Raw genomic sequence first — 57,396 nt, forward strand, 5'->3', positions numbered from 1 at the left:
AGCTTCTCTATGCTATATCCTTGTTTTCTAAGTTTATAGATCTGAACTTTATCATCATAAGTTAATTTCATAATAAAAACACCCCAAAAGTTAGATTTTTTCTGTCTAACTTTTGGGGTGCAGTTCATTTCTTGGGTATCTTTTTTAAAATAAACGGAAGACATGGGATTCGAACCCACGCACGCTGTTACACGCCTACCGCGTTTCCAACACGGCCTCTTAAGCCTCTTGAGTAATCTTCCAATACTTACTCAAATAGTCTACCATAAAGGCTCTTATCTTGCAATAAAAATTCTAGAAATAAGAAAAATGATAGATTTTGAAAGAAAATGATAAAAAATGCTTGACTTCGAAAGAAAGTGTGATAGAATAAATAGTGTAAACGATAACAGGAGGTGATTCAGTGTTAAAAACAGAGCGGAAGCAACTGATTTTAGAGGAGTTGAATCAACATCATGTAGTCTCTCTAGAAAAATTAGTTAGTTTGCTAGAAACGTCAGAATCAACGGTTCGAAGAGACTTGGATGAGTTGGAAGCGGAAAACAAGCTTCGTCGCGTGCATGGCGGAGCAGAATTGCCCCATTCCTTGCAGGAAGAAGAAACCATTCAAGAAAAATCTGTCAAAAACCTTCAAGAGAAGAAATTGCTAGCTCAGAAGGCAGCCTCTCTCATTAAAGAAAAAGATGTCATCTTTATCGATGCTGGAACAACAACTGCTTTTTTGATTCATGAATTGGTCAATAAGAATGTTACAGTCGTGACCAACTCCATTCACCATGCTGCTCAGTTGGTTGAAAAGCAGATTCCAACGGTCATGGTTGGAGGAAGTGTCAAGATGGCGACAGATGCTAGCATCGGGGGCGTTGCTCTTAACCAGATTAACCAATTGCACTTTGACCGTGCCTTTATCGGGATGAATGGTGTGGACGATGGCTATTATACGACTCCTGATATGGAGGAGGGGGCTGTGAAGCGTGCTATTTTAGAGAATGCCAAACAGACCTATGTCTTGGTCGATTCGTCTAAGATTGGACAAACTTGCTTTGCAAAGGTAGCACCACTCAAACGCGCTATTGTTATCACAAGTCAAGGGCATGAGCTCTTGCAGGCTATTAAGGAGAAAACGGAGGTAATAGAAGTATGATTTATACAGTCACACTCAATCCATCCATTGACTATATTGTCCGTTTGGACCAAGTCCAAGTCGGTAGTGTCAATCGTATGGACAGTGATGATAAGTTTGCTGGTGGGAAAGGAATCAATGTCAGTCGTGTCTTGAAACGCTTGGATATTCCAAATACAGCGACTGGATTTATCGGTGGCTTTACTGGTAAATTTATTACAGATACTTTGGCAGAGGAAGAAATCGAGACACGTTTTGTCCAAGTGGCAGAAGATACTCGTATCAATGTTAAAATAAAAGCAGACCAAGAAACAGAAATCAACGGAACGGGTCCAACTGTTGAACCAGCCCAGCTAGAAGAGTTGAAAGCTATTTTATCGAGTCTGACAGCAGAAGATACGGTTGTATTTGCGGGTTCAAGTGCTAAAAATCTAGGCAATGTTATCTACAAGGATTTGATTGCCTTGACGCGCCAGACGGGTGCGCAAGTCGTTTGTGATTTTGAAGGACAGACCTTGATTGATAGTTTGGACTACCGGCCACTTTTGGTTAAACCAAACAATCATGAACTTGGAGGGATTTTTGGGGTTAAACTCGAAAGTTTAGATGAAATCGAGAACTATGCTCGTCAGTTACTGGCCAAAGGAGCTCAAAACGTCATTATCTCCATGGCTGGGGACGGTGCCCTTCTTGTCACATCTGAGGGAACATACTTTGCTAAACCAATCAAAGGGACAGTCAAAAATTCAGTTGGGGCTGGTGATTCTATGGTCGCTGGATTTACAGGTGAATTTGTCAAATCTAAAGATGCAGTAGAAGCCTTCAAATGGGGAGTAGCTTGTGGAACGGCAACCACCTTCTCAGACGACTTGGCAACGGCGAAATTTATTAAAGAAACATATGAAAAAGTTGAGGTAGAAAAACGATGAAAATTCAAGACCTATTGAGAAAAGATGTCATGTTGCTGGATTTGCAGGCAACTGAAAAAACAGCTGTCATCGAGGAGATGATTAAAAGTTTGACAGACCACGGTTATGTAACAGATTTTGAAACCTTTAAAGAAGGAATTTTGGCGCGTGAATCCTTGACTTCTACAGGTTTGGGTGACGGAATCGCAATGCCTCACAGTAAGAACTCTGCTGTAAAAGAAGCGACAGTTCTCTTTGCCAAGTCAAACAAGGGTGTTGACTACGAAAGCTTGGATGGACAAGCAACTGACCTCTTCTTCATGATTGCGGCTCCAGAAGGTGCTAATGATACCCACTTGGCTGCCTTGGCAGAATTGTCTCAATACTTGATGAAAGACGGCTTTGCTGATAAACTTCGTCAAGCAACATCAGCTGACCAAGTCATTGAACTTTTTGACCAAGCTTCAGAAAAAACTGAAGAGCCTGTTCAAGCACCTGCTAATGACTCTGGTGACTTTATCGTAGCTGTTACAGCTTGTACAACAGGTATTGCCCACACTTACATGGCCCAAGAAGCCCTTCAGAAAGTGGCTGCTGAAATGGGGGTTGGTATCAAGGTCGAAACCAACGGAGCTAGCGGTGTTGGAAACCAACTAACTGCAGAGGATATCCGCAAGGCTAAAGCTGTTATCATCGCAGCAGACAAGGCAGTTGAAATGGATCGTTTCGATGGCAAACCATTAATCAATCGTCCAGTTGCTGACGGTATCCGTAAGACAGAAGAGTTAATTAACTTGGCTCTTTCAGGAGATGCTGAAGTCTACCGTGCAGCTAATGGTGCAAAAGCTGCAACAGCCTCTAACGAAAAACAAAGCCTTGGTGGCGCCTTCTACAAACACTTGATGAGTGGTGTCTCTCAAATGTTGCCATTCGTTATCGGTGGTGGTATCATGATTGCCCTTGCCTTCTTGATTGATGGTGCTTTAGGTGTTCCAAATGAAAACCTTGGCAATCTTGGTTCTTACCATGAGTTAGCTTCTATGTTCATGAAAATTGGTGGAGCTGCCTTTGGTTTGATGCTCCCAGTCTTTGCAGGTTATGTTGCATACTCTATCGCTGAAAAACCAGGTTTGGTAGCAGGTTTCGTGGCTGGTGCTATTGCCAAAGAAGGTTTTGCCTTTGGTAAAATTCCTTATGCCGCAGGTGGTGAAGCAACTTCAACTCTTGCAGGTGTCTCATCTGGTTTCCTAGGTGCCCTTGTTGGTGGATTTATCGCAGGTGCTTTAGTTCTTGCTATCAAGAAATACGTTAAAGTTCCTCGTTCACTCGAAGGTGCTAAATCAATTCTTCTCTTGCCACTTCTTGGAACAATCTTGACTGGATTTGTCATGCTAGCTGTGAATATCCCAATGGCAGCAATCAATACTGCTATGAATGACTTCCTAGGCGGTCTTGGAGGAGGTTCAGCTGTCCTTCTTGGTATCGTCCTTGGTGGAATGATGGCTGTTGACATGGGGGACCAGTCAACAAAGCGGCTTATGTCTTTGGTACAGGTACGCTTGCAGCAACTGTTTCTTCAGGTGGTTCTGTAGCCATGGCAGCAGTTATGGCTGGAGGAATGGTGCCACCACTTGCAATCTTTGTCGCAACTCTTCTTTTCAAAGATAAATTTACTAAAGAAGAACGCAACTCTGGTTTGACAAACATCATCATGGGCTTGTCATTTATCACTGAGGGAGCAATTCCATTTGGTGCCGCTGACCCAGCTCGTGCTATCCCAAGCTTCATCCTTGGTTCAGCAGTAGCAGGTGGACTCGTTGGTCTTACTGGTATCAAACTCATGGCGCCACACGGAGGAATCTTCGTTATTGCCCTTACTTCAAATGCTCTTCTTTACCTCGTTTCTGTCTTGGTAGGAGCAATCGTAAGTGGTGTGGTCTATGGTTATCTACGTAAACCCCAAGCATAAAACTTATACTCTTCGAAAATCAAATTCAAACCACGTCAGCATCGCCTTGCCGTACTCAAGTACAGCCTGCGGCTAGCTTCCTAGTTTGCTCTTTGATTTTCATTGAGTATTAGATATAAAATGAAAAGATTGGACCGTTTGGTGCAGTCTTTTTCTCTTTCCGAAATGCTTGTGAAATATGGTATAATAGAAGAATGGCAAACAAGAATACAAGTAAAACAAGACGGAGACCGTCTAAAGCAGAACTCGAAAGAAAAGAAGCGATTCAACGAATGTTGATTTCGTTGGGAATCGCGCTTTTATTGATTTTCGCAGCCTTCAAATTAGGGGCTGCAGGTATCACCCTTTACAATCTAATTCGCTTGCTGGTAGGTAGCCTAGCTTATTTGGCAATAGTTAGTATCCTGCTCTACCTCTTCTTTTTCAAGTGGATACGAAAACAGGAAGGACTCTTATCAGGATTTTTCACCATATTTGCTGGCTTACTCTTGGTTTTTGAGGCCTACTTGGTTTGGAAATATGGTTTGGACAAGTCGGTCTTAAAAGGAACCATGGCTCAGGTTGTGACGGATTTGACTGGTTTTCGAACGACCAGTTTTGCTGGAGGGGGCTTAATTGGGGTCGCTCTTTATATGCCAACCGCCTTTCTTTTTTCAAATATCGGTACTTACTTTATTGGAGTTATCTTGATTTTAGTGGGCGCTCTCCTAATCAGTCCTTGGTCTGTTTACGATATTGCTGAATTTTGCAGTAAAGGCTTTGCCAAATGGCGAGAAGGGCATGAGCGTCGAAAAGAGGAACGCTTTGTCAAACAAGAAGAAAAAGCTCGTCAAAAGGCTGAGCAAGAGGCTAGATTAGAACAAGAAGATGCCGAAAAAGCCTTACTTGATTTGCCTCCTATTGATATGGAAACGGGTGAAATTCTGACTGATGATGTTGTGCTTGACGTTCCACCTGTTCCAGAAGAAGATTGGGTGGAACCAGAAATCATCCTGCCTCAACCGGAGCTTGAATTCCCTGAAAAGGAAGATGGCTCTGATGATGAAGATGTTCAGGTCGATTTTTCAGCAAAGGAAGCCCTCGAATACAAACTTCCAAGCTTACAACTCTTTGCCCCTGATAAACCCAAAGACCAGTCTAAAGAGAAGAAAATCGTTCGGGAAAACATCAAAATCTTAGAAGAAACCTTTGCTAGCTTTGGTATCAAGGTAACGGTTGAACGGGCCGAAATTGGTCCATCTGTGACCAAGTATGAAGTCAAGCCTGCAGTGGGTGTACGGGTCAATCGCATTTCCAATCTAGCAGATGACCTCGCTCTAGCCTTGGCGGCCAAGGATGTCCGAATCGAAGCACCTATCCCAGGGAAATCCTTAGTCGGAATTGAAGTACCTAACTCTGAGATTGCGACAGTTTCTTTCCGAGAACTATGGGAACAATCTCAAACGAAAGCAGAAAATCTCTTGGAAATTCCTTTAGGAAAGGCTGTTAATGGAACCGCAAGAGCTTTTGACCTTTCTAAAATGCCCCACTTGCTAGTCGCAGGTTCAACGGGTTCTGGAAAGTCAGTAGCTGTTAACGGCATTATCGCTAGCATCCTCATGAAGGCGAGACCAGACCAGGTCAAGTTTATGATGGTGGACCCTAAGATGGTTGAGTTGTCTGTTTACAATGACATTCCTCATCTCTTGATTCCAGTTGTGACCAATCCACGCAAAGCCAGCAAGGCCCTGCAAAAGGTTGTGGATGAAATGGAAAACCGTTATGAACTCTTTGCCAAGGTAGGAGTCCGTAATATTGCAGGCTTTAATGCCAAGGTAGAAGAGTTTAATACTCAATCTGAGTATAAGCAGATTCCGCTACCGCTCATTGTTGTGATTGTAGATGAGTTGGCTGACCTCATGATGGTGGCCAGCAAGGAAGTGGAAGATGCCATCATTCGTCTCGGACAGAAGGCGCGTGCTGCAGGTATCCACATGATTCTTGCAACCCAGCGTCCATCCGTTGATGTCATTTCTGGTCTGATCAAGGCCAATGTCCCATCTCGTGTCGCTTTCGCAGTTTCATCAGGAACAGACTCCCGTACTATTTTAGATGAAAATGGAGCTGAGAAACTGCTTGGTCGAGGAGATATGCTCTTTAAACCGATTGATGAAAATCATCCAGTTCGTCTCCAAGGATCCTTTATCTCGGATGATGATGTTGAACGCATCGTAAACTTTATCAAGGCTCAGGCAGATGCGGACTACGATGAGAGTTTTGATCCAGGTGAGGTTTCTGAAAATGAAGGTGAATTCTCAGATGGTGAAACTGGTGGAGATCCGCTTTTTGAAGAAGCCAAGGCTTTGGTAATCGAAACTCAGAAAGCTAGCGCATCTATGATTCAGCGTCGTTTGTCAGTTGGATTTAACCGTGCGACCCGTCTCATGGAAGAGCTTGAGATGGCAGGTGTCATTGGTCCAGCTGAAGGTACCAAACCAAGAAAAGTTTTACAACAATAAAAAAATAGCTTCTTTCCAAGTTTGGAAGGAGGCTATTTTAGTGATTATTGATTAGTTTTATTTTCCGAAGTTGGACTATTGGACTGTTTTTCATTTTCAGTAGCAGGTTTACTTGGAGTAGGAGCAGGAGTAGTAGAGTCCTGAGTTGCTGTTTTCTGCTCTTCTTTTTTCTCTTCCTTGACGCTAGCTTTTGGTGTTTCCTCTTGCTGTGTTTTTTCTTGAGAAGTGTTATTTTCCTTATTGGGACTAGTGTTTTCCTGAGGGGATTCCTTTTGAATTTCTTTGACAATGGTTGTCGTCTGGCTTGTCGTAGGTTCTTTTTTAGTATTTTTGTTATTATCCAAGGCGTTCATAATCGTGATACTTGCGGTAATTAAGCCAAGGATACTACCGATAGTAGCAACGGTTTTTTGAAAGACTGTAAAGCCTTTTTTGATGTGTTCTGTTTTTGGTTTTGAAGTTCTACGATAATTAGACATACATTCTCTCCTTTAATTAAAATTTATTATACCGCATTTCTTTAAAAAAATCTTAAAAAAAGAGGAATTGCCCTTTCTTGTCGCAGGCACCGTTTCATGATACAATAGAAGGAGTGATTTTAGAAAGTGTGAGAAAACATGATTTACTTTGATAATTCGGCGACGACCAAGCCCTATCCTGAAGCCCTTGAAACTTATATGCAGGTGTCTTCAAAAATTTTAGGAAATCCATCTAGTCTTCATCGTTTGGGAGACCAGGCAACACGAATCTTAGATGCTTCCCGCCAACAGATTGCAGATTTAATCGGTAAGAAAAGCGATGAAATCTTCTTTACTTCTGGTGGGACAGAAGGAGATAACTGGGTCATCAAGGGTGTGGCCTTTGAAAAAGCCCAGTTTGGAAAGCACATCATTGTATCATCCATTGAACATCCGGCAGTCAAAGAGTCAGCCCTCTGGTTAAAAAGTCAAGGATTTGAAGTGGATTTTGCTCCAGTTGATAACAAAGGATTTGTGGATGTTAAAGCGTTAGCAGATTTGATAAGACCTGATACGACCCTCGTTTCCGTCATGGCTGTGAACAATGAAATCGGTTCTGTTCAGCCCATTGAGGCTATTTCAGAACTGTTAGCAGACAAGCCGACTATTTCCTTCCACGTTGATGCGGTTCAGGCACTTGCCAAGATTCCGACTGAAAAGTATCTGACAGAACGAGTGGATTTTGCGACTTTCTCTAGTCACAAGTTTCACGGAGTTCGAGGTGTTGGATTTGTCTATATCAAGTCTGGCAAGAAGATTACGCCTCTGTTGACTGGTGGTGGTCAGGAGCGTGATTATCGTTCAACAACTGAAAATGTGGCAGGAATTGCAGCGACAGCCAAGGCTCTCCGTTTGTCTATGGAAAAGCTAGGTTTCTTTACTAGCAAGACTGGGCAGATGAAGGCAGTGATTCGCCAAGCCCTTCTGGACTATCCAGATATTTTTGTCTTTTCAGATGAGGAAGACTTTGCCCCTCATATTCTGACTTTTGGAATCAAGGGTGTTCGCGGTGAAGTCATTGTTCATGCCTTTGAAGACTATGATATTTTCATCTCAACGACCTCTGCTTGTTCATCCAAGGCAGGGAAGCCTGCAGGGACTTTGATTGCCATGAGAGTGGACAAGGATAAGGCCCAGTCAGCTGTACGTTTAAGCCTAGACCTTGAAAATGATATGAGTCAGATTGAGCAGTTTTTGACCAAGTTAAAATTGATTTACAATCAAACTAGAAAAGTAAGATAGGAGCATTCATGCAATATTCAGAAATTATGATTCGTTACGGTGAGCTGTCAACCAAGGGTAAAAACCGTATGCGTTTCATCAATAAACTTCGCAATAATATTTCAGACGTTTTGTCTATCTATCCCCAAGTTAAGGTAACGGCAGATCGTGACCGTGCCCACGCTTACCTCAATGGAGCAGATTACACAGCAGTAGCAGAATCGCTCAAACAAGTTTTTGGAATTCAAAACTTTTCCCCTGTTTATAAGGTTGAAAAATCTGTAGAAGTTCTGAAGTCTGCTGTTCAAGAGATTATGAAAGATATCTACAAGGAAGGCATGACCTTTAAAATCTCTAGCAAGCGTAGCGACCACACCTTTGAACTTGATAGTCGTGAACTCAACCAAACACTTGGAGGGGCTGTATTCGAAGCCATTCCAAATGTGCAAGCTCAAATGAAAAGTCCTGATATCAATCTCCAAGTGGAGATACGTGAAGAAGCAGCCTATCTTTCTTATGAAACCATTCGTGGGGCAGGTGGATTACCAGTGGGAACTTCAGGTAAGGGGATGCTTATGTTGTCAGGAGGGATTGACTCACCTGTAGCAGGTTATCTTGCTTTGAAACGTGGAGTGGATATTGAGGCTGTTCATTTTGCCAGCCCACCTTACACCAGTCCTGGAGCCCTTAAAAAAGCCCAAGATTTGACCCGTAAATTGACCAAGTTTGGGGGAAATATTCAGTTTATCGAAGTACCTTTCACAGAGATTCAAGAGGAAATTAAGGCCAAGGCGCCAGAAGCCTATCTCATGACCTTGACGCGTCGTTTTATGATGCGGATTACCGATCGTATTCGCGAGGTACGAAATGGTTTGGTTATCATCAATGGGGAAAGTCTTGGTCAAGTAGCTAGCCAGACCTTGGAAAGCATGCAGACTATCAACGCTGTAACCAGTACTCCAGTCATTCGTCCTGTGGTGACTATGGATAAGTTAGAAATCATTGACATCGCCCAGAAAATCGATACCTTTGACATTTCAATCCAGCCATTTGAAGACTGTTGTACGATTTTTGCACCAGATCGTCCAAAAACAAATCCTAAGATTAAGAATGCGGAGCAATACGAAGCTCGCATGGATGTTGAAGGTTTAGTTGAGCGAGCAGTGGTTGGAATCATGATTACTGAAATCACGCCTCAGGCTGAAAAAGATGAAGTGGATGACTTGATTGATAATCTCCTCTAAATCAGAAAATCCAAAAGAATTTAGAAAAATAAATGAAAAAGTTAGTTTTTAATCCAAAAATGGAAGCAAAACTAACTTTTTTTCTATTTTTGTGGTATAATAAGATAAAATTTTGAATATAGAGAGTTTTCTGACAATGAATCATTCCTACTTTTATTTAAAAATGAAAGAACACAAACTCAAGGTTCCTTATACAGGTAAGGAGCGCCGTGTACGTGTTCTTCTTCCTAAAGATTATGAGAAAGATACTGACCGTTCCTATCCTGTTGTTTACTTTCATGACGGGCAAAATGTTTTTTATAGCAAAGAGTCTTTCATTGGTCACTCATGGAAGATTATCCCAGCTATTAAGCGTAATCCTGATATCAGTCGCATGATTGTAGTTGCCATTGACAATGATGGTATGGGGCGGATGAATGAGTATGCAGCTTGGAAGTTCCAAGAATCTCCTATTCCAGGGCAGCAGTTTGGTGGTAAGGGTGTGGAGTATGCCGAGTTTGTCATGGAGGTGGTCAAACCTTTTATCGATGAGACCTACCGTACCAAATCTGACCGCCAGCATACGGCTATGATTGGTTCCTCACTAGGCGGCAATATTACCCAGTTTATCGGTTTGGAATACCAAGACCAAATTGGCTGTTTAGGGGTCTTTTCATCTGCTAACTGGCTCCATCAAGAAGCCTTTAATCGCTATATTGAACGCAAGAAACTATCGTCTGACCAGCGTATCTTTATCTATGTTGGAACTGAAGAAGCAGATGATACGGACAAGACCCTGATGGCTGGTAATATCAAACAAGCCTATATCGATTCGTCTCTTCGGTATTACCATGATTTGATAGCAGGTGGGGTGCACTTAGATAATCTTGTCTTGAAAGTTCAGTCTGGTGCCATCCATAGTGAAATCCCTTGGTCGGAGAATTTACCAGACTGTCTGAGATTTTTTGCAGAGAAATGGTAAGTTAGAAAAGGAGAAATCAAATGCATATTGAAAACCTTAGCCACTGGAGTGGCAATCTTAACCGTGAAATGTATCTTAATCGTTATGGACATGCTGGGATTCCAGTTGTGGTTTTTGCTTCATCAGGTGGTAGTCACAACGAATACTATGATTTTGGCATGATTGATGCCTGTGCTTCTTTTATCGAGGAAGGCCGTGTCCAGTTCTTTACCCTATCCAGTGTTGACAGTGAGAGCTGGTTAGCCACTTGGAAAAACGGTCACGACCAAGCAGAGATGCATCGTGCCTATGAGCGCTATGTGATTGAGGAGGCCATTCCTTTTATCAAGCATAAGACAGGTTGGTTTGATGGTATGATGACGACAGGTTGCTCCATGGGCGCCTACCATGCACTCAATTTCTTCCTTCAGCATCCAGATGTCTTTACCAAGGTGATAGCTCTTAGTGGTGTTTACGACGCACGTTTCTTTGTCGGCGATTACTACAATGACGATGCTATTTACCAAAACTCGCCAGTAGATTATATCTGGAACCAGAACGACGGCTGGTTTATTGATCGTTATCGTCAGGCAGAGATTGTGCTGTGTACGGGTCTTGGTGCCTGGGAACAAGATGGTCTACCATCTTTCTACAAGCTCAAAGAAGCCTTTGACCAGAAACAAATTCCAGCCTGGTTTGCTGAATGGGGACACGATGTCGCCCATGACTGGGAATGGTGGCGCAAACAAATGCCTTATTTCCTCGGCAATCTCTATTTATAAAAGGAGTGACCTATGAATTACCTTGTTATTTCTCCCTACTATCCGCAAAACTTTCAACAGTTTACTATTGAACTAGCTAATAAAGGCATCACAGTCTTGGGAATTGGCCAAGAACCTTACGAGCAATTGGATGAGCCCTTACGCATTAGCCTGACTGAGTATTTCCGTGTTGATAATCTTGAAAATGTAGACGAAGTCAAGCGTGCAGTTGCATTTCTTTTCTACAAGCATGGTCCTATCGATCGCATCGAGTCCCATAATGAATACTGGCTTGAGCTGGATGCAACACTCAGAGAACAATTTAATGTCTTTGGTGCCAAACCAGAAGACCTCAAAAAGACTAAATTTAAGTCTGAAATGAAGAAATTGTTCAAAAAAGCAGGTGTCCCCGTGGTACTTGGAGCTGTTATCAAGACGGAAGCAGATGTGGATCAAGCTGTGAATGAAATCGGCCTTCCAATGATTGCAAAACCTGACAATGGAGTGGGGGCAGCCGCAACCTTTAAGCTTGAGACAGCAGACGATATCAATCACTTCAAGTCTGAATGGGACCATTCGACCGTTTATTTCTTTGAAAAATTTGTCACTTCCAGCGAAATTTGCACCTTTGATGGTTTAGTGGACAAGGATGGTAAAATTGTCTTTTCAACAACCTTTGACTACGCCTATACACCGCTTGATCTCATGATTTATAAGATGGACAATTCTTACTATGTACTCAAGGATATGGATCCCAAACTTCGCAAGTATGGGGAAGCCATTGTCAAGGAATTTGGTATGAAAGAACGTTTCTTCCATATCGAGTTCTTCCGCGAGGGAGATGATTACATCGCTATTGAGTACAATAATCGTCCTGCAGGTGGTTTCACCATTGATGTTTATAATTTTGCTCATTCCTTGGATCTTTATCGTGGCTATGCAGCTATAGTCGCAGGAGAAGAGTTCCCAGAGTCAGACTTTGAACCTCAGTATTGTTTGGCTACGTCTCGCCGTGCATATGCTCATTATGTCCATTCTGAGGAGGACTTGCTTGCCAAATATAGCCAGCAGTTCAAGGTTAAAAAAATCATGCCAGCGGCCTTCGCAGAACTTCAAGGAGATTACCTTTATATGCTGACAACTCCGAGTCGACAAGAAATGGAGCAAATGATTGCAGATTTCGGACAACGTCAAGAATAAGAACTTTCGGATTAAGGAAAATTACTCCCTTAATCCTTTTGTTTTTTATAAGAAATAAAACCGCTTTCTCATATATTCTTTTAGAAAACATATTGCTAAAAGATATAAAAATTGATAGAATAAGGATTGTCTAAAAAATTTTAAGGAGAATCTATCAAATGGATTTTACATGGGCAATTAAATATGCCACTGAATTCTTGGGAACTGCTATTTTGATCATTCTTGGTAATGGTGCAGTTGCTAACGTTGAACTTAAAGGTACGAAAGGTCACCAAAGTGGCTGGCTCGTTATCGCTGTTGGTTACGGTATGGGGGTTATGATTCCAGCTTTGATGTTTGGTAACGTATCAGGTAACCACATCAACCCAGCCTTCACTCTTGGACTTGCAATCAGCGGTCTCTTCCCTTGGGCACAGGTAGCGCCTTATATCCTTGCACAAGTTTTGGGTGCTATCTTTGGTCAAGCCTTGGTTGTGGCAACACACCGCCCATACTACTTGAAAACTGAAAATCCAAACAACATCTTGGGTACTTTCTCAACAATTTCAAGTTTGGATAATGGTACAAAAGAATCACATTTTGCAGCAACTGTTAATGGTTTTGTAAATGAGTTTGTTGGTTCATTTGTTCTTTTCTTTGCAGCTCTTGGAATGACTAAAAACTTCTTTGGTGCTGAACTAGTATCAAAAGCACAAGCGGCTATTAATGCTCAAGTTGCACAAGCAACTACTCAAGGTCAAACCATTCCTCAAGAACAAGTAACAGCAGCACTTGACCAAGCTAAAGAACAAGTAGCACCATTTATGACATCTGGTCTTGGAATTGCTCACTTGGCAGTAGGTTTCCTAGTTATGGCCTTGGTAACATCACTTGGTGGACCTACAGGACCTGCCTTGAACCCAGCCCGTGACTTGGGACCACGTCTCCTTCATGCTTTCCTTCCAAAATCAGTTCTTGGTGAGCACAAAGGTGATTCAAAATGGTGGTACTCTTGGGTACCAGTAGTAGCACCGATCGCAGCAGCAATTGCCGCAGTAGCTATCTTCAAATTCCTTTACCTATAAGAAATTGAAACCGAGGAAATCCTCGGTTTTTTAGATGAAATTTTACGAAAAAAAGCTAAATCTGAGCATAATTTCTTGTAAAAAATTCTAAAATCCTTTAAAATAAAAGAGTTGGAGGAATTTATGAATGTAAATCAGATTGTACGGATTATTCCTACTTTAAAAGTTAATAATAGAAAATTAAATGAAACATTTTATATAGAAACCCTTGGCATGAAGGCCTTGTTAGAAGAGTCAGCCTTTCTGTCACTAGGTGATCAAACAGGTCTAGAAAAGCTGGTTTTAGAAGAAGCTCCAAGTATGCGCACTCGTAAGGTAGAGGGAAGAAAAAAACTAGCTAGATTGATTGTCAAGGTGGAAAATCCCTTGGAAATCGAAGAACTCTTATCTAAAACAGATTCGATTCATCAATTATATAAAGGTCAAAACGGCTACGCTTTTGAAATTTTCTCACCAGAAGATGATTTGATTTTGATTCACGCGGAAGATGATAGAGCAAGTCTAGTAGAAGTAGGAGAAAAGCCTGAATTTCAAACAGATTTGGAATCAATTTCTTTGAGTAAGTTTGAGATTTCTATGGAATTACATCTCCCAACTGATATCGAAAGTTTCTTGGAAACATCTGAAATTGGGGCATCACTTGATTTTATCCCAGCTCAGGGGCAGGATTTGACTGTGGACAATACGGTTACTTGGGACTTATCTATGCTCAAGTTCTTGGTTAATGAATTAGACATAGCAAGTCTTCGCAAGAGGTTTGAGTCTACTGAATATTTTATTCCTAAGTCTGAAAAATTCTTCCTTGCTAAAGATCGAAATAATGTTGAATTGTGGTTTGAAGAAGTATGAAGTGGACCAAGATTATTAAAAAAATAGAAGAACAAATCGAGGCAGGGATTTATCCCGGAGCCTCTTTTGCGTATTTTAAGGACAATCAATGGACGGAGGTCTATTTAGGCCAGAGTGACCCAGAGCATGGCTTGCAGACCGAGGCAGGACTAGTTTATGACTTAGCCAGTGTCAGCAAGGTTGTTGGGGTTGGGACAGTTTTTGCTTTTTTGTGGGAAAAAGGCAAATTAGATATTGACAGTCCTGTAACCGATTTTTTACCTGAGAGTGATTATCCAGACATCACTATTAGACAGCTCTTAACCCATGCTACAAATCTTGATCCGTTTATTCCCAATCGTGATCTTTTAACTGCCTCAGAATTAAAGGAAGCGATGTTTCATCTCAACAGACGAAGTCAGCCAGCCTTTCTTTATTCAGATGTCCACTTTTTGCTTTTAGGCTTTATTTTGGAAAGAATCTTTGATCAAGACTTGGATGTGATTTTACAAGAACAAGTCTGGAAACCTTGGGAAATGAAGGAAACTCAGTTTGGTCCTGTTGAGCTTGCTATTCCAACAGTCAGAGGTGTAGAGGCCGGTATGGTACATGATCCCAAGGCTCGCCTCTTGGGCAGACATGCAGGTAGTGCTGGTTTATTTTCGACTGTAAAGGACTTACAAATCTTTTTAGAACACTATTTAGCAGATGATTTTGCAAGAAATTTGAGTCAAAATTTTTCTCCTTTGAATGACAAGGAACGTTCTTTGGCATGGAATTTGGAAGGAGATTGGCTAGACCATACGGGCTATACAGGTACCTTTATCATGTGGAATCGTCAGAAGCAAGAAGCGGCTATTTTCCTATCGAATCGTACCTATGAAAAGGATGATCGGGCTCAATGGATTGTAGACCGCAATCAAGTGATGGACTTGATTCGTAAAGAAGAGTAAGGAGAGACATGTCAAACAGTTTAAAAGGGACTCTATTAACAGTTGTGGCTGGTATTGCTTGGGGCTTGTCTGGAACGAGTGGCCAATACCTGATGGCACACGGAATTTCGGCTCTAGTCTTGACCAACTTGCGTCTTTTAATCGCTGGTGGAATTCTCATGCTCTTGGCTTATGCTACTGCAAAGGATAAAATGCTGACCTTTTTAAAGGATAGAAAGAGTTTGCTGTCTCTTCTCATTTTTGCTTTGATTGGACTTTTTCTCAATCAATTTGCCTATCTAACTGCTATTCAGGAAACCAATGCAGGAACCGCGACGGTACTTCAGTATGTTTGTCCTGTCGGGATTTTGATTTATAGCTGTATCAAGGATAAGGTGGCGCCGACACTGGGAGAGATTGTTTCCATCATATTAGCCATTGGAGGGACCTTCTTGATCGCAACTCATGGGCAGTTGGACCAGTTATCCATGACACCTGTAGGCCTGTTCTGGGGTCTCTTTTCTGCTCTGACTTACGCACTTTATATCATTTTGCCCATATCCTTGATTAAGAAGTGGGGGAGCAGTTTGGTCATTGGTGTGGGAATGGTCATAGCTGGTTTGGTCGCCCTTCCTTTTACAGGAGTTCTACAGACTGTTATCCCAACTAGTCTTGATTTTCTCCTCGCTTTTGCGGGCATTATTCTTATCGGGACTGTTTTTGCCTATACAGCCTTTCTAAAAGGAGCCAGTCTGATAGGACCGGTCAAGTCAAGTTTGTTGGCTTCGATTGAGCCGATTTCGGCAGTTTTCTTTGCCTTCCTGATCATGAATGAACAATTTTATCCCATTGATTTTCTTGGCATGGCAATGATTTTATTTGCAGTAACCCTGATTTCTTTGAAAGATTTATTGTTAGAGAAATAAACAAAAAATGAAAGTAGATGATAACCACTCTTAAAGAGGAGTTATTTTTACTAGTAAAAGTCTTTAAATCTAAATGAATTAATGAAATTTTATAAAAGTTTAAGTCTTTTTTCTTAAAATATTTATATGAGTATAGAATACTTGGAGAAAATATGAATATTTTTAAAAAAATACATCCATCTAAACCTCTAAAATACTTGAGATGGTTTGACATTGTGATTATTACGATCATAATGTTTGGTCAGTTTATAATTCGTTCAACCGAGCTATTTTTAGCAAATACGTTTCCAACGGGTGTATCAAGTACAGTAGGGACAGTTAGACAGGCTGCAAGCGAAGGTGCTGCTTATTTTAGTAATTTTACCCTGCAAGCTATATTACTAACTGTGACCTTACTCTATCTTTTGATTCGAAATTATGATTTTAAACAGCTTCCTATTCGCTGGAATTGGTCCATTATCTTTTGGGTTCCATTTATATTTGCTTTAGTGGGACTGTTTGGAGACTTGGTTACAACTCTCACTGGTAAATATAATTACTTTAATCCAGACCTTTTTGCCTATATAGATTTCACGCAAATAATAGGTAAGTTTTTAGCTCTCAGCCCGATAGTGATTGCCTATGCCTTGCTTAATGGATTTTATGAAGAGTTTTTCTTTCTAGGTTTGTTAACTTCAGTGAAGGCAAAACACAAGTGGTTGATTTTGCTTTATTCTACTAGTATTCGTATTTCCTTCCACACCTATCAAGGATTAGTATGGGCTTTGGTAATCGGTGTAGTTTATGGCTTATTCTATTATTTCTTATACAAATATAAAATTAAAAATCTCCTTCCATTCTTTCTCATGCATGCTTTAGCAGATATGTTTGGTTCTAGCCTGATCTATCTATTGGTTGCTTGGGGGACTTAAAAATTAGAAAAGTCCACTCAGTTGTCTGAGCGGACTTTTTGTGTCAAGACGTTTAGTCTTTATTTTCGTATGGCAAGATTAAGTTCAAGATGATTCCTGTCATGGCTGATAGGGCAGTACCTGAAAGGGTAACTGGACCGAGTTTAAGGATAGCTCCTCCAAGTCCAAGTACCAGCATAGCACTTGCGATGATTAGGTTACGCATTTGACCGAAATCAACACGTTCTTTGATCAAGACTTTCAAACCATTACTTGCGATAACTCCGTAGAGAAGGATTGACATACCACCAAGTACAGCATTTGGAATGGTTGAAATCAAGGCAGTGAATTTACCAAGGAAGCTAAGGGCAATCGCGATGAAGGCTGCGTTACGGATAACTGAGACAGAAGCGATGCGAGTCATACCAATAACCCCTGTGTTTTCTCCGTAAGTTGTATTGGCTGGTCCACCAAGGAAGGCAGAAACAGAAGTTGCGATACCGTCACCAAGAAGAGTACGGTGAAGACCTGGTTCTTTCAAGAATTGACGTCCACAGATTTGACCCAAAACAGTATGGTCTCCGATATGCTCAGAAATTGTTACGATAGCGATTGGCAAGATAGCGATGGTTTCTGGACCAAAGTAAAGATTGTATTCTTTAAAGGCACCACCTGTGCTAAATGGCAAGTAGAAACCAGGAATCTCGAACCAGTTAGCTTTAAGAACTGGTGTAAAATCAACCAAGCCAAGAGTTAGTGCGAAGAGGTAACCACCGATAATGGCAAAGAGGAAAGGAATGATTCGTAGGAAGCCTTTTCCTTTTGTATTGATAAAGGCAGCAATCAAGAAAGTAACAACTGCTACAAGAGCATTTTTCCAATTCCCGTCAGCTACAAGACCAGCGTTAGTGACTGCTGAGCCTGCAAGTCCAAGACCAATAACGATAATCATAGGACCAATAATGATTGGTGGTAAGAGTTTATCAATCCATTTTGTACCCGCAAAACGAACACTTGCAGCCACAAGGACATAGACTAAACCAGTCAAGATAACCCCTGTTTGAGCAGCAGATACATCACCACCCATTTCTTTCATAGCCAGTGACATTGCTGTGATAAAGGCAAATGAAGAACCTAGATAAACGGGAACTTTAAAACCAGTTGAAATCATGTAGATGAGTGTCCCGACACCTGAAGCAAAAAGGGCAACAGATACAGGCATTCCCAAAATCAAGGGTACTAAGATGGTCGCACCAAACATGGCGAAAACGTGTTGAAAGCTAAGGAGAATTCCTTTTCCAGCCGAAGGACGTTGGTCAACGTCTAGTAACAAATCAACAGTTGATTCTTGTTTCATATAAACCTCACTTTTGGGCATCAAAAAAGAGCCCATTATTTTACAGCAATATGCCCTCAGAGTAAGACTTCTCTAAAATCTAGACTTTAAAGAGTTTCAAGTATTTCTGCGTCTTCGTCACCTCACGGGATGACATTAAAAACCTTTGCTTGTGATAGTATAGCAGAAATTCCGAACTTTGTAAATATTTTTTACTAAAAAATTTAAAGCGGGCGTTTGTTGGGCATACCAGCCTTTCTTGGATATTTATTTGGTGTTTCTTTTTTCTTTTCCACCACTGTGATATAACGCGGATCTCCATTCGGTAGGGCGTAGCTGAGATTGTCTTCGACTTTACTGAAGAGGAGGTTGAGGGCATTCTTAGCTTCTAATAATTCTTCAGGCGCATTGCTAGCCTTGAGTGCCAATAGTTTTCCGCCAACTTTAAGGTAGGGAATAGTCAATTCAGACAAGACCTGCATACGGGCAACCGCACGAGCTGTTACAAAATCATATTGAGCACGGAAGTTCTTGTCTTGGGCCAAGTCTTCTGCACGTCCATGGTAGAAATGAACACCATCCAAATCCAGTTCTTGAGCCAAAAGTTGGAGGAAGTTGATGCGCTTGTTGAGAGAATCAATGATAGTTACATCTAACTGAGGATAGAGGATTTTCATTGGTAGACTAGGAAATCCTGCCCCAGCCCCGATATCAAGAAGTTTGATAGTTTCATTGGGAATCAAACCTTGCAGAATAGGTGCAATCGAATCGTAAAAATGTTTGAGATAAACTTCTTCCTTGTCCGTAATGGCTGTTAAATTAATCTTTTCATTCCACTTGACCAGGAGCTCAAAATAGCGTTCAAATTGTTTTTTTTGCTGGTCCGAAAGTGGAAGATTTTGCTCGGCAAGCAGGTTGTAAAATGTTTCTGGTTTCATAGTTATTTCCTTCTTTAGTATCATCTTATTTTACCACAATCATTAAAAATTTGATATACTGGTACTAATCTAAAAGTAGAAAGGACTTATATAATGACTTGGATTATTCTTGGAGTTATCGCTCTTATTGTTATTTTTGTGATTGTTAGCTATAACGGTTTGGTTAAGAATCGTATGCAAACAAAGGAGGCTTGGAGTCAGATTGATGTTCAGTTGAAACGTCGAAATGATCTCTTGCCAAACTTGATTGAGACTGTAAAAGGTTATGCCAAATATGAAGGTTCTACCCTTGAAAAGGTGGCAGAACTGCGTAACCAAGTGGCAGCAGCGACTTCACCAGCAGAAGCTATGAAAGCTAGTGATGCCCTCACTCGTCAGGTTTCAGGTATTTTTGCAGTTGCAGAAAGCTATCCAGATTTGAAAGCTAGTGCCAACTTTGTTAAATTGCAAGAGGAGTTGACAAACACAGAAAATAAAATTTCTTACTCCCGTCAACTCTACAACAGTGTTGTCAGCAACTACAATGTAAAATTAGAAACTTTCCCAAGCAATATTATCGCTGGAATGTTTGGATTTAAAGCAGCAGATTTCCTTCAAACACCAGAAGAGGAAAAGGCAGTTCCTAAGGTTGATTTTAGCGGTTTAGGTGACTAAGATGTTGTTTGATCAAATTGCAAGCAATAAACGAAAAACGTGGATTTTGTTGCTGGTATTTTTCCTACTCTTAGCTCTTGTTGGCTATGCGGTTGGTTACCTCTTTATGCGGTCTGGGATTGGTGGTTTGGTTATCGCACTGATTATTGGCTTTATCTATGCCTTGTCCATGATTTTTCAATCGACAGAGATTGTCATGTCCATGAATGGGGCGCGTGAGGTTGATGAGCAAACGGCACCAGACCTCTACCATGTAGTGGAAGATATGGCTATGGTGGCTCAGATTCCTATGCCTCGTGTTTTCATCATTGATGATCCAGCCTTAAATGCCTTTGCGACAGGTTCTAACCCTCAAAACGCAGCGGTTGCTGCGACGTCAGGTCTCCTAGCTATCATGAATCGTGAAGAACTAGAAGCTGTTATGGGACATGAAGTCAGTCATATTCGTAATTACGATATCCGTATTTCGACTATTGCTGTTGCCCTTGCTAGTGCTATCACCATGCTTTCTAGTATGGCAGGTCGTATGATGTGGTGGGGTGGCGCAGGTCGCAGACGAAGTGACGATGACCGAGATGGAAATGGCTTAGAAATCATTATGCTAGTGGTTTCCCTACTAGCTATTGTGCTGGCACCTCTCGCTGCAACCTTGGTGCAACTAGCTATTTCTCGTCAGAGGGAATTCCTAGCAGATGCTTCCAGTGTCGAGTTGACCCGCAATCCTCAAGGGATGATTAATGCTCTCCATAAGTTGGACAATAGCGAGCCGATGCATCACCATGTCGATGATGCCAGCAGCGCTCTTTATATCAATGATCCCAAGAAAGGTGGAGGGTTCCAAAAACTCTTTTATACCCACCCACCTATCTCAGAACGAATTGAACGTTTAAAACAGATGTAAAAAGAATCCAGAGGTCGTCTCTGGATTTTTGCTATGTCCAAGATTTATATATCTTGGAGATCAACGACCTCTAAACCGTGTTCTGTTAAACGATAGATGGTCGTACAGACCTCTTTTAAGAAACGTCTGTCATGCGAAACAGTGATGAGACCGCCTGGATACGTAGCAAAGAGTTTTCTTATTTCAGGTTGAGAAGTTGGAGAAAAGTTTCGTGTAGGTTCATCCAGCAGGAGAAAGTTTGGTTTGCGCAGCACTAAATCCAAAAGCAGAAGTTTCCCATGTTGCCCGCCGGATAAGGAGCGAATTTGGTGGTGCATCTCTGGATAACTGAAATTGAGACTGGCTAAGTGAGATTGAATTTTCTGTATTTCCTCTTTTTCTCCAGTTTGGCTGAGATAGTCTACTGGAGATAGACTTAATTGCAGTTTTTTGTGGTAATCTTGTGGCATAAAACCAAGAGAAACCTCTCTTTTGGCGCTTAGTAGTTGTTGTAACTTGGCTAACAGAGTTGATTTTCCAATACCATTTTGCCCGATAATACCGATTTTTTCTTGGCCACGGACAGTTAGTTGTAACTCCTGAACTAAAACTCGCTCTCCAATGGACAAATTTTCCTTTTCCAGTTGGATTAAGACTTTAGATGTCGGTAATGGCTGTATATCTGAGAAAAAAAGTCTAATTTCTTCCTCTTCAAGTGGTTTTTGGGTCATGGACTGAGCTGTCTTTTCAATACGTTTTTCTTGAGAGAGGACAGTTTTCATCTTTTTAGCCAATAGGCGACCGGCAGTACTGTCTTTGGTAGCTCGAAGTGCAGTTTCTACATTTTGCTTGACTCGCCGATGTTTTTCCATGGTTTTATCGTAGGCTCTTTGGTCGTTAGATGCTTGCTGGCTTTGTTTGATAAAATTAGCCTTTATCTGCTCACTATAGCGATCATAGTCTAAATGCTCTACTAATGTTTCTGCTTCTTTACGGTGCTTGACCAGTCGCAAGTGGACAATAGTATCAGCCGTTTCAGAAAGAAAGTCTTCATCATGGGAAATGAAAATAACGGTTTGCCTCATCTTCTGTATCTGTCTTTTTAGCCAATCAACCGTCTCAAGGTCTAGGTCATTTGAAGGTTCATCTAAAAATAGAATCTCAAAGGGTTTGGCTAACTCATGGATGAGCTGAATTTTCAAAGCTTCGCCCCCTGATAGACTGCCAATATCTTGGTTGCTAGCGAAACGATTGCTATCAAAATGCAATTCCTCAGCCAAACGATAGAGGATACTGTAGTCTAAATCAATAGAATCTAAAAAGAAGTAGTCGTGTAGACTTCTCTTTTTCAAGTCCTCAGGGACTTTTTGAGGAATACAGGCCAGTGACTGATAGTCAGACTGGATGTCTCCCTTGATAGTGAAATCAGACAAAACTTCCCCAATTAAAATTTTAAGTAAGGTTGATTTGCCATTTCCTTCTTCGCCAATAATAGCTACCTTTTCCCCATCTTGGATGGTCATGCTTAAGTCGGCTACAAGGTCTCGTAAATCTTTGTTTTGTGTGATGGTCAGGTGATTGATTTTTATCATATGATTGCCCTTTCTAGAATATCAATAGTGCATAACAAAAAGCTCTACTTTACCTAGTAGAGCCACAGTTTATGTCAAAAAACTCTATTAATACTCTTCGAAAATCTCTTCAAACCACGTCAGCGTCGCCTTACCGTACTCAAGTACAGCTTACGGCTAGCTTCCTAGTTTTCACTTTGATTTTCATTGAGTATAAAATGCCAGAAGAAGAGCATAAAAGAGCACACAAAAAGAGACAAAAACAAGATCTACTAAATAAAGGTTCTTTATTTGATAGACTTAGTTGTTCATGTCTCCCTTACCTCCGAGTATTAGTATCTTTATCCTATACCTTTAAGGAAATTTTGTCAATAGAAAACTGACAATTCTAATCTCTAAAATCCGAAAACAGGTCCATAGAGAGTCAGGACGTGTTTGACATGATCGTAATGGAATTTGTCGTAGTTTCGCCAAGCAATGCGTGCTTGATCGTTTAGTTTTAGGGTACCAAGACCTATTAGAAGACTGGTACGTTGGTAAAATTTCTCAAGGTCAATTAAGATACTGTTGTCCAACTTTTCCACTTTTTTTAGCTCTTTTATAGTAGTGTTTAGCAGCTCTTGTAATCGAATATCATCTGCAGTACCCTGTTTGCAGCTTTGGAAACTTTTATTTAACTCGGATAGGAGTTGGGTTGCATTAGTAATGAGTTCTTTGTCTTCCATGTGAGCATCCTCCTTGCTATCATGTATTCTTGCCTATAGTATAGTACCAAAAAATATAGTGATAAACATATTAAAAAATTCAATTTTAATTACAAAGTTTGGTGGCTTAATCTGTAGCCTTTTCATGGTATAATCAAGAGAGTAAATCTTTATGGAGGAAGTATGAAATTAAATATTCAAGAAATTCGTAAGCAGTCTGAAGGCTTGCATTTTGAACAAACTTTAGACCTAGCTGCAGACTTGCGTGCACGCAATCAAGAAATCTTAGATGTGAAAGATATCCTTGCAGTTGGGAAAGTACAATACGAAGACCGTATGTATTTCTTAGATTATCAGTTGTCTTACACTATTGTCCTTGCTTCAAGTCGTAGTAAGGAGCCAGTTGAGTTAGTTGAATCTTATCCAGTCACAGAAGTTTTCATGGAAGGCGCAACCAACCAGCTAGATCAAGAAGTTCTAGATGACGACTTGGTCTTGCCTATCAAAAATGGAGAACTTGACCTTGCTGAGAGCGTGTCAGACAATATCCTACTAAACATTCCTATTAAGGTTTTGACGGCTGAAGAAGAAGCTGGTAAAGGTTTTGTGTCAGGAAATGACTGGCAAATCATGACAGAGGAAGAATACCAAGCCCAACAGGCAGTTAAGAAAGAAGAAAACAGTCCTTTTGCTGGCTTACAAGGACTATTTGATGGAGACGAATAATGGTTTTATCAAAAAAACGAGCACGAAAAGTGCTAGAAGAAATCATTGCTCTGTTTCCAGATGCCAAGCCCAGTCTTGATTTTACCAATCATTTTGAACTCTTGGTTGCGGTCATGTTGTCAGCTCAGACAACGGATGCAGCGGTAAATAAGGCCACACCAGGTCTCTTTGCTGCCTTTCCAACGCCACAAGCCATGTCTGTTGCGACAGAGGGTGAGATTGCTTCACACATTTCTCGTCTAGGACTGTATCGGAATAAGGCTAAATTCCTAAAAAAATGTGCTCAACAGTTACTAGACGACTTTGATGGTCAAGTTCCTCAAACACGTGAGGAATTGGAGAGTTTAGCAGGTGTTGGTCGCAAGACTGCCAATGTTGTCATGAGTGTGGGCTTTGGAATTCCAGCCTTTGCAGTAGACACTCATGTGGAGCGTATTTGCAAACACCATGATATCGTCAAAAAATCAGCAACACCACTTGAGGTGGAAAAGCGGGTCATGGATATCTTGCCGCCGGAGCAGTGGTTAGCAGCCCATCAGGCTATGATTTATTTTGGAAGAGCTATCTGTCATCCTAAAAATCCAGAGTGTGACCAGTACCCACAGTTATATGATTTTAGCAATTTATAAGATGGGAGTTCAAAAGTTTTTGCTTGATTTTAGGTCTGTTTTGTGCTATAGTATTTGATAACTAAATATTCCTTTAAACCTGTCCCGTGAGGCAGGCAAGGAGCGTGATAAAGTAGAAGGGTGAAGTCTATACTGTTTGCAGTAGGGCTTACTTAGCTATACATTTCAAGTCTCCTTGTTTAAGGAGACTTTTCTTTTTGGAGGTTTGTCATGAAGACAAAAGAAGTTGTAGACGAATTGACCGTCAAACGGGCGATTACGCGTATTACTTACGAGATTATCGAACGCAACAAAGATTTGAATAAAATCGTCTTGGCTGGTATTAAAACTCGTGGTGTCTTTATCGCCCACCGTATCCAAGAACGTTTGGAGCAACTAGAAAATCTTTCAGTTCCTGTTGTGGAATTGGATACTAAACCTTTCCGTGATGATATTAAAAGTGGAGAAGATACTTCTTTGATCTCTGTTGATGTGACAGGCCGTGAAGTTATCTTGGTGGACGATGTGCTTTATACAGGCCGTACTATCCGTGCTGCTATTGATAATATTGTAGGTCATGGCCGTCCTGCGCGTGTGAGTTTAGCAGTTCTAGTCGATCGTGGACATAGAGAATTGCCAATCCGTCCAGATTACGTTGGAAAAAATATCCCAACTAGTCGTTCTGAAGAAATCATCGTAGAGATGGCAGAACTTGATGGCCAAGACAGAGTTCTGATTACTGAAGAAGCTTAGAAAGCTAAAGGAGTAGCCATGTCAGAAAATCAACAAGCATTGAACCATGTGGTGTCCATGGAAGACCTCACTGTCGATCAAGTGATGAAATTGATCAAACGAGGGATTGAGTTTAAAAACGGAGCTCAGCTTCCTTATGAAGACCATCCGATTGTTTCCAATCTTTTCTTTGAGGATTCTACACGGACGCATAAGTCCTTTGAAGTGGCAGAGATTAAACTGGGATTGGAGCGACTTGACTTTGATGTGAAGACCAGTTCAGTCAATAAGGGTGAGACACTTTATGATACCATTTTGACTCTGTCTGCTTTAGGAGTGGATGTCTGTGTGATTCGCCACCCTGAGGTTGACTACTACAGAGAGTTAATTGCAAGTCCAACGATTACGACTTCCATTATCAATGGTGGAGATGGTTCGGGACAACACCCTAGCCAGAGCTTGCTGGATTTGATGACCATTTATGAGGAATTTGGTCACTTTGAGGGACTCAAGGTTGCTATTGCAGGTGACTTGGACCACTCACGTGTTGCCAAATCTAATATGCAGATTTTGAAACGCTTGGGAGCTGAACTTTACTTTGCTGGACCTGAGGAATGGAGAAGTCAAGAGTTTGCAGACTATGGACAGTTTGTAACCATTGATGAAATCATTGATCAGGTGGATGTCATGATGTTTCTCCGTGTGCAACATGAACGTCATGATAGTGGAGCTATCTTTTCAAAAGAGGACTACCATGCCCAACATGGCTTGACTCAAGAACGTTACGATTGTTTGAAAGAAACAGCAATCCTTATGCACCCAGCTCCAGTCAATCGCGATGTGGAAATCGCAGATCACTTGGTTGAAGCACCAAAATCACGGATTGTCCAACAAATGACCAATGGTGTCTTTGTTCGAATGGCAATCTTAGAATCCGTATTGGCGAGTAGAAACGCCAACTAAAACACAAGACGTTAAAAGACGCCAGTGAGCGTCCACGAGAGGTGAAAATATGACAAAAAGACTTCTAGTATTAGAAGATGGAACAATTTTCGAAGGTAAGGCCTTCGGAGCAGATATTGATGTAACAGGCGAAATTGTCTTTAATACAGGCATGACAGGCTATCAAGAATCCATAACAGACCAGTCTTATAATGGACAAATCTTGACCTTTACTTATCCTTTGGTAGGAAATTATGGAATTAACCGTGATGATTACGAATCCATTATTCCAACTTGTAAGGGAGTTGTTGTTTTCGAAGAAGCGCGTAGAGCAAGCAACTGGCGCAACCAAATGACGCTGGATGAATTTTTGAAAGCCAAGAAAATTCCTGGTATTTCAGGGATTGATACGCGTGCACTTACCAAGATTATTCGTAAGCATGGTACCATGCGTGCAACCTTGACCCATGTTGGGGACAGCATGGATCATGTGACGGACCAGCTCCAAGCAACAGTATTGCCGACAGACAATATTAAGCAGGTTTCTACTAAAACATCCTATCCAGCTCCAGGAGTTGGTTTGAGCGTAGTGTTAGTGGACTTTGGTCTCAAGCACTCAATCCTACGTGAACTTTCTAAGCGCAACTGTAATGTGACCGTGGTTCCATACACGACAACGGCAGAAGAAATTCTTCATCTTAATCCTGACGGAGTGATGTTGTCAAACGGTCCAGGTAACCCAGAAGATGTTCCACAGGCACTGGATATGATTCGTGGTGTGCAAGGAAAAATTCCAATCTTTGGTATCTGTATGGGGCACCAACTCTTTGCAATGGCAAATGGTGCTAAGACCTACAAGATGAAGTTTGGTCACCGTGGATTTAACCATGCGGTACGTGAAATTGCTACAGGACGTGTGGATTTTACAAGTCAGAACCATGGTTATGCAGTCAGCCGTGAGGATTTGCCAGAACACTTGATTATCACCCACGAAGAAATCAATGACAAGTCAGTTGAAGGTGTGCGTCACAGATATCAGCCTGCTTTCTCTGTTCAGTACCACCCAGACGCAGCACCTGGTCCACACGACGCAAGCTACCTATTTGACGAGTTTATCGAGATGATGGAAGCTTTTAAACAATCAAACTAAGAACGAGTAAAAGCTCGTCGGAGAATTTATGTAACTGAACACGGACGGAAAGCTCGGAATTTAGAGAAACCAACTTGGATTGTCAATCCTTCCTTGGTTTCCTAAAATTCAATCGCTTTCTATTCGTCCTTTGTATCTTATTTAATGTCGCTCTGTGAGGCGACGAATAGAAAGGAGAAGATACATTGTTCGCGGAAGTGAACACGCCCGAAGAACTGTGTGAAAAAGATAAACATCGTCTTGACGCTAAAGATGTCTACACCGAGTTTCCTATTTTCATTGTGTTCTTTACGGGCTTTGTATCATAAACTATGCCTAAACGTACTGATATTCAAAAAATTATGGTGATTGGTTCTGGTCCGATTATTATTGGTCAGGCTGCTGAGTTTGACTATGCTGGGACCCAGGCTTGCTTGTCGTTGAAAGAGGAAGGGTATGAGGTTGTTTTGGTTAACTCAAATCCTGCAACCATCATGACGGACAAAGAAATTGCTGACAAGGTTTACATCGAACCGATTACACTTGAGTTTGTGACTCGTATCCTCCGTAAGGAGCGTCCAGATGCCTTGCTTCCAACTCTTGGTGGGCAAACAGGACTCAACATGGCCATGGAGTTGTCTAAAAACGGTATTCTTGATGAGCTCGGTGTCGAACTTCTGGGAACTAAATTATCTGCTATTGACCAAGCGGAGGACCGTGACCTCTTTAAACAATTGATGGAGGAATTGAATCAACCAATTCCAGAGTCTGAAATTGTCAACACAGTAGAAGAAGCAGTTGCCTTTGCAGCGACAATCGGTTACCCAGTTATTGTCCGTCCAGCTTTCACACTTGGTGGTACTGGGGGTGGTATGTGTGCCAACGAGGAAGAATTGCGTGAAATCGCTGAAAATGGTTTGAAGTTGTCACCTGTTACCCAATGTTTGATTGAGCGTTCAATCGCAGGTTTCAAGGAAATCGAATACGAAGTGATGCGTGACTCAGCTGACAATGCTTTGGTTGTTTGTAACATGGAAAACTTTGACCCAGTTGGGATTCACACAGGGGATTCCATTGTATTTGCCCCTGCCCAAACCATGTCAGACTATGAAAACCAAATGCTTCGTGACGCAAGCTTGAGCATTATTCGTGCCCTTAAGATTGAAGGTGGATGTAATGTTCAGCTGGCCCTTGACCCACACAGTTTTAAGTACTATGTTATCGAAGTAAACCCTCGTGTATCGCGTTCGTCAGCCCTGGCATCTAAGGCGACAGGGTATCCGATTGCAAAATTAGCTGCTAAGATTGCAGTAGGTTTGACCTTGGATGAGGTTATTAACCCAGTTACAGGTTCAACCTATGCCATGTTTGAGCCTGCCCTTGACTACGTGGTTGCCAAGATTCCTCGTTTCCCATTTGACAAGTTTGAAAAAGGTGAACGCCGTCTTGGTACCCAGATGAAGGCGACTGGAGAAGTCATGGCGATTGGTCGTAACATCGAAGAGTCGCTTCTTAAAGCTTGTCGTTCACTTGAAATTGGCGTTCACCACAATGAAATGACTGAACTTGCATCAGTTTCTGATGATGCCTTGATTGAAAAAGTTGTCAAAGCCCAAGATGATCGTCTTTTCTATGTATCAGAAGCCATTCGTCGTGGCTACACACCAGAAGAAATTGCAGAGCTTACAAAAATCGATATCTTTTATCTTGATAAACTCCTACATATCTTTGAAATTGAGCAGGAGTTGGGTGCCCATCCACAAGATTTTGAAGTTTTGAAAACTGCAAAATTGAATGGATTTTCAGACCGTAAGATTGCTGAACTCTGGAATACTACAGCTGACCAAGTTCGCCAACTTCGTTTAGAAAACAAGATTATCCCAGTCTACAAAATGGTTGATACCTGTGCGGCAGAGTTCGACTCTGAAACTCCATATTTCTATTCAACCTATGGTTGGGAAAATGAGTCTATCAAGTCTGATAAGGAATCCGTTCTAGTTCTGGGTTCTGGCCCAATCCGTATCGGTCAAGGGGTCGAGTTTGACTATGCAACTGTTCATTCGGTTAAGGCGATTCAAGCTGCTGGATACGAAGCTATCATCATGAACTCAAACCCAGAGACCGTTTCTACAGACTTCTCGGTATCTGACAAGCTCTACTTTGAACCATTGACATTCGAAGATGTTATGAACGTCATTGACTTGGAGCAACCAAAAGGGGTTATCGTTCAATTCGGTGGTCAGACAGCCATCAACCTTGCGGAGCCATTGGCAAAAGCAGGTGTGACCATTTTGGGAACGCAAGTCGCTGACCTAGACCGAGCCGAAGACCGCGACCTCTTCGAGCAAGCTCTTAAAGATTTGGATATTCCACAGCCACCAGGACAAACGGCTACCAATGAAGAAGAAGCAGTGCTTGCAGCTCGTAAGATTGGATTCCCAGTCCTCGTTCGCCCATCTTATGTCTTGGGTGGACGTGCCATGGAAATCGTGGAAAATGAGGAAGATCTCCGTTCTTACATGCGTACAGCGGTTAAAGCTAGTCCAGACCACCCAGTGCTTGTTGACTCATACATCGTTGGGCAAGAGTGCGAAGTTGATGCCATTTCAGACGGGGAAAATGTCCTCATCCCTGGTATCATGGAACATATCGAACGTGCTGGTGTCCACTCAGGTGACTCAATGGCTGTTTACCCACCACAAACCTTGTCGCAAAAGGTGCAAGAAACCATCGCTGACTACACGAAACGCTTAGCAATCGGTCTTAACTGCCTTGGAATGATGAACATCCAGTTTGTTATTAAGGATGAGAAAGTCTATGTTATTGAGGTTAATCCACGTGCTAGCCGTACGGTTCCATTCCTTTCTAAGGTGACCAATATTCCTATGGCTCAGGTAGCAACCAAGCTTATTCTTGGTCAAAGTTTATCAGAACTTGGCTACCAAGATGGTCTTTACCCTGAAAGCACTCGCGTTCATATTAAAGCACCAGTCTTCTCCTTCACAAAGTTAGCGAAAGTGGATAGCTTGCTTGGTCCTGAAATGAAGTCAACAGGGGAAGTTATGGGTTCTGATACGACTTTGGAGAAAGCCCTCTATAAAGCCTTTGAAGCTTCTTACTTACACTTGCCAACTTTTGGTAACGTTGTATTTACCATCGCTGATGATGCAAAAGAAGAAGCCTTGGCCTTGGCTCGTCGTTTCCAAAATATTGGCTATGGAATCCTCGCGACAGAAGGGACAGCAGTCTTCTTTGCTAGTCATGGATTACAAGCTCAACCTGTTGGTAAGATTGGTGATGACGATAAAGATATCCCAAGTTTTGTCCGCAAAGGAAGAGTTCAAGCTATCATTAACACAGTTGGAACAAAACGAACTGCAGACGAAGATGGTGAGCAGATTCGCCGTTCAGCTATTGAACACGGAGTGCCCCTCTTCACAGCCATAGATACAGCTAACGCCATGCTCAAAGTATTGGAAAGCCGTAGTTTTGTTACAGAAGCAATCTAGTTGAGAAAAATTTTTCACATTTTTAAAGCCAGCGTTTTCTGACGCTGGCTTTTGAAATACTGGTGTTGCTTATTTCAACTATCATACTTTCCTTAAGAATCATTTCAAAATGTGATGTAATAAGAATAAATTGGAAATAGAAAACTATTTTCAACATTTCTTTCAAAATCCATTAATAAAATAGGTAAAGACAAGGTTAGAAAGTGAATATTCTGATGTCTTCTTACAAAAAGGTCTCTCTTCCATTCTCTATTTTTCCCTTAATTTATCTGACCTCTAAGAAGTCAGTGATGGGAGAATTTACCAATGTCAAGTGGAACACAATCCTAGGCTACGTAGTTTCAATCATCTTGACCATTCCCAATGTCAAGCTTCTTTTCGACATTTTTTAAATCTATTTAAATCAGGTCTCGGCATCATCTTGAAGATTGATAAAGAAATAATAGCAGTGGTTGGTTTATAAAAATAAGAAACAAAAAAGAACAGCCGAAGCTGTCTTTTTATCATTATTTGAGACCGTATTTTAAATATATATACCCTATAGTGTTTAAATAGTTATTAAATCAATGTTTCTAAAGGGGATGTAGCTATAAAATATTATATATATACAGCATTGTTAAAATAAGACGGAGCCAAAAATTAAAATTTCGGAGCTTATAAAATAATGAAAGTTGTCTCAATCAGTTGAGCTGTTTGTTATTGTCTTTTTGTAGCAAAGTGACATAGTCACTTTTAGTGTGGAATAAGTGAGATAAAAAAACAGTGTTTCGTTTTTGATCGATGAAGTAAAGCAAAACATATTGGTCAATAATTTTTCCTCGTGTTGAATACTTGCTGTTAATTTTTATTCCGATTTTCTCATCAGCGTCAAAACCTGCTTCAGGAAAAATTTCTAAACTTTTTAAGCTGTCTAAAATTTTAACCACAGTATTTTTGGCAGATTGAGGTGATAGAAGTACCGTAGCTATATAGTCGTGTATATTGTCGATAGCTTCCTCGACCTCTTTTGAAGAAATCACGTTATAAGCCATAGCGTACCCTCATATTGTTTAGAGAAGTACCTTCACCTGCCTCGTATTCTCTCAAGGCACGTTCAGATTGGGCTTGTAATTCCTTAATCAACTGTTCTCTGTGTAGATCTTCGGCCGTCTTAATAGGCAAATCTTGCTCCAGGACTATTTGCTCCACAAATAAAGAAATAGCATCTGTCATTGTCATTCCCTTTTCCTTGATAATATTTCGAGCTTGTTCCATAGTAGCTTCATTTAGTTTAAAATTGTATTGTTTTGATAATGTTATAGCCATGATATATCTCCAATCTATACGTTATAGATTGATTATATACTAGATATAGATTTTAATCAAGAAAAATAGACTGGGCCAATAGTCTCTTATCTTCAAAAAAGCAACGGATTTGCCGTTGCTTTTTTGCATGGTTGCGATAGTCTTGGTAAAATAGAATTGCTCAATAAACCATTTAGAAAGGCTATCCCATGCATATTCATTATAACACAAATCAAACAACTTTATCACTAGAAATCAGTTCTTTCTTGCCACAAGACCATCTCGTTTTTACTATTGAAAAAGTAGTGAATACCTTTGAAGATTGTCACTTCCACGCCTTCTAATTGCCTATTCACAAGAGATTTTCTCTGGACAAAAATTGAAAAAATGATGATTGAAACCCTCGCTATGCAGTACCTAACAGGACAGTTGGTTGTCAGCTGCCGCACTATCAATAGCCCATTATCAGGAAAAATGACTTGAAGAATATAACTCCTCATGGCTTCAGACATACTCATGCTATCTTGATGATTGAAACGTGTGTAGATCCTGTTAACGCAGCCAAAAGGTTAGGGCATGCAAGTAGTCAGTTGACCTTGGATACTTATAGCCATTCTACAGTAGTAGGGGAGAAGAAAGCTATCACAAAATTTGTAGATTGCCTGGATAGTGCAAAAGGTTAGTTTTCCAAGACGGTACCAAAAACGGTACTAAAAATAAAAAAAGCCAAATCCAATTTCTTGGAAAAGGCTTTGTATCAACGTTTTTAAGCAATAAATGCGGTTGATTATTTGAGACCGTATTTTTTGTTGAAACGATCCACGCGTCCATCTGCTTGAGTGAACTTTTGACGTCCAGTGTAGAATGGGTGTGAGTCTGATGAAATTTCCACACGGATCAATGGGTAAGTTTCGCCTTCGAACTCAACTGTTTCGTTAGAGCGTTTTGTTGAACCGCTAAGGAATTGGTAACCAGTAGTTGTATCCATGAAGACAACTGGGCGATATTCTGGATGGATATCTTTTTTCATTTTGCAATATTTCCTTTCTGCCATGGTCTCTTTGCGAGCCATAGATTGTTACCATACTAGTCTATCAGATTCTAAAAAGTTTGGCAAGTATTTTATCAGTTTTTAAGCAAGTTTTTTAACTTTTGGTAGATGATTTCGTTTTCTTCTAGGCTATAGGAATTAGCACCGCTTGCTAGAGGGTGGCCTCCACCATCATGTTCCTTGGCAATTTCATTGATAGGATGGATTTTACTACGTAAGCGAACACGGTAGTGGCCATCAGCCTGTTCTACAAAAATTCCCCAGAGACTCACACTGTCAATACGTCCAGGTGCACCGACAATGGCTGCAGTTTCCGCATCGGTGACATTGAATCGTTTTAAGATTTCCTGACTCAGAATCACGCGAGCTGCGCCATTTTCATCCACTTCCAGATGGTCGTAGATGTAGCCCTGAAGTTTAGCAATTTTGTAGCTCATAGTATCCATTTTACGAGTGAGAGCCGCAAAGTCAAAGTTATGTTCCCTCAAATAAGCAGCAAGGCGAAGAGTCCGTGCAGTGGTAGAAGGATAAAGGAAGCGGCCTGTATCACCAACAATTCCTGCAAAGAGCAATTCAGCAGCTCGATCTGACAAGGCTAGTTGGGTTGTTTGGGCAAATAGGGTAATCATCTCGCTAGCGCTACTTGAACTAGTATCCACCCAAGATAGGTCACCATATACATCATCATTTGGATGGTGGTCAATCTTAATGAGAAAATCACCTTGACTATAGCGCTTATCATCAATACGAGCAGTATTTGCCGTATCACAGACGATGACAAGGGCGCCTTGGTAGGCACTATCTTCAACAAGATCCATTTCAGCCATCCAAGTAAGAGTTGGTTCATCAAAACCAACAGCTTTGATGGTTTTTTCTGGGAAATGATGTTTGAGAAGAGCTTTCAATCCCACCTGACTTCCCAAGGCATCTGGGTCTGGTTTCATATGACGATGAATGATAATCGTGTCGTACTCTTTGATTTTTTCTAAAATTTGATGGTAAATTTCCATAAATAACCTCAATTCTTTCTCATTTCATTGTAGCACAAGAATTTTTATTTTTAAAATGAAAAAGATGTGATATAATGGAGAAAGATAAATTGAGGAGGACGATATGGCATTAGCAAAAATTGTATTTGCCAGTATGACCGGTAATACCGAAGAAATTGCAGATATTGTAGCAGACAAATTACGTGACTTGGGCTTGGATGTTGATGTTGATGAATGTACAACTGTTGACGCTTCAGACTTCTTGGAAGCAGACATTGCTATCGTTGCGACCTATACTTATGGTGATGGAGAATTGCCAGATGAAATGATGGACTTCTACGAAGACCTAGCAGACCTCAACTTGAATGGTAAAATCTACGGAGTGGTCGGCTCAGGAGATACCTTCTACGATGAATTCTGTAAGGCTGTCGATGACTTTGACCGCGTTTTTGTAGCGACAGGAGCAGAAAAAGGTTCAGAGTGTGTTAAAGTTGATCTTTCTGCCGAGGAGGAAGATATTGAACGCTTGGAACAATTCGCAGAAGAATTGGCTGCTAAAGTAGGATAAGCATAAACGTGCGCTGATGCAATCAATCAGTGCATTTTTCTTACCGTGATTTGGGATTTTACTAGCCTATTGGGTGGCTTTTTGATACAATAATTCAAATAAAGGAGGAGAGTGTATGGATTTAGATAGTATTCGTCAAGAAATTGATCAAATCGACGACCAAATTGTCAAACTGTTAGAAGAACGAATGCATTTAGTTGAAGGGGTTGTCGCTTACAAGAAGGCTTCAGGGAAAGCGATTTTAGATACCAAGAGAGAAGCAGTTATTTTTGAAAAGGTCAGAAATCGTGTAGAGGACAAGCGCTATCAGGAGACTATTGTCGCAACATTTTCGGACATACTCAAACGTTCGCGTGATTATCAGGATCAAAATATCAAATGAAAAAAGAACAATTTTATCCGCTAGGAATTTTTCTAGCTGCTATGTTGGGCGGACTTGTCCGCTACCTAGTTTCCACTTGGTTACCAGCCAGTCCTGACTTTCCTTGGGGAACCCTTCTTGTCAACTATCTAGGCATTCTCTGCTTGGTTTATCTTATCAAGGGCTATCTGGTCTATAAGGGGACTAGTAAGGGCTTGGTTTTAGCGCTGGGGACGGGTTTTTGCGGAGGTTTGACAACCTTTTCTAGTCTCATGCTTGATGCTGTGAAACTGCTTGATACAGGGCGTTATCTTAGTTTAGTCCTGTATTTGCTTTTGAGCATCGGTGGAGGCATGCTTTTAGCTTACTATTTAGGGAGGAAAAAATGGTAATCGTCTATCTTGCAATTACTTGTGGCTTAGGAGCGCTCGTACGATATTTCTTTTCCCGCTATAATCAAGCTGCTAAATTGCCCCTCGGAACGCTCATAGCCAATCTTTTGGGTTGTTTTTTAATTGGACTTTTCTATAATCATGTGGAGTCTAAGGAAGTCTATGCTATTCTAGCAACAGGATTTTGTGGAGGTTTGACAACTTTTTCGACCTTGAATGACGAACTTCAAAGACTGCTAAGTGATAAGAAGGTATTTTATTCTTATTTATCTTTGACCTACCTAGGTGGTTTAGTTGCGATTTTTTTAGGAATTCTGCTATAAATTTCTTTACTTTTTTGTAGAAATTTGGTAAACTGTATCTTGTGTGTAATGGACGCACAAAAATACAGTTTATCCGCTGAGGAAGGTTCCTCAAGATTGGCAAAGATAGGAGAATAAAATGAATCCATTAATCCAAAGCTTGACTGAAGGTCAACTTCGTACAGATATCCCATCATTCCGTCCTGGTGACACTGTTCGTGTACATGCGAAAGTTGTCGAAGGTAACCGTGAACGTATCCAGATTTTTGAAGGTGTTGTTATCGCACGTAAAGGTGCTGGCATCTCAGAAAACTACACAGTTCGTAAAATCTCTAACGGTGTAGGTGTTGAGCGTATCTTCCCAATCCACACTCCACGTGTTGAAAAAATCGAAGTTGTTCGTTACGGTAAAGTACGTCGTGCGAAATTGTACTACTTGCGTGCTCTTCAAGGTAAAGCAGCTCGTATCAAAGAAATCCGTCGTTAATTCGACTAAAAAACTCTGCTTCTTCAGCAGAGTTTTTATCTAGCTCCCTTAGTTCAATGGATATAACAACTCCCTCCTAAGGAGTAGTTGCTGGTTCGATTCCAGCAGGGGGCATTTTTAGTAATGTAAAGAAAGACAAAGAAAATTCAAAATGTTTATTTGAAGGCAATTTTCTCAAGTTCATTTTTAAAAATAATTTAGCATTTTTAATTTTTTTGACCAAATTTTGACCAAAAATTATATTTTGGTCAATGATTATATAATAAATGGATCATGAAAATGTCTCTGATTTATAGTAGTGCTAAAAAGGACTTCCTTTATTGGAATGTCCTTATTTTTATTGTGGAACTGGACAAATGAGGTAAAGGTTCAGGTCTATGAACTCAGAAAGCAAGTACAAGGCTTTAAACAGCTTTCGAAAAGATTTGGTGTGGATTTTTTGGCTAAGCTTTGTGACAAGATGAATTGATTGTTATGAACTAGAGAATGTAAAAAATGGGGAAATCGTTATTATTCCCCTGAATTTGATATGTTGTAAAAGACTATTTCTGGTCTGTTAAATCTATCAATAACAAAATCTAAACATGATAGTCTAATATCTAATCCATTTCAAGTGAATAAGTTTATCAATCGTTTGAGTAAGAAAATCTCAAAAGAAAAAGGGCTAGGTTTTCAAAAATAACCTATCTAGTCATTGCTTATATATAATTTGTATCTTTTGGTTTATTAATTTGTATTTAAAATTTAATCATGTTACAATTGAAATTGAAATCGAATAGAAAAGGAAAATGCAGACGTGGGCACACTTTTAGCAACAAGATTAAAAAATAGACGAAAAGAATTAAAAATGTCTCAGCGAGAATTGGCCGAGGGGATATGTAAACAGGGACAGATTAGTCGATTAGAGAATGGAGAATTTACTCCAGGAGCTGACTTTTTATATGCTCTGTCTAAGAAGTTAAAAGTTAGTATAGATTATTTTTTTAATGAGCAGATTGTAGAAGAGATTGATGAGTTATCAGAGTTTAAAAAGTTAGCCCAGACATTTATCACAAATCGAAATTATGAGTCTTTGAAATATATATATGAATTAGAGAGTGTAAAGGTACATCGCTTGTCTCTAGTAGATAAGTTTTATATGGAGTGGATAAAATCTCTTATAGATTTTTATTTCTATGGGCAAAAAGAGGAGGCTGTGGCAAGATTGGAGAAGGTACTGTCTCAGTTAAGTGTAACTGACTTGACCTACCTTCAAGTTTCAAATACTCTATTCAATTTTTATTATAATATTGAAGATTTAGAGAGTTTTAATGAAATTAGAGAAAAGTTAGAGTGTCAAGTAAATCAACTCAAGTTAAACACAATCGAAGAATTAACCCTTTCTATTAAATTTAATTATAATGTTTGTCGCTATCTATGGTTGCAGAATAATACTGAAGAGGCTATTACTAAAATCACAGATACGATAAAGCAGTGTAAGACGTATAGAACAACATATCTTTTGGCTGATTTGTATGTATTGATGGGAAATGTCAGTAAGAATTTTTCTTCTAAAGTTGCAGTAAAAGAGTACTTTGAAACGGCTTATTTCCTATATAAGCTTGAGGGAAATATGTCAATGGCTCTTAAAATCGAGCATTACATTGCAGATATAACAGAATAGTAAAGACGATGTTCAATTAAGCATCGTTTTTTCAATCCAAAATAATACAAATATGTATTTAATAAAAATAAATAAAAAAATATTATCAAAATAATTGACATAATAACATCGAAGTGCTAAACTAAAGTCAAAAAATAAAAGGAAAGAACGCTGTGAATATCAATAAGAAAACGTTTTATACCATTACTTTTGGTGAGTTTATATCAAATGTTGGAGATAGATTTCAGAAAATTGCTTTTCCAATCTTAATTTACCAAGAATTTCATTCGTCTTTTGCAATGGGAGGAATGGTGATTATTGAATTGTTACCTCAATTCTTGTTGGGATTCGTTATGGGTTACTTATTAGATAATTTCAATAAGAAAAAAATACTATTATGGTCTACATTAATACCTGCATTATTATGTAGTGTAATACCGATATTATCTAAATATTCAGTTTCTATATTTTTTTACTACGTTATTGCATTTTTGATACCTTTATTTTCGACACTTTTTCAAACAGGATTTTCAGTCATTACTCCTGCTTTATTTGAGAAGGAAGAATTACAAAAATATAATTCTCAATTTCAAGGTGTACGAACTATTTCAAAATTAATTTCTCCAGCTCTAGCAGGGGTATTAATGTTAAAGTTTAATATTAATAGTATTTTTTTTATAAATAGTGCTTCTTTCTTGTTATTATTTCTTTCAATACTAATTTCATATATTCCAGATCAAGAACACAAGGAGAATGGTAATGATAATATAAAAGAAATTTTTGTAGGTTTTAAAGAGAACTTTACAAATGTTAAATTGAGGATTTCTTTACTCTTTACTATTGTTGTGAATATCGCTATGCTAGGTTTCAATGCAACTATTATTTTTTATTTACAGGATCAATTAAAATTATCAAATAGTCTTGTTGGGATTGTTTACTCAATTGCTGGATTTGGAAGTTTGATAGCAGTTACCTTTCTTTCTACTTTTTTGAATAAGAAGGATGCCTTTATCTTGATGAATATATCAATGGCAACCATCCCACTTGTCATTATGGCGAGTGGAATAGTAGAAAATTGGTTATTTTTTGGAATCTGTTATTCAATTTTGAGTGGATTAATTACAATAGCTTCTGTTTCGATTACAACAATACAGCAACAAGAAAGTACTGTGTATAATATTGGAAAGATACTTTCTAGTTCTTTTGTAATAGCTACCATTTTTGCTCCTTTTGGAGGAATACTGGCTGCTTATTTTAATTGGCTTTTAAACCCGAGATTAAGTCTAGTTATTTTGGGATTACTAAGTAGTTTATTGGTTATTCTTATAAAGAGTTATGAAAAAAAGCTAACTAAGAAAAGAACTGCAATAATTATAAAGGAAGATTAGTGGATTAATTATCATTAGAAAAAATAATATTAATTCGTAGTAAAATAAAAAATTGAAAAAGGTTTTACATAATGTACAACCTTTTTCAGATTTAATAATTATTGAGGGGATAGAACTAGAGAACAAAAATACTGAATTTTAAACTGCACCCCAAAAGTAAGATTTTTTCTGTCTAACTTTTGGGGTCAGTACATTATCTCTAACTTCTGGGGTGCTTTTTCTATATTCAAATTATTTTACAATACCCATGTACGGATGGCATGGGCAACGCCAGATTCGTCATTTGTTTTAGTGATGTATTTGGCGATTTTTTTGATTTCTGGATTTCCATTTTCCATGACAACGGGATTCCCAACGACTTCCAACATGGCACGGTCATTTTCTTCGTCACCGATCGCCATGGTTTCATCTTTGGTCAACCCGAGTTTTTCAGCTAGATGAGTGATGGCTGAACCTTTGTCCACATTCTTTTTAAGGAGTTCGAGGTAGAAAGGAGCAGATTTGTTGATGGAGTAGCGCTCGTAAAATTCGGCTGGAATTTTTTCAATTGCAGCATCAAGAATCTCAGGCTCATCGATGAACATACATTTGACAATTTCCTTGTCAGCCATTTCTTCAGGAGTGCGGTAGAAAATAGGCATGCTGACGAGGGTTGATTCGTGCACTGTGTATTTTCCGATATTGCGATTGGCTGTGTAGATGCCGTCCTTAGTAATAGCGTGCATGTGGACACCGAGCTTACGACTGAGAAATTCCATATCCAGATAATCCTCATAGGTCAAGGATTCACTGATAATCTCATGTCCTGTAGCAGTTTCTTGGACAAGGGCACCATTGAAGGTCACAACATAGTCACCCTCGTCTCTCAGCTGCAAGTCGTCCAGAAGTTTGGCAACACCTGCGATAGGGCGACCAGTTGCAATGACGACTTTGACACCAGCTTCTTTTGCATCTTGGATGGCAGAAAAGACTTCAGGAGTAATCTCCTTTTGGCTATTGACTAGGGTTCCGTCAATATCGACGGCGATTAGTTTAATACTCATAAATTTCCTCTTCTAGTTTTTATTTGGGGTAAAATGGTCGTTCTCAATCAAGTGTAAAAATTGCTGGGTGATACTTGCGAAGATGCTGTTTTGGTCCAACATTTCTTTTGGAAAATAGAAACGATTATCTCCGTGGCGACTGCCAGCAAGGGATTGGACGATAGGAGAAAGGCTAGAGAGTTCCGCCAGTTGACCATTTTTTTGTAGAATCTCAATCTGTGTTCGTGGATTTTCAGATTCGGGACGATAGATATCATAAGGGAGGTCAAAATTCTTATGAATGGCAGTGTAGTAGTCGGGATCAAAGCCGATATCCTCAACCAATTTTCTCATGCTAGCGAGTTGGTCTTGGTCTTCTTGTGAAAAGGTAATGGATTTAAAGACCTTGCGGTTGACAAAGCGTTGCGATAAGTCAGCAAGAATCTTGTCAGGACTGGTCATCCATAGCTGGAAATAGGTGTTCATAACCCCATCATCCAGAGCCAGATAGTCAGACAAGGTCACATTTTTTTCAAAGAAAGGCAGGAGATGTGGAGATGTTCGTGCAAAGAAATCTTTGTCTTTAGGATAGAGTTCCTTGGCGCGTTTGAGGAGATTCTGTAGGAGAACTTCCATGGCGCGTGTTGCTGGGTGGAAATAAACCTGCATGTACATCTGGTAGCGACTGAGGACGTAGTCTTCGATGGCGTGCATGCCATTGCGCTGAAAGGCGATACCATTTTCAACAGGACGAATGACTCGGAGGATGCGAGTCAGGTCAAATTCTCCATAGGATGCTCCTGTAAAATAGGAGTCGCGCAAGAGATAGTCCATGCGGTCCGCATCAATCTGACTGGAAATGAGTTGCACGACCTGCTTGTTAGGATAGGTATGGTCAATGACACTGGCTACCTTTTCTGGAAAATCTGGCGCCACTTGTAGCAGGACTTGGTGAATCTCCGTTTCAGGACTTTGGATAATCTCCTGAGTAATGGCTTCATGGTCTGTATCAAAGAGATGTTCAAAAGTATGGGAGTAGGCACCATGTCCAAGGTCATGTAGGAGAGCAGCTGTCATGGTCAAGAGAGACTCGGCAGGATTCCATTCCTTAGGATATTTTTCTTCAAAAATCTCTGTGATGCGACGAGCAATCTCATAGACTCCAAGACAATGAGAGAAGCGACTGTGTTCTCCACCGTGGAAGGTATAACTGGAAGTTCCCAGTTGTTTGATACGACGCAAACGCTGAAATTCTTTTGTATTAATCAAGTCATAGATGATTTGATTATTGACATGGATGTAGTTGTGAACTGGGTCACGGAATACTTTTTCGTTCATATGACCATTATAGCAAAAAGCTAGAGTTTTTGGTAAAATAGTAGGACAAGAGACAAGAAAGAGGACCTGATGTGAAGATTCGGATGCGAAATACGATTCAGTTTGATGAGCAGTTGGAAGTGATTGACCAACTTTATGACGTGGAAGTGCATGAAAAAGGAGATTATAGCTACCTGCTTTTCTATAATGAGGAAAAGGAAAAAGTAGTGATTAAATTTCATGGTCAAGAGCTGGTGATGAGTCGATTTTCCAATCCCAAGACCATTATGCGCTTTCTAAAGGATAGTGATAGTTTGGCCTATATTCCTACACCCATGGGCATGCAGGAGTTTATTATCCAAACCAGTCGTTATGAAGTTGATGGGCAAAAGATTCATTTAGACTATCAACTACAAAACCAAGAGGGATATCCCTTTGCCAGCTATCAATTGGAAATTACTTGGGGCTAGGTATGACTGGGGACGAGGTTATAGCAACGAAGCTGATAAAGTTTATGAAATCAAGCTTTTCTTGCACATTTTTAGTAGCTGAAACCTTTATTTTTTCAGATTAAGGTTATAACAATCATTCCATTACCTATTATTTATGAAAGCTAAATATAATATCCGTCTTCCCTTATACTTATTCCAAATGAGTAAAGAGGATTTGAGGCCTAGCGATTGTTATTATTGTATATTCAAAATCTAAAAATTGATAAAAGGGACAGTGAATGTCCCTTTTCATTTCTATAGAATTCAGAGTTTTAGATAGGATAGATTGGTAAATAATGAAGAAAATATTTTGAGAAAATAGCTCCAAAAAGGGGATTTGTCTTCCAAATAGTACTAACATTATCCATGTTGGTTTTTCTTCTTGTTTTCGTGAGTCTTTATAAAGTAATCTATCTCCTTTTGAGACCTAAGGATAACAACTTTATCTGGATAGGTTTCTTGAACCCACTTGTAGCGTTCTTTAGCGGATTTGCTCCGCCCATCCCAGAGAATCCATCTGATAAACTCCCAATTAAATTGTTCTTGACAACCAGCTGCCATACTTTCTCTGACCTTACCTCGATATGTGAGATAACGTTTAAAGGCTCGAAAGAGACAGGTCAATGGCGAAAAATTAAGAAAGATGATTTGGTCAGCATCCTGCATTCTTTCCTCATAGAAACACCAAGAATAATTTCCATCAATAACCCAAGCTTCATGCTTGGTGAGAAAGTTTTTCATCTCTGTCAACATCCATTCGCGGTCACTGTCTTGCCAACCAGGTTGAAATTGGAGCGTGTCCATGTGAAGTTTGGGGATGGAGTAGCAGTGAGACAACTTTTTAGCTAGAGTTGACTTACCAGCACCAGAATATCCGATAATTGCGATTTTCATTTCCTACCTTTTTCCTATTTGGAGACAAAAAAACAGCCTCTATGGACTGTTTCTTATTTAGCAAGTTTAGCTGAAAGACGAGCTTTGTCGCGGCTTGCTTTGTTTTTGTGAATCAAACCTTTAGTTTCTGCTTTATCGATAGCTGAGCTAGCAGCACGGAAAAGTTCTTCAGATGGGTTTGCTTCGAATGCTTTGATAGCAGTACGCATAGCTGATTTTTGAGCTGAGTTCTTTTCGTTTTGTTTAACGTTCAATTCAGCACGTTTGATAGCTGATTTAATGTTTGCCAATGTTCTTACCTCCATATTTACTAACTATACCATTATATCTGAAAACTTACGTTTTGACAAGGGAAAATTATTTTTTTAAGTAAATTTCATCGATTTCATGGTTCTTTGTTTTATGAAGAATCACTTCCGCACGATTTCTGGTCGGTTCAATATAATTTTGTAGATTTGTGAGATTGATACTGGTCCAGACCTGATGGGCAAAGGATTCCACTTCCCCAATCGGCATTTGTGTAAAACGATAATAGTAGCTATCAGGGTCGTTTTGGGCTAGGCTCAGCATCTTCAAGAAACGGTCCAGATACCAACTCTCGATGTCATCGACTGCAGCATCAACATAGATGGAAAAGTCAAAGAAGTCAGTGATATAGAGACGCTCGTTTTGTGGGTTTTGAAAGACATTAATCCCCTCGACAATCACAAAATCAGCAGCTTTGACACTTTGTTTTTCCTCAGGAACGATGTCGTAGACTTCATGAGAATAGACAGGAATATCCACATCTTGTCCATTTTTGATGTGATCCAAGAAGTTGAGAAGAGCTTCCATATCATAGCTTTCAGGAAATCCCTTCCGATTTAGAATCCCTTGCTCAATCAAGGTATGGTTGGGATAGAGAAAGCCGTCAGTTGTTACCAACTCAACCCTAGCATCTGTAAGTGTACGGGACAGTAGGATCTGAAGCAGGCGGCTGGTTGTTGATTTTCCAACGGCAACACTCCCAGAAACTCCAATGATAAAAGGTTGGGATTTGCTTTCACGTTGAAGGAAAATTCCTTTTGAAAAGGCCAAGTCATCCTTGGTACGCTTGTAAATATGGATGAGATGGGCTAGGGGAAGATAGACATCGGTAACATCCTGTAAGCTAATCTGGTCATTAAAACTCTTGATGGATTCTAATTCCTCTTCTGTCAAAGGAGGTGTTGTCTTTCGGTGTAAAGATTGCCAAGTTTGGCGACTGATTTTTTCAAAATGTAAAAATTCGTTGGTCATTTGTTTTCCCCTAGATATTTTGTCTATCATACCATAAAAAGCTAAAAAAATAAAGCGGTTTCTTGATGATAGTAAGCCAATATCGTATAATAGAGGTAGATAGAGGATGAACAATTTATTGATGAAGTAGGAGATAGTTTCTACTGATTTATAAGCTTATAAAGGGGGCTTTTTAGTTCACAACTTATAGGAGGTGTACTATGAAAATCTTAAAACGTTACATATTGGAACTCTGTTTTATTTTAAGTTTTGCCTTACCTTTTATAAAAGGGGCGAATGCGGATAATGGTAGACGCTTTGTGGAAATCTATTACGGTTTTACTTTTTTGATGGAACATGCTATTGTAACAGCTGTATTTATCTGTTCGCTCTTAATTGCTTGCCTACTCAAAAAACGGTGGACGAAACGGCTTGCTGCTGGAAGTTATGTCTTTTTAGTCCTATGGATTGCTACAGAGGGTTATTTATTCCGCATGTCACTAGAAGATTTAATCCGACTTTGGACAAGTTTGGAAATCCTGACAAAAACGTATCAGTTGGGCTTTTATCTAAACATCCTGTTGGGAATTTTGTTGGTAATGAAGCATTTGAAGGTAAAGAAATAAAAATGTGCCAGACTATAGACTATGAGATATCTAGTCCTACGTGCTTTGTTATTCGGTTATAAAAGTTAAAAGAGATTGAAGAAAAAGTCTTGTTTACTAGCTTTCTTCAGTCTTTTTCGTTTTATGATCAATTTGTAAACGATTTACAATTTAAGTCAAATTATGGTAAAATAGTTTCATGAGTAAAATGTATTATGCAGAGAATCCTGACGCTGCTCACGACATTCATGAGTTAAGAGTGGACTTGTTGGGAGAGAAAATGACCTTTTTGACGGATGCGGGTGTTTTTAGCAAGAAAATGGTTGACTTTGGCAGTCAACTTTTGCTCAAGTGTCTTGAGGTCAACCAAGGAGAGACTGTCCTTGATGTAGGCTGTGGTTACGGGCCTTTGGGCTTGTCCTTGGCTAAGGCTTATGGAGTTCAGGCGACCATGGTCGATATCAATAATCGTGCCTTGGATTTGGCCCGACAAAATGCTGAACGAAATAAAGTAGAAGCGACGATTTTCCAGTCTAACATCTATGAACAAGTTAAAGGGAAATTTGACCATGTCATTTCTAATCCTCCTATCCGTGCGGGCAAGCAAGTGGTTCATGAAATTATTGAGAAAAGTAAAGATTTTTTGGAAACTGGTGGAGATTTAACAATCGTTATCCAGAAGAAACAAGGGGCTCCAAGTGCTAAGTCTAAGATGGAAGATGTGTTTGGCAATTGTGAAATCGTCAAAAAAGATAAGGGATACTATATCCTTAGAAGTGTGAAAGAATGAGAGCAGTTGATTTAATCCAAAAGAAACGAGATGGTCAAGAATTAACTTCGAGTGAAATTGAATGGCTGGTAGAAGGCTATGTGTCAGGAACTGTTCCTGATTATCAGATGTCTGCTTTTGCTATGGCTGTTTATTTTAAAGGAATGACGACTCGAGAAATATCTGATTTGACCATGAAAATGGTTCAGACAGGGCAAGAGTTTGATTTATCTGCTATTGATGGGGTTAAGGTTGACAAGCATTCTACGGGTGGTGTTGGTGATAAGGTAACCTTGATTTTAGCTCCCCTTGTTGCTAGCTTCGGTGTGCCTGTGGCAAAAATGAGTGGTCGTGGTCTCGGCCATACTGGTGGGACAATTGATAAATTGGAGTCCATTAAGGGCTATCAAGTAGAGCGTAGTCAAGAAGATTTTATTCGTCAGGTTCAGGATATTGGTGTATCTGTCATTGGGCAATCAGACCAGCTTGTCAAAGCAGATAAGCTTCTCTACGCCCTCCGTGATGTGACCGCAACTGTCGACACGATTCCTTTGATTGCGAGTTCGGTGATGAGCAAGAAAATCGCGGCAGGAGCGGATGCTATTTTGCTAGACGTAACTGTCGGTGAGGGTGCCTTCATGAAGACGGTTGATGAGGCGCGTGAACTGGCTCAAACTATGGTGAATCTTGGTAAGGCAGTTGGTAGAAAAACGGTAGCAGTCATTACGGATATGAGTCAGCCCTTGGGACGAGCGATTGGAAATCGTCTAGAAATCCTTGAGGCATTGGAGATTTTACAAGGTCAAGGCCGTCAGGATATTACCCATTTTATATGCGAACTGGCTCAAATTATGCTTGGCCTTGCAAATGTTAACAAGACAATTGAAGAAGTTCACCAACATCTTGAAAATGGTCAAGCACTGGCTAAGTTTGAGGAGATGGTCCAAGCCCAAGGTGGAGACTTGGAAGACCTCTATCGTCCTGTAAATGTAGCCCATGTGGTGGACATCCCTGCTCAGGAAACGGGTGTCATTTCAGCTCTTCCAGCTATGGAATTTGGACTTTATGCTATGAGACTGGGGGCAGGTCGTGCAGTCAAGTTTGATGCCTTGGACTATGAAACAGGAATTGTTTTTGAAAAGAAAGTTGGAGATTCCGTTCAAAAGGGAGAAATTGTTGCAAAAGTATACACAAATGGAAAAATTTCTCCTCAGCTAGTTACAGATTTTCAAAAATATGTTAAAATAAATGATAGTGTGCAAAGTTTACGAGAAATCATAGAAATAATCTCATAAACTGCAGGAGAATCCGAATATGAAATTAAATAAATATATCGATCATACACTTTTGAAACAAGATGCGACAGATAATCAAATTGATTGTTTGTTGTCTGAAGCTAGAGAGTATGATTTTGCCAGTGTTTGCGTTAATCCGACCTGGGTTGAACATGCTAAAAAAGGGCTTAAAGGCACAGATGTCAAGGTCTGCACAGTAGTAGGTTTCCCCTTGGGAGCAACAACTTCAACTGTGAAAGCTTTTGAAACCAAGGAAGCTATCCAAAATGGTGCAGATGAGATTGATATGGTGATTAATGTTGGAGCTCTCAAATCAGGTAATCTTGATTTGGTTGAGTTAGATATTCGCGCAGTAGTGGAAGCAAGTGGTGACAAGTTAGTGAAAGTCATTATTGAAGCTTGCCTTCTGACAGACCAAGAAAAAGTTGTGGCTTGCCAATTAGCTCAAAAAGCGGGAGCTGACTTCGTAAAAACTTCAACTGGCTTTTCAACTGGTGGTGCTACGGTAGCAGATGTTAGATTAATGCGTGAAACAGTTGGACCAGAAATGGGTGTCAAGGCTGCCGGCGGAGCTCGTTCTTATGCAGATGCTCTTGCATTTGTAGAAGCAGGGGCGACCCGTATTGGAACGTCAGCTGGGGTAGCCATTTTAAAAGGAGAATTGGCTGATGGCGACTACTGAGTTGATTGAACTAGCAATTGAAACCAGTAAGAAAGCCTATGTGCCCTATTCTCATTTTCCAGTCGGAGCTGTTTTAGTGACAAAAGATGGTAGCACTTATACAGGTGTCAATATTGAGAATGCTAGCTATCCTTTGACCAACTGCGGAGAGCGTACAGCGATTTTTAAAGCAGTTTCCGAAGGCCAAAGAGAGTTTTCCGAATTGATTGTTTATGGACAAACTGAAAAACCAATCTCGCCATGTGGTGCTTGTCGCCAAGTGATGGCTGAATTTTTTGAACAAGATCTAAAAGTGACCTTAGTCGCAAAAGATAAATCGACGGTCGAGATGACGGTCGGGGAGTTACTTCCATACTCTTTTACAGACTTAAACTAGTCTGAGTCGCTCTCTGAGTGGCACGGTCCTTGTGGCCAACCAATCCATACTTGCAACATCGTTGCACATCTTATTTAGGAGGTTCAGTAATGAACAAGAAACAATGGCTAGGCCTTGGTCTAGTTGCAGTGGCAGCAGTTGGACTTGCTGCATGTGGTAACCGCTCTTCTCGTAACGCAGCTTCATCTTCTGATGTGAAGACAAAAGCAGCAATCGTCACTGATACTGGTGGTGTTGATGATAAATCATTCAACCAATCAGCTTGGGAAGGTTTGCAAGACTGGGGTAAAGAACACAATCTTTCAAAAGATAAAGGTTTCACTTACTTCCAATCAACAAGTGAAGCTGACTACGCTAACAACTTGCAACAAGCGGCTGGAAGCTACAACCTAATCTTCGGTGTTGGTTTTGCCCTTCACAATGCGGTTGAAGAAGCAGCAAAAGACCACTCTGATTTGAACTATGTCTTGATTGATGATGTGATTAAAGATCAAAAGAATGTTGCTAGCGTAACGTTTGCTGATAATGAGTCAGGTTACCTCGCTGGTGTGGCCGCAGCTAAAACAACTAAAACAAAACAAGTTGGTTTTGTAGGTGGTATGGAGTCAGAAGTTATCTCTCGTTTTGAAGCAGGATTCAAGGCTGGTGTTGCGTCAGTAGACCCATCTATCAAAGTACAAGTTGACTACGCTGGTTCATTTGGTGATGCTGCTAAAGGTAAAACAATTGCAGCTGCACAATACGCAGCTGGTGCAGATATTGTTTACCAAGTAGCTGGTGGTACAGGTGCAGGTGTCTTTGCAGAAGCAAAATCACTTAACGAAAGCCGTCCTGAAAATGAAAAAGTTTGGGTTATCGGTGTTGACCGTGACCAAGAAGCAGAAGGTAAATACACTTCTAAAGATGGTAAAGAATCAAACTTTGTTCTTGTATCTACTTTGAAACAAGTTGGTACAACTGTAAAAGATATTGCTAACAAGGCAGAAAAAGGTGAATTCCCTGGCGGTCAAGTGATCGTTTACTCATTGAAAGATAAAGGGGTTGACTTGGCAGTGACAAACCTTTCAGAAGAAGGTAAAAAAGCTGTCGAAGATGCTAAAGCTAAAATCCTTGATGGAAGCGTAAAAGTTCCTGAAAAATAACGGATGGAAGTCATTTCTTAGGAAGCGGCCCTCGGCCGCTTTTTTAAGAGTTGAGACAAAGTCATTTTGTCTCAGTAAAGCTTGCTACTAGAGAAACTAGCAAGTTTTATTGAAATAAAATAAGACTCTGAAAGGAAGAGCACATGGCACACGAAAATGTCATTGAGATGCGTGATATTACCAAGGTGTTTGGTGAATTTGTTGCCAACGACAAAATCAACTTGCACCTACGAAAAGGTGAAATTCATGCACTTTTAGGAGAAAATGGGGCTGGTAAGTCTACGCTAATGAACATGTTAGCAGGCCTTCTTGAACCAACAAGTGGTGAAATTGCGGTCAACGGTCAAGTTGTTAACCTCGACTCACCATCTAAAGCAGCTAGCTTGGGAATCGGAATGGTTCACCAGCACTTTATGTTGGTAGAAGCCTTCACAGTGGCTGAAAACATCATTTTAGGTAGTGAATTGACTAAAAATGGTGTGCTAGATATCGCTGGAGCTAGCAAAGAAATCAAGGCTCTTTCTGAACGTTATGGCTTAGCTGTTGACCCTTCTGCCAAGGTAGCAGATATCTCAGTTGGAGCCCAACAACGTGTAGAAATTTTAAAAACCCTTTATCGGGGGGCTGATATCCTTATCTTTGATGAACCAACGGCTGTCTTGACCCCATCAGAAATTGATGAATTGATGGCTATTTTGAAAAATCTTGTCAAAGAAGGGAAATCAATTATCTTGATTACCCACAAGTTGGATGAGATTCGTGCAGTTTCTGACCGCGTTACAGTTATCCGTCGTGGAAAATCAATTGAAACAGTCGAAATTGCAGGAGCTACCAATGCTGATTTGGCAGAAATGATGGTAGGTCGTTCTGTTTCCTTTAAAACAGAGAAGCAAGCCTCTCAACCAAAAGAAGTGGTCTTGTCAATCAAAGATTTGGTGGTCAATGAAAACCGCGGTGTCCCAGCTGTGAAAAATCTTTCCTTGGATGTTCGTGCTGGAGAGATTGTTGGTATTGCAGGGATTGATGGAAATGGTCAGTCTGAACTGATTCAAGCCATTACAGGTCTTCGCAAGGTTGAATCTGGTAGCATTGAGCTAAAAGGAGATTCAATTGTAGGATTGCACCCACGTCAGATTACAGAATTGAGTGTTGGGCACGTTCCAGAAGACCGTCACCGTGATGGCTTGATTTTGGAAATGATGATTTCTGAAAATATTGCCCTTCAAACCTACTATAAAGAACCACATAGTAAAAATGGAATTTTGAACTATTCAAATATTACCTCTTATGCTAAAAAGCTAATGGAAGAGTTTGATGTTCGTGCTGCAAATGAATTTGTTCCTGCAGCTGCACTCTCAGGAGGAAATCAACAAAAAGCAATTATTGCTCGTGAAATTGATCGTGATCCTGATCTCCTTATCGTCAGCCAGCCAACTCGTGGGTTGGATGTCGGTGCCATTGAATATATCCACAAACGCTTGATTGAAGAGCGTGATAATGGCAAGGCTGTCCTTGTTGTCAGCTTTGAATTGGATGAGATTTTAAACGTCTCAGACCGTATTGCTGTTATCCATGATGGTAAGATTCAAGGTATTGTATCACCAGAAACAACCAATAAACAAGAGCTTGGTGTCTTGATGGCTGGTGGAAACTTGGGAAAGGAGAAGAGTGATGTCTAAAAAATTACAACAAATTTCGGTTCCCTTGATTTCTGTCTTCCTAGGAATTTTACTTGGAGCCATTGTCATGTGGATCTTTGGTTATGATGCTATTTGGGGCTATGAAGAATTGTTCTATACAGCCTTTGGTAGTCTACGCGGAATTGGGGAAATCTTCCGTGCCATGGGACCTTTGGTCTTGATTGGTCTTGGTTTTGCCGTTGCCAGTCGTGCTGGCTTCTTTAACGTTGGACTTCCTGGTCAGGCTTTGGCAGGTTGGATTCTTAGTGGTTGGTTTGCCTTGTCGCATCCAGATATGCCACGTCCTTTGATGATTTTAGCAACTATCGTGATTGCCTTGATTGCTGGTGGGATTGTCGGAGCGATTCCAGGTATTCTTAGAGCTTATCTAGGGACGTCAGAGGTTATCGTAACCATCATGATGAACTACATTGTCTTGTATGTAGGGAATGCCTTTATCCATGCTTTCCCTAAAGACTTTATGCAAAGTACAGATTCGACCATTCGTGTTGGGGCTAATGCAACTTACCAGACACCTTGGTTGTCTGAGTTGACTGGTAATTCGCGGATGAATATTGGTATTTTCTTTGCCATCATTGCCGTTGCAGTTATTTGGTTCATGCTCAAGAAAACGACTCTTGGTTTTGAAATCCGTGCGGTTGGTCTTAATTCACATGCTTCAGAATATGCTGGTATTTCTGCAAAAAGAACGATTATCCTCTCAATGATTATTTCAGGTGCTTTGGCAGGTCTTGGTGGAGCTGTTGAAGGACTTGGAACCTTCCAGAACGTCTATGTTCAAGGGGCATCTTTAGCTGTCGGGTTTAACGGGATGGCGGTTAGTCTGCTTGCGGCAAACTCACCAATTGGTATTCTCTTTGCAGCCTTCCTATTTGGTGTTCTCCAAGTTGGAGCCCCTGGTATGAATGCGGCGCAGGTACCGTCTGAGCTTGTCAGCATTGTAACAGCGTCTATTATCTTCTTTGTCAGTGTTCATTACCTTATCGAACGCTTTGTCAAACCGAAAAAACAAGTTAAAGGAGGTAAGTAAAGATGTCTATTACAACCTTGCTCACCCTCTTGGTGTCTTCTATGCTGATTTACTCAGCACCCCTCATCTTTACAAGTATTGGTGGTGTTTTCTCTGAACGTGGTGGTGTGGTCAACGTCGGCCTTGAAGGAATTATGGTTATGGGCGCCTTTTCTGGAGTTGTCTTTAACCTTGAATTTGCAGAACAATTTGGAGCAGCAACTCCATGGCTATCTTTGTTAGTTGCAGGATTGGTAGGGGGAATCTTTTCTATCATCCACGCAGCAGCGACGGTTCATTTCCGTGCAGACCATGTTGTCAGCGGTACGGTATTGAACTTGATGGCCCCAGCCTTGGCTGTTTTCTTGGTGAAAGTACTTTATAACAAAGGACAAACCGACAACCTAAGTCAGACTTTTGGACGCTTTGACTTCCCAGTCTTAGCAAATATCCCAGTGATTGGTGATATCTTCTTCAAGTCAACAAGTCTGCTAGGTTATATCGCGATTGCTTTCTCATTCTTTGCTTGGTTTATCCTTTTCAAGACCCGATTTGGTCTTCGTCTCCGCTCTGTCGGTGAACACCCTCAAGCAGCGGATACTTTGGGAATCAATGTCTACAAGATGAGATATCTAGGAGTTATCATTTCAGGTTTCTTAGGTGGAATTGGGGGAGCGATTTATGCTCAATCCATTTCAGTTAACTTCTCAGTGACAACTATTGTTGGACCTGGATTTATTGCCCTTGCTGCAATGATCTTCGGGAAATGGAATCCAATCGGAGCCATGCTATCTAGTCTCTTCTTTGGACTTTCACAAAGTTTGGCTGTTATCGGCTCTCAATTGCCATTCCTACAAGGAGTGCCTGCGGTTTACCTTCAAATCGCACCTTATGTTTTGACTATTTTGGTCTTGGCAGCTTTCTTTGGAAAAGCAGTTGCACCAAAAGCAGATGGTATCAACTATATCAAATCAAAATAAGCATACAAAAAAACGTCAGTTCTGTTCAAACTGGCGTTTTATTTTTTAGGATCTTGATGAGTTAAGTTTAATCCCCAAGGGACTAAATTTTCAGTCTTATTCTGGATACGTGTGATATTATCCTTATGACGAATGATAATCAAGCTAGCAAGAGCTAGGATAATAGCGATGAAGAGAGGGTCATAGTGACTCAAGATAAAACCAAAAAGTGGAAAGAGTAAAACTCCAATGACAGCCGCGATAGATGCTGTGACACTAGATAGTGAAATCATACTACCAAGATAGAGGGTTCCAAAGAAAACAACTGCAAGGTAGAGACAGAAGACAGGTGCAAATCCGAAAACGACTCCAGCACTGGTTGCGACAGCCTTACCTCCCTTAAATCCTGCAAAGATAGGGAAGGTATGACCAATAACAGCCAAAAGTCCAAAGATGAGAGGCGAAACGCCTTGAAGATGAAAAATAATTGGAAGAAGCGTTGCTAGAGTTCCTTTGAAAAAGTCAATCACAAAGGTCGTCATACCAGCTTTCTTACCTAAAATGCGGAAAGTATTGGTTGTTCCAGTATTTCCAGAACCGTGTTCACGCAGATTTGTCTGAAAGAATACTTGTCCAATCCAGAGACCAGACGGAATCGAACCCAGCAGATAGGCTAGGATTAATAAAACTATTGTAATCATACTCCTATTATATCATGAAATGGAGAAGAAAGGCAGAGAATCTCTTCTGAAATTGTCACAGCGGAGAAAGAAAAATTTTGCAAAATCCTTAGAAAACCTGTAGAATAGTAAAGATGAACGAATAGGAGGTTCCTTGTGTCAAAAAAGGAAATCAATATTAACAATTATAATGATGACGCCATTCAGGTGCTAGAAGGGTTGGATGCCGTCCGTAAACGTCCAGGGATGTATATCGGATCGACTGATGGGGCAGGTCTTCATCATCTCGTCTGGGAAATCGTCGATAATGCTGTCGATGAAGCCTTGTCTGGATTTGGTGACCGTATTGATGTGACCATTAATAAAGACGGCAGTTTAACGGTTCAAGACCACGGACGTGGGATGCCGACTGGAATGCACGCGATGGGAATCCCAACGGTTGAAGTAATCTTTACCATTCTCCACGCCGGAGGGAAATTCGGTCAAGGTGGTTATAAGACATCAGGTGGTCTGCACGGGGTGGGTTCTTCCGTAGTTAACGCCCTTTCTAGCTGGCTAGAAGTTGAAATCACTCGTGACGGTGCAATCTACAAGCAACGTTTTGAAAATGGTGGCAAACCTGTTACGACTTTGAAGAAAATCGGTACAGCGCCCAAGTCTAAAACAGGTACCAAGGTTACGTTTATGCCTGATGCGACGATCTTCTCTACGACAGATTTCAAGTACAATACCATCTCAGAACGCCTCAATGAGTCAGCCTTTCTTTTAAAAAATGTGACCTTGTCTCTAACGGATAAACGCACAGACGAAGCGATTGAATTCCACTATGAAAATGGGGTACAAGACTTTGTTTCTTACCTCAACGAAGACAAGGAGACCTTAACGCCAGTTCTTTACTTTGAAGGGGAAGACAATGGTTTCCAAGTGGAAGTGGCCCTCCAGTACAATGACGGATTTTCAGATAACATTTTGTCCTTTGTCAATAACGTTCGTACCAAGGACGGCGGAACGCATGAGACAGGACTCAAATCTGCTATCACTAAGGTCATGAATGACTATGCGCGTAAGACGGGGCTTCTCAAGGAAAAAGATAAAAACCTTGAAGGTTCAGACTATCGTGAGGGACTAGCGGCCGTTCTTTCTATCTTGGTCCCTGAAGAACATTTGCAGTTTGAGGGTCAGACCAAGGACAAGCTAGGAAGCCCCCTTGCTCGTCCCGTTGTGGATGGCATTGTGGCTGATAAGTTGACCTTTTTCCTTATGGAAAATGGGGAATTAGCTTCTAACCTTATTCGCAAGGCTATCAAGGCGCGTGATGCTCGTGAGGCGGCTCGCAAAGCGCGTGATGAGAGCCGAAATGGTAAGAAAAACAAGAAAGACAAGGGCTTGTTGTCTGGGAAATTAACCCCAGCCCAGTCCAAGAATCCTGCTAAGAACGAACTATATTTGGTCGAGGGTGACTCTGCCGGTGGTTCTGCCAAGCAAGGTCGTGACCGCAAGTTCCAGGCTATCTTGCCTCTTCGTGGGAAGGTTATCAATACAGCTAAGGCCAAGATGGCGGATATCCTCAAAAATGAGGAAATCAATACAATGATTTATACCATTGGTGCAGGTGTTGGGGCAGACTTCTCTATTGATGATGCCAATTATGACAAAATCATTATCATGACCGATGCGGATACGGATGGTGCCCACATTCAGACATTGCTCTTGACATTTTTCTACCGCTATATGCGTCCGCTAGTTGAGGCGGGACATGTTTATATTGCCCTTCCACCTCTTTACAAGATGTCCAAAGGAAAAGGCAAGAAAGAAGAAGTGGCCTACGCTTGGACAGACGGAGAACTAGAGGAACTCCGTAAGCAGTTCGGTAAAGGGGCTACCCTCCAACGCTATAAAGGGCTTGGTGAGATGAATGCGGACCAGCTCTGGGAAACAACCATGAATCCAGAAACCCGTACCCTTATCCGTGTCACCATTGAAGATCTGGCTCGCGCCGAACGTCGCGTCAATGTCCTTATGGGAGACAAGGTCGAACCACGACGTAAGTGGATTGAAGATAATGTCAAGTTTACGCTGGAAGAAGCGACAGTATTTTAAGTTAGTTTTTAATGAATGGGTATAAACATGAGAACTGAAACAGAAATGCTCGATGTAGTTTTAAAGACTGCTGAAACCTTACAAGTCACGGCTGTCGCCATGTCTGGTTCACGGACTGATACAAAAGCCTCAAAAGATGAATTTCAAGACTATGACGTAGTCTATGTTGTAGAGAATCTGGACGAGCTGATTACAGATGTATCTTGGTTGGACCAGTTTGGCAAACGCATTATCGAGCAAGAAGTTGGTCTTGGTCAACGTCGTCTATACCTCATGCTCTTTGAAGATGGAAATCGAATTGATCTAACCCTCTGTCCAAAACAACAAATTCAAGAGTGGGTGGATAGTGAGGCCGGATTTACTGTTTTAGAAGATCCAGAGCATTTATTTGAACCCTATTCACCAAATATAGAGCGTTACTGGACGAATCCAGCTAGTCAGACAGATTTTGAAAAAGCCTGCAATGAGTTCTGGTGGGTGTCGGCCTACGTTGTCAAAGGGATTTGTCGGAATCAGCTCATCTACGCGACCGATCATCTCTATGGCATTTGTCAACAAGAACTCCTGAAAATCTTGGCTTGGCAGGTAGCAAGTGCTAGGGGAAGAGTCGAAATCGGCAAGAACTGCAAGTATCTCTTTAACCATTTGCCAGTTGAAAAAGAGAAGGAGCTATCTAATCTTCTTGATTTTTCCAGTTTAGACAAAATCACTCAGTCTCTATTTGATACGATGGAACTTTTCCACCAAGAGGCTCAGTCCCTTGCTCAAAAGATGGATTTTGACTACGATAAAGAAGTAGCTGAGAAGATGATTCAATACGCTGAGGAGAGACTCGAAAAAAATGAAACATTTACAAAATAATAAGATAACAAAATTTTTACTGATTAGTTTTCTCATTTCTTGGGGATTTGGTTGGGGATTGCTCGCTTTTCTGACGCAAATGAACCTCTTAAGTCTAACAAGTCCACTAGGAGTTTTTCTCCATTTACTAGGAGGTTTCGGTCCTACCATTGCAGCAATTTCTTGTTTGCCTCAAAAATCCATTAAAAGCATAGTCTCTTTTATCTTAGGGGACTCAAAGAAATATATTTTGTTATTTCTTTTACTAATTTTCGTGCAAACAGGTGTCATTGCTTTCTCATCTAAGGAGCTTAATCCGGCTTTTCCACTAGGAAATTTGTTTGTTGTTTTTTTGAGTGCAGTCTGTGTTTATGGTGGCGAAGAAGAATTGGGATGGCGAGGCATCTTGCAACCAACTTTGGAAACTAGATTCTCCTTTTGGATTTCCGGTTTGATAACAGGTTGTATTTGGGCAATATGGCATATACCTTTATGGTTTGTGATTGGAAGTTCCCAAAGTGGTATGCCTTTTATATTATTCAGTCTATTTGCAATTTATCTCAGTATTCTTCTAGCAGCTGTTTTCAAAAAGACTAAGTCGGTCCTTTTTTGCGCCATTTTTCACGGCCTAATTAATACCCTACTTAGCTTATTTGTTATTAAAATTAATCTTTTATTCATTCTAGGATTAGTAGGATTGCTCTTCTTTTCTTACTACCTACAAAGAAACAGTTAAATTTATAAAATATAGATTTACTTTACAATAAAACACTAAAAAGAGAATTATTATGTCTAACATTCAAAATATGTCCCTGGAGGACATCATGGGAGAGCGCTTTGGTCGCTACTCCAAATACATTATTCAAGACCGGGCTTTGCCAGATATTCGTGATGGCTTGAAGCCGGTTCAGCGTCGCATTCTTTATTCGATGAATAAGGATGGCAATACCTTTGATAAGAGTTACCGTAAGTCGGCCAAGTCTGTCGGGAATATCATGGGGAATTTCCACCCACACGGTGATTCTTCTATCTATGATGCTATG

The 57,396-nt window shown here is 40.5% G+C and carries 57 protein-coding genes, 2 tRNA genes and 5 pseudogenes (1 of these 64 only partly in view); 46 read left to right on the forward strand and 18 right to left on the reverse strand.

Annotation, left to right across the window (positions count from 1 at the left end; all coding sequences use genetic code 11):
* Both PAN07_RS11355 and PAN07_RS11360 read right to left on the reverse strand, forming a co-directional pair.
* Positions 1-71, reverse strand: a pseudogene (locus PAN07_RS11355) (transposase); the annotation flags it as partial.
* A gap of 83 nt (positions 72-154) precedes the next feature.
* Positions 155-242, reverse strand: a tRNA-Ser gene (locus tag PAN07_RS11360).
* 161 nt (positions 243-403) lie between these two features.
* On the opposite strand from PAN07_RS11360, the gene PAN07_RS11365 reads away from it, so the two are divergent.
* The 4 genes and pseudogenes from PAN07_RS11365 to PAN07_RS11380 all read left to right on the forward strand — a co-directional run bounded on the left by PAN07_RS11365 (position 404) and on the right by PAN07_RS11380 (position 6,498).
* Entirely contained in the window at positions 404-1,144 is a 741-nt protein-coding gene (locus tag PAN07_RS11365; RefSeq protein ID WP_247934463.1) for a DeoR/GlpR family DNA-binding transcription regulator, read from the forward strand.
* A complete protein-coding gene (pfkB, locus tag PAN07_RS11370) occupies positions 1,141-2,052 on the forward strand; it encodes a 1-phosphofructokinase (RefSeq protein ID WP_269797952.1) in 912 nt (303 codons plus the stop codon). Before PAN07_RS11365 ends, pfkB begins: the two co-directional genes overlap by 4 nt.
* Positions 2,049-4,000 (forward strand): annotated as a pseudogene (locus tag PAN07_RS11375) (fructose-specific PTS transporter subunit EIIC). Before pfkB ends, PAN07_RS11375 begins: the two are co-directional and overlap by 4 nt.
* A 194-nt stretch (positions 4,001-4,194) precedes the next feature.
* On the forward strand, positions 4,195-6,498 hold the full coding sequence (locus tag PAN07_RS11380; protein ID WP_346658458.1) for a DNA translocase FtsK: 2,304 nt from the start codon (positions 4,195-4,197) through the stop codon (positions 6,496-6,498).
* Between the two features lie 44 nt (positions 6,499-6,542).
* Here the strand turns inward: PAN07_RS11380 and PAN07_RS11385 are convergent, their stop codons facing one another.
* Entirely contained in the window at positions 6,543-6,977 is a 435-nt protein-coding gene (locus PAN07_RS11385) for a DUF6556 family protein (RefSeq protein ID WP_033687159.1), read from the reverse strand.
* 138 nt (positions 6,978-7,115) lie between these two features.
* Between PAN07_RS11385 and PAN07_RS11390 the strand changes: the two genes are divergently transcribed.
* From PAN07_RS11390 to PAN07_RS11435, 10 genes and pseudogenes are all read left to right on the forward strand, one after another.
* Positions 7,116-8,258 (forward strand): cysteine desulfurase family protein, encoded by a 1,143-nt coding sequence (locus PAN07_RS11390; protein WP_084926893.1) that lies wholly within the window; start codon positions 7,116-7,118, stop codon positions 8,256-8,258.
* 8 nt (positions 8,259-8,266) lie between these two features.
* Entirely contained in the window at positions 8,267-9,481 is a 1,215-nt protein-coding gene (gene thiI, locus PAN07_RS11395) for a tRNA uracil 4-sulfurtransferase ThiI (RefSeq protein ID WP_269797953.1), read from the forward strand.
* 136 nt (positions 9,482-9,617) lie between these two features.
* Complete coding sequence (locus PAN07_RS11400) at positions 9,618-10,442, forward strand: alpha/beta hydrolase (protein ID WP_269797954.1); 825 nt, start codon at positions 9,618-9,620, stop codon at positions 10,440-10,442.
* A 20-nt stretch (positions 10,443-10,462) separates the two neighbouring features.
* Positions 10,463-11,203: an esterase family protein gene (locus tag PAN07_RS11405; RefSeq protein WP_138702948.1), complete on the forward strand. Its 741-nt coding sequence runs from the start codon at positions 10,463-10,465 to the stop codon at positions 11,201-11,203.
* A gap of 12 nt (positions 11,204-11,215) precedes the next feature.
* A complete protein-coding gene (locus PAN07_RS11410) occupies positions 11,216-12,382 on the forward strand; it encodes an ATP-grasp domain-containing protein (RefSeq protein WP_269797955.1) in 1,167 nt (388 codons plus the stop codon).
* Positions 12,383-12,540: 158 nt separating this feature from the next.
* The gene (gene gla / locus PAN07_RS11415) at positions 12,541-13,446 is read left to right on the forward strand and encodes an aquaglyceroporin Gla (protein WP_084863148.1); all 906 of its coding nucleotides are present in this window, start codon (positions 12,541-12,543) and stop codon (positions 13,444-13,446) included.
* 123 nt (positions 13,447-13,569) lie between these two features.
* Positions 13,570-14,295, forward strand: a complete 726-nt coding sequence (locus tag PAN07_RS11420) for a CppA N-terminal domain-containing protein (RefSeq protein ID WP_269797956.1) — start codon at positions 13,570-13,572, stop codon at positions 14,293-14,295.
* Positions 14,292-15,227: a serine hydrolase domain-containing protein gene (locus tag PAN07_RS11425; protein ID WP_247932707.1), complete on the forward strand. Its 936-nt coding sequence runs from the start codon at positions 14,292-14,294 to the stop codon at positions 15,225-15,227. The genes PAN07_RS11420 and PAN07_RS11425 overlap by 4 nt, the downstream gene beginning before the upstream one ends.
* An 8-nt stretch (positions 15,228-15,235) precedes the next feature.
* Positions 15,236-16,143, forward strand: a pseudogene (locus PAN07_RS11430) (DMT family transporter).
* A gap of 141 nt (positions 16,144-16,284) precedes the next feature.
* On the forward strand, positions 16,285-17,043 hold the full coding sequence (locus PAN07_RS11435; protein WP_247932708.1) for a CPBP family intramembrane glutamic endopeptidase: 759 nt from the start codon (positions 16,285-16,287) through the stop codon (positions 17,041-17,043).
* Between the two features lie 52 nt (positions 17,044-17,095).
* Here the strand turns inward: PAN07_RS11435 and PAN07_RS11440 are convergent, their stop codons facing one another.
* A complete protein-coding gene (locus PAN07_RS11440) occupies positions 17,096-18,379 on the reverse strand; it encodes a solute carrier family 23 protein (RefSeq protein ID WP_247930811.1) in 1,284 nt (427 codons plus the stop codon).
* Positions 18,380-18,582: 203 nt separating this feature from the next.
* Positions 18,583-19,296 (reverse strand): 16S rRNA (guanine(527)-N(7))-methyltransferase RsmG, encoded by a 714-nt coding sequence (gene rsmG, locus PAN07_RS11445; protein ID WP_269797957.1) that lies wholly within the window; start codon positions 19,294-19,296, stop codon positions 18,583-18,585.
* 93 nt (positions 19,297-19,389) lie between these two features.
* Here rsmG and PAN07_RS11450 point away from each other — a divergent pair, with 93 nt between their 5' ends.
* Entirely contained in the window at positions 19,390-19,950 is a 561-nt protein-coding gene (locus PAN07_RS11450; RefSeq protein ID WP_000219822.1) for a LemA family protein, read from the forward strand.
* Between the two features lies 1 nt (position 19,951).
* Positions 19,952-20,851: a zinc metalloprotease HtpX gene (gene htpX / locus PAN07_RS11455; RefSeq protein WP_269797958.1), complete on the forward strand. Its 900-nt coding sequence runs from the start codon at positions 19,952-19,954 to the stop codon at positions 20,849-20,851.
* Positions 20,852-20,895: 44 nt separating this feature from the next.
* Here htpX and PAN07_RS11460 read toward each other — a convergent pair whose 3' ends face one another.
* Together PAN07_RS11460 and PAN07_RS11465 are read right to left on the reverse strand one after the other, a co-directional pair.
* Positions 20,896-22,422: an ATP-binding cassette domain-containing protein gene (locus tag PAN07_RS11460; RefSeq protein WP_261150296.1), complete on the reverse strand. Its 1,527-nt coding sequence runs from the start codon at positions 22,420-22,422 to the stop codon at positions 20,896-20,898.
* A 374-nt stretch (positions 22,423-22,796) separates the two neighbouring features.
* A complete protein-coding gene (locus PAN07_RS11465; RefSeq protein WP_269797959.1) occupies positions 22,797-23,126 on the reverse strand; it encodes a helicase BlpT in 330 nt (109 codons plus the stop codon).
* 162 nt (positions 23,127-23,288) lie between these two features.
* Between PAN07_RS11465 and PAN07_RS11470 the strand changes: the two genes are divergently transcribed.
* The 7 genes and pseudogenes from PAN07_RS11470 to PAN07_RS11500 all read left to right on the forward strand — a co-directional run.
* On the forward strand, positions 23,289-23,831 hold the full coding sequence (locus PAN07_RS11470; RefSeq protein ID WP_269797960.1) for a DUF177 domain-containing protein: 543 nt from the start codon (positions 23,289-23,291) through the stop codon (positions 23,829-23,831).
* Entirely contained in the window at positions 23,831-24,460 is a 630-nt protein-coding gene (gene nth, locus PAN07_RS11475) for an endonuclease III (protein ID WP_033681985.1), read from the forward strand. Before PAN07_RS11470 ends, nth begins: the two co-directional genes overlap by 1 nt.
* Before the next feature lie 210 nt (positions 24,461-24,670).
* Positions 24,671-25,192 carry a bifunctional pyr operon transcriptional regulator/uracil phosphoribosyltransferase PyrR gene (gene pyrR / locus PAN07_RS11480; RefSeq protein WP_000850022.1) on the forward strand — a complete coding sequence of 174 codons (522 nt, stop codon included), beginning with the start codon at positions 24,671-24,673 and terminating at the stop codon, positions 25,190-25,192.
* A gap of 18 nt (positions 25,193-25,210) precedes the next feature.
* Positions 25,211-26,134, forward strand: coding sequence for an aspartate carbamoyltransferase catalytic subunit (locus PAN07_RS11485; RefSeq protein ID WP_136937030.1), 924 nt, complete (start codon positions 25,211-25,213; stop codon positions 26,132-26,134).
* A 49-nt stretch (positions 26,135-26,183) separates the two neighbouring features.
* A complete protein-coding gene (locus tag PAN07_RS11490; RefSeq protein WP_000166837.1) occupies positions 26,184-27,263 on the forward strand; it encodes a carbamoyl phosphate synthase small subunit in 1,080 nt (359 codons plus the stop codon).
* Between the two features lie 311 nt (positions 27,264-27,574).
* Positions 27,575-30,751 (forward strand): carbamoyl-phosphate synthase large subunit, encoded by a 3,177-nt coding sequence (carB, locus tag PAN07_RS11495; RefSeq protein ID WP_247933311.1) that lies wholly within the window; start codon positions 27,575-27,577, stop codon positions 30,749-30,751.
* Positions 30,752-30,984: 233 nt separating this feature from the next.
* Positions 30,985-31,143, forward strand: a pseudogene (locus PAN07_RS11500) (divalent metal cation transporter); the annotation flags it as partial.
* 288 nt (positions 31,144-31,431) lie between these two features.
* Here PAN07_RS11500 and PAN07_RS11505 read toward each other — a convergent pair.
* Genes PAN07_RS11505 through PAN07_RS17460 form a run of 3 tightly spaced genes read right to left on the reverse strand, consistent with a single transcriptional unit; the run spans position 31,432 to position 32,275 of the window.
* A complete protein-coding gene (locus tag PAN07_RS11505) occupies positions 31,432-31,782 on the reverse strand; it encodes a type II toxin-antitoxin system RelE/ParE family toxin (RefSeq protein WP_084863171.1) in 351 nt (116 codons plus the stop codon).
* Entirely contained in the window at positions 31,772-32,056 is a 285-nt protein-coding gene (locus PAN07_RS11510) for a type II toxin-antitoxin system RelB/DinJ family antitoxin (protein WP_049487667.1), read from the reverse strand. Before PAN07_RS11510 ends, PAN07_RS11505 begins: the two co-directional genes overlap by 11 nt.
* A gap of 39 nt (positions 32,057-32,095) precedes the next feature.
* The gene (locus PAN07_RS17460; protein WP_084863521.1) at positions 32,096-32,275 is read right to left on the reverse strand and encodes a hypothetical protein; all 180 of its coding nucleotides are present in this window, start codon (positions 32,273-32,275) and stop codon (positions 32,096-32,098) included.
* Positions 32,276-32,496: 221 nt separating this feature from the next.
* On the opposite strand from PAN07_RS17460, the pseudogene PAN07_RS11515 reads away from it, so the two are divergent.
* Positions 32,497-32,718, forward strand: a pseudogene (locus PAN07_RS11515) (tyrosine-type recombinase/integrase); the annotation flags it as partial.
* Between the two features lie 104 nt (positions 32,719-32,822).
* Here PAN07_RS11515 and PAN07_RS11520 read toward each other — a convergent pair.
* Together PAN07_RS11520 and PAN07_RS11525 are read right to left on the reverse strand one after the other, a co-directional pair.
* Positions 32,823-33,065, reverse strand: coding sequence for a type B 50S ribosomal protein L31 (locus tag PAN07_RS11520; RefSeq protein WP_000710764.1), 243 nt, complete (start codon positions 33,063-33,065; stop codon positions 32,823-32,825).
* 95 nt (positions 33,066-33,160) lie between these two features.
* Positions 33,161-34,096, reverse strand: coding sequence for a bifunctional oligoribonuclease/PAP phosphatase NrnA (locus PAN07_RS11525; RefSeq protein WP_265470981.1), 936 nt, complete (start codon positions 34,094-34,096; stop codon positions 33,161-33,163).
* A gap of 103 nt (positions 34,097-34,199) precedes the next feature.
* Between PAN07_RS11525 and PAN07_RS11530 the strand changes: the two genes are divergently transcribed.
* From PAN07_RS11530 to PAN07_RS11565, 8 genes are all read left to right on the forward strand, one after another.
* Positions 34,200-34,643: a flavodoxin gene (locus PAN07_RS11530; RefSeq protein WP_001162125.1), complete on the forward strand. Its 444-nt coding sequence runs from the start codon at positions 34,200-34,202 to the stop codon at positions 34,641-34,643.
* A 115-nt stretch (positions 34,644-34,758) separates the two neighbouring features.
* Entirely contained in the window at positions 34,759-35,025 is a 267-nt protein-coding gene (locus PAN07_RS11535) for a chorismate mutase (protein WP_265470982.1), read from the forward strand.
* Positions 35,022-35,396, forward strand: coding sequence for a fluoride efflux transporter CrcB (gene crcB, locus PAN07_RS11540; protein ID WP_265470983.1), 375 nt, complete (start codon positions 35,022-35,024; stop codon positions 35,394-35,396). Before PAN07_RS11535 ends, crcB (PAN07_RS11540) begins: the two co-directional genes overlap by 4 nt.
* Positions 35,390-35,719, forward strand: coding sequence for a fluoride efflux transporter CrcB (gene crcB, locus PAN07_RS11545; protein ID WP_124788484.1), 330 nt, complete (start codon positions 35,390-35,392; stop codon positions 35,717-35,719). Before crcB (PAN07_RS11540) ends, crcB (PAN07_RS11545) begins: the two co-directional genes overlap by 7 nt.
* Before the next feature lie 118 nt (positions 35,720-35,837).
* Positions 35,838-36,185, forward strand: coding sequence for a 50S ribosomal protein L19 (gene rplS, locus PAN07_RS11550; RefSeq protein WP_001068669.1), 348 nt, complete (start codon positions 35,838-35,840; stop codon positions 36,183-36,185).
* A 42-nt stretch (positions 36,186-36,227) separates the two neighbouring features.
* A tRNA-Arg gene (locus PAN07_RS11555) sits at positions 36,228-36,299 on the forward strand.
* 682 nt (positions 36,300-36,981) lie between these two features.
* Complete coding sequence (locus PAN07_RS11560; RefSeq protein WP_269797961.1) at positions 36,982-37,848, forward strand: helix-turn-helix transcriptional regulator; 867 nt, start codon at positions 36,982-36,984, stop codon at positions 37,846-37,848.
* Between the two features lie 152 nt (positions 37,849-38,000).
* Positions 38,001-39,215, forward strand: coding sequence for an MFS transporter (locus PAN07_RS11565; RefSeq protein ID WP_269797962.1), 1,215 nt, complete (start codon positions 38,001-38,003; stop codon positions 39,213-39,215).
* A gap of 236 nt (positions 39,216-39,451) precedes the next feature.
* Here PAN07_RS11565 and yidA read toward each other — a convergent pair whose 3' ends face one another.
* The gene (gene yidA / locus PAN07_RS11570) at positions 39,452-40,258 is read right to left on the reverse strand and encodes a sugar-phosphatase (RefSeq protein ID WP_004261542.1); all 807 of its coding nucleotides are present in this window, start codon (positions 40,256-40,258) and stop codon (positions 39,452-39,454) included.
* Between the two features lie 12 nt (positions 40,259-40,270).
* Positions 40,271-41,575, reverse strand: a complete 1,305-nt coding sequence (locus PAN07_RS11575) for an HD domain-containing protein (protein ID WP_269797963.1) — start codon at positions 41,573-41,575, stop codon at positions 40,271-40,273.
* 71 nt (positions 41,576-41,646) lie between these two features.
* Between PAN07_RS11575 and PAN07_RS11580 the strand changes: the two genes are divergently transcribed.
* Positions 41,647-42,024, forward strand: a complete 378-nt coding sequence (locus PAN07_RS11580) for a DUF1934 domain-containing protein (protein WP_080709993.1) — start codon at positions 41,647-41,649, stop codon at positions 42,022-42,024.
* A 381-nt stretch (positions 42,025-42,405) separates the two neighbouring features.
* Here PAN07_RS11580 and PAN07_RS11585 read toward each other — a convergent pair whose 3' ends face one another.
* The 3 genes from PAN07_RS11585 to coaA form a co-directional block, all read right to left on the reverse strand.
* Positions 42,406-42,939 (reverse strand): DNA topology modulation protein, encoded by a 534-nt coding sequence (locus PAN07_RS11585; RefSeq protein WP_269797964.1) that lies wholly within the window; start codon positions 42,937-42,939, stop codon positions 42,406-42,408.
* Positions 42,940-42,992: 53 nt separating this feature from the next.
* Entirely contained in the window at positions 42,993-43,229 is a 237-nt protein-coding gene (gene rpsT, locus PAN07_RS11590; RefSeq protein ID WP_001274000.1) for a 30S ribosomal protein S20, read from the reverse strand.
* A gap of 67 nt (positions 43,230-43,296) precedes the next feature.
* Positions 43,297-44,217 carry a type I pantothenate kinase gene (gene coaA / locus PAN07_RS11595; RefSeq protein WP_261052443.1) on the reverse strand — a complete coding sequence of 307 codons (921 nt, stop codon included), beginning with the start codon at positions 44,215-44,217 and terminating at the stop codon, positions 43,297-43,299.
* Positions 44,218-44,417: 200 nt separating this feature from the next.
* Between coaA and PAN07_RS11600 the strand changes: the two genes are divergently transcribed.
* The 9 genes from PAN07_RS11600 (at position 44,418) to PAN07_RS11640 (ending at position 52,754) form a co-directional block, all read left to right on the forward strand.
* Positions 44,418-44,822, forward strand: a complete 405-nt coding sequence (locus PAN07_RS11600) for a hypothetical protein (RefSeq protein ID WP_269797965.1) — start codon at positions 44,418-44,420, stop codon at positions 44,820-44,822.
* Positions 44,823-45,000: 178 nt separating this feature from the next.
* A complete protein-coding gene (locus PAN07_RS11605) occupies positions 45,001-45,591 on the forward strand; it encodes a class I SAM-dependent methyltransferase (protein ID WP_078238317.1) in 591 nt (196 codons plus the stop codon).
* Complete coding sequence (locus PAN07_RS11610; protein WP_269797966.1) at positions 45,588-46,865, forward strand: pyrimidine-nucleoside phosphorylase; 1,278 nt, start codon at positions 45,588-45,590, stop codon at positions 46,863-46,865. The genes PAN07_RS11605 and PAN07_RS11610 overlap by 4 nt, the downstream gene beginning before the upstream one ends.
* 19 nt (positions 46,866-46,884) lie before the next feature.
* The gene (gene deoC / locus PAN07_RS11615) at positions 46,885-47,547 is read left to right on the forward strand and encodes a deoxyribose-phosphate aldolase (protein WP_269797967.1); all 663 of its coding nucleotides are present in this window, start codon (positions 46,885-46,887) and stop codon (positions 47,545-47,547) included.
* Positions 47,534-47,923, forward strand: a complete 390-nt coding sequence (locus tag PAN07_RS11620) for a cytidine deaminase (protein ID WP_033686672.1) — start codon at positions 47,534-47,536, stop codon at positions 47,921-47,923. The genes deoC and PAN07_RS11620 overlap by 14 nt, the downstream gene beginning before the upstream one ends.
* A gap of 89 nt (positions 47,924-48,012) precedes the next feature.
* Entirely contained in the window at positions 48,013-49,065 is a 1,053-nt protein-coding gene (locus PAN07_RS11625) for a BMP family protein (protein ID WP_269797968.1), read from the forward strand.
* A 143-nt stretch (positions 49,066-49,208) separates the two neighbouring features.
* Entirely contained in the window at positions 49,209-50,744 is a 1,536-nt protein-coding gene (locus PAN07_RS11630; RefSeq protein ID WP_269789023.1) for an ABC transporter ATP-binding protein, read from the forward strand.
* Complete coding sequence (locus PAN07_RS11635; protein ID WP_045597035.1) at positions 50,737-51,795, forward strand: ABC transporter permease; 1,059 nt, start codon at positions 50,737-50,739, stop codon at positions 51,793-51,795. The genes PAN07_RS11630 and PAN07_RS11635 overlap by 8 nt, the downstream gene beginning before the upstream one ends.
* Before the next feature lie 2 nt (positions 51,796-51,797).
* On the forward strand, positions 51,798-52,754 hold the full coding sequence (locus PAN07_RS11640; protein ID WP_125454564.1) for an ABC transporter permease: 957 nt from the start codon (positions 51,798-51,800) through the stop codon (positions 52,752-52,754).
* A gap of 38 nt (positions 52,755-52,792) precedes the next feature.
* Here PAN07_RS11640 and plsY read toward each other — a convergent pair whose 3' ends face one another.
* Entirely contained in the window at positions 52,793-53,434 is a 642-nt protein-coding gene (plsY, locus tag PAN07_RS11645) for a glycerol-3-phosphate 1-O-acyltransferase PlsY (RefSeq protein ID WP_269797969.1), read from the reverse strand.
* A 135-nt stretch (positions 53,435-53,569) separates the two neighbouring features.
* Between plsY and parE the strand changes: the two genes are divergently transcribed.
* The 4 genes in view from parE to parC are tightly spaced (at most 52 nt apart) and all read left to right on the forward strand, a layout consistent with a single transcriptional unit that may run on beyond the window.
* Complete coding sequence (parE, locus tag PAN07_RS11650) at positions 53,570-55,513, forward strand: DNA topoisomerase IV subunit B (RefSeq protein ID WP_247939811.1); 1,944 nt, start codon at positions 53,570-53,572, stop codon at positions 55,511-55,513.
* A 27-nt stretch (positions 55,514-55,540) separates the two neighbouring features.
* Positions 55,541-56,374: an aminoglycoside 6-adenylyltransferase gene (locus tag PAN07_RS11655; RefSeq protein ID WP_269797970.1), complete on the forward strand. Its 834-nt coding sequence runs from the start codon at positions 55,541-55,543 to the stop codon at positions 56,372-56,374.
* Positions 56,355-57,089: a type II CAAX endopeptidase family protein gene (locus PAN07_RS11660; RefSeq protein WP_049543041.1), complete on the forward strand. Its 735-nt coding sequence runs from the start codon at positions 56,355-56,357 to the stop codon at positions 57,087-57,089. The genes PAN07_RS11655 and PAN07_RS11660 overlap by 20 nt, the downstream gene beginning before the upstream one ends.
* 52 nt (positions 57,090-57,141) lie before the next feature.
* Positions 57,142-57,396, forward strand: the beginning of a protein-coding gene (parC, locus tag PAN07_RS11665) for a DNA topoisomerase IV subunit A (protein ID WP_269797971.1). The gene runs 2,217 nt beyond the window's last position; 255 of the gene's 2,472 nt are visible here — the first part of the coding sequence; the start codon lies at positions 57,142-57,144; its stop codon lies off the right edge, out of view.

This window comes from Streptococcus sp. SM5 (genome assembly GCF_027497975.1).

Coding starts and splice junctions, on each gene's coding strand:
- pfkB (WP_269797952.1), top strand. CDS start 1,141: ATGATTTATACAGTCACACTCAATCCATCCATTGACTATATTGTCCGT.
- PAN07_RS11380 (WP_346658458.1), top strand. CDS start 4,195: ATGGCAAACAAGAATACAAGTAAAACAAGACGGAGACCGTCTAAAGCA.
- PAN07_RS11385 (WP_033687159.1), bottom strand. CDS start 6,977: ATGTCTAATTATCGTAGAACTTCAAAACCAAAAACAGAACACATCAAA.
- PAN07_RS11390 (WP_084926893.1), top strand. CDS start 7,116: ATGATTTACTTTGATAATTCGGCGACGACCAAGCCCTATCCTGAAGCC.
- thiI (WP_269797953.1), top strand. CDS start 8,267: ATGCAATATTCAGAAATTATGATTCGTTACGGTGAGCTGTCAACCAAG.
- PAN07_RS11400 (WP_269797954.1), top strand. CDS start 9,618: ATGAATCATTCCTACTTTTATTTAAAAATGAAAGAACACAAACTCAAG.
- PAN07_RS11405 (WP_138702948.1), top strand. CDS start 10,463: ATGCATATTGAAAACCTTAGCCACTGGAGTGGCAATCTTAACCGTGAA.
- PAN07_RS11410 (WP_269797955.1), top strand. CDS start 11,216: ATGAATTACCTTGTTATTTCTCCCTACTATCCGCAAAACTTTCAACAG.
- gla (WP_084863148.1), top strand. CDS start 12,541: ATGGATTTTACATGGGCAATTAAATATGCCACTGAATTCTTGGGAACT.
- PAN07_RS11420 (WP_269797956.1), top strand. CDS start 13,570: ATGAATGTAAATCAGATTGTACGGATTATTCCTACTTTAAAAGTTAAT.
- PAN07_RS11425 (WP_247932707.1), top strand. CDS start 14,292: ATGAAGTGGACCAAGATTATTAAAAAAATAGAAGAACAAATCGAGGCA.
- PAN07_RS11435 (WP_247932708.1), top strand. CDS start 16,285: ATGAATATTTTTAAAAAAATACATCCATCTAAACCTCTAAAATACTTG.
- PAN07_RS11440 (WP_247930811.1), bottom strand. CDS start 18,379: ATGAAACAAGAATCAACTGTTGATTTGTTACTAGACGTTGACCAACGT.
- rsmG (WP_269797957.1), bottom strand. CDS start 19,296: ATGAAACCAGAAACATTTTACAACCTGCTTGCCGAGCAAAATCTTCCA.
- PAN07_RS11450 (WP_000219822.1), top strand. CDS start 19,390: ATGACTTGGATTATTCTTGGAGTTATCGCTCTTATTGTTATTTTTGTG.
- htpX (WP_269797958.1), top strand. CDS start 19,952: ATGTTGTTTGATCAAATTGCAAGCAATAAACGAAAAACGTGGATTTTG.
- PAN07_RS11460 (WP_261150296.1), bottom strand. CDS start 22,422: ATGATAAAAATCAATCACCTGACCATCACACAAAACAAAGATTTACGA.
- PAN07_RS11465 (WP_269797959.1), bottom strand. CDS start 23,126: ATGGAAGACAAAGAACTCATTACTAATGCAACCCAACTCCTATCCGAG.
- PAN07_RS11470 (WP_269797960.1), top strand. CDS start 23,289: ATGAAATTAAATATTCAAGAAATTCGTAAGCAGTCTGAAGGCTTGCAT.
- nth (WP_033681985.1), top strand. CDS start 23,831: ATGGTTTTATCAAAAAAACGAGCACGAAAAGTGCTAGAAGAAATCATT.
- pyrR (WP_000850022.1), top strand. CDS start 24,671: ATGAAGACAAAAGAAGTTGTAGACGAATTGACCGTCAAACGGGCGATT.
- PAN07_RS11485 (WP_136937030.1), top strand. CDS start 25,211: ATGTCAGAAAATCAACAAGCATTGAACCATGTGGTGTCCATGGAAGAC.
- PAN07_RS11490 (WP_000166837.1), top strand. CDS start 26,184: ATGACAAAAAGACTTCTAGTATTAGAAGATGGAACAATTTTCGAAGGT.
- carB (WP_247933311.1), top strand. CDS start 27,575: ATGCCTAAACGTACTGATATTCAAAAAATTATGGTGATTGGTTCTGGT.
- PAN07_RS11505 (WP_084863171.1), bottom strand. CDS start 31,782: ATGGCTTATAACGTGATTTCTTCAAAAGAGGTCGAGGAAGCTATCGAC.
- PAN07_RS11510 (WP_049487667.1), bottom strand. CDS start 32,056: ATGGCTATAACATTATCAAAACAATACAATTTTAAACTAAATGAAGCT.
- PAN07_RS11520 (WP_000710764.1), bottom strand. CDS start 33,065: ATGAAAAAAGATATCCATCCAGAATATCGCCCAGTTGTCTTCATGGAT.
- PAN07_RS11525 (WP_265470981.1), bottom strand. CDS start 34,096: ATGGAAATTTACCATCAAATTTTAGAAAAAATCAAAGAGTACGACACG.
- PAN07_RS11530 (WP_001162125.1), top strand. CDS start 34,200: ATGGCATTAGCAAAAATTGTATTTGCCAGTATGACCGGTAATACCGAA.
- PAN07_RS11535 (WP_265470982.1), top strand. CDS start 34,759: ATGGATTTAGATAGTATTCGTCAAGAAATTGATCAAATCGACGACCAA.
- crcB (WP_265470983.1), top strand. CDS start 35,022: ATGAAAAAAGAACAATTTTATCCGCTAGGAATTTTTCTAGCTGCTATG.
- crcB (WP_124788484.1), top strand. CDS start 35,390: ATGGTAATCGTCTATCTTGCAATTACTTGTGGCTTAGGAGCGCTCGTA.
- rplS (WP_001068669.1), top strand. CDS start 35,838: ATGAATCCATTAATCCAAAGCTTGACTGAAGGTCAACTTCGTACAGAT.
- yidA (WP_004261542.1), bottom strand. CDS start 40,258: ATGAGTATTAAACTAATCGCCGTCGATATTGACGGAACCCTAGTCAAT.
- PAN07_RS11575 (WP_269797963.1), bottom strand. CDS start 41,575: ATGAACGAAAAAGTATTCCGTGACCCAGTTCACAACTACATCCATGTC.
- PAN07_RS11585 (WP_269797964.1), bottom strand. CDS start 42,939: ATGAAAATCGCAATTATCGGATATTCTGGTGCTGGTAAGTCAACTCTA.
- coaA (WP_261052443.1), bottom strand. CDS start 44,217: ATGACCAACGAATTTTTACATTTTGAAAAAATCAGTCGCCAAACTTGG.
- PAN07_RS11600 (WP_269797965.1), top strand. CDS start 44,418: ATGAAAATCTTAAAACGTTACATATTGGAACTCTGTTTTATTTTAAGT.
- PAN07_RS11605 (WP_078238317.1), top strand. CDS start 45,001: ATGAGTAAAATGTATTATGCAGAGAATCCTGACGCTGCTCACGACATT.
- PAN07_RS11610 (WP_269797966.1), top strand. CDS start 45,588: ATGAGAGCAGTTGATTTAATCCAAAAGAAACGAGATGGTCAAGAATTA.
- deoC (WP_269797967.1), top strand. CDS start 46,885: ATGAAATTAAATAAATATATCGATCATACACTTTTGAAACAAGATGCG.
- PAN07_RS11620 (WP_033686672.1), top strand. CDS start 47,534: ATGGCGACTACTGAGTTGATTGAACTAGCAATTGAAACCAGTAAGAAA.
- PAN07_RS11625 (WP_269797968.1), top strand. CDS start 48,013: ATGAACAAGAAACAATGGCTAGGCCTTGGTCTAGTTGCAGTGGCAGCA.
- PAN07_RS11630 (WP_269789023.1), top strand. CDS start 49,209: ATGGCACACGAAAATGTCATTGAGATGCGTGATATTACCAAGGTGTTT.
- PAN07_RS11635 (WP_045597035.1), top strand. CDS start 50,737: ATGTCTAAAAAATTACAACAAATTTCGGTTCCCTTGATTTCTGTCTTC.
- PAN07_RS11640 (WP_125454564.1), top strand. CDS start 51,798: ATGTCTATTACAACCTTGCTCACCCTCTTGGTGTCTTCTATGCTGATT.
- plsY (WP_269797969.1), bottom strand. CDS start 53,434: ATGATTACAATAGTTTTATTAATCCTAGCCTATCTGCTGGGTTCGATT.
- PAN07_RS11655 (WP_269797970.1), top strand. CDS start 55,541: ATGAGAACTGAAACAGAAATGCTCGATGTAGTTTTAAAGACTGCTGAA.
- PAN07_RS11660 (WP_049543041.1), top strand. CDS start 56,355: ATGAAACATTTACAAAATAATAAGATAACAAAATTTTTACTGATTAGT.